The organism is Pseudoselenomonas ruminis, assembly GCF_008271295.1.
Classification (GTDB): domain Bacteria; phylum Bacillota; class Negativicutes; order Selenomonadales; family Selenomonadaceae; genus Selenomonas_A; species Selenomonas_A ruminis.
This window is the reverse complement of the sequence record NZ_VTOY01000004.1, coordinates 1-57,671: the sequence shown is the minus strand read 5'-3', so window position 1 is coordinate 57,671 and position 57,671 is coordinate 1. Positions and strand designations below refer to the sequence as shown.

Here is a 57,671-nt window from a genome sequence, read left to right as displayed (position 1 = left end):
TATGCCACCGTTGGCTACGTTGCTTTGTTGGCTGATTCTTTCTCATCATCGATTACCGAAGTTAGATGGTGAGGATTGCAAACGATATAAATGTACGGAGGTAGCAGAGATTTCCCAATTGTTGTCGCAAATCACCGCAGATTGGGGGTATATAAAAGGAGAAACGTCTGCTATTAAATTTTCCAATGGCTTGGTAATTTCAACAGCATGGCAAAAAAAGTTGAAGAAATGGTGCGGGCGTCTGCAAGAACAAAAGGATATCTTGCATGATCTTTATACGAAAAATAATGTCCGTTTGTTGCTCATATATGCAAGAGTAAGCTTGATGTTGGCAGATTATACGGTTTCATCCAGAGATAAAGATAATAGTTGGCAGGAAAAAAGTCTTCTTTATGCCAATACGCAAAAACAGCAGGTAAAACAGTATTTGGATGAACATTTAGTGCGCGTAGCTGAGCAGGCAGCGTCTATTGCTCATCGGCTGCCAAAGTTTGCGGAGGGGATGAGCAGGGCAGAAAATATTGCTAAATTGCGTAAAAAAAGTCCATCAGACTATGCTTGGCAGGATAAAGCTGTTAGCAAGATTCGGGATGTTCAGCAGCAACAGGTAAAAATAGAGCGGCAACAGGGGGGATGGTTTGTTATCAATATGGCAGGTACAGGCTGTGGCAAGACTTTTGCTAATGCTAAAATCATGCAGGCAATTTCACCGGATGGTAGTTCTCTGCGCTACAGTTTGTTGCTCGGTTTGCGTAGCTTGACGTTGCAAACAGGAAAGGAATATCGGGCTAGGATAGGTATGGACGCCGGTGAAATGGCTGTTTTGGTTGGTTCGGCTGCAGTAAAGGATTTATATACAGAATCAGAATCTTGGGATGATAACAGTGATACTGCACGTATGAATGAATTACTGCCGGGGGATGTATATGCTGATTTTCCGCAGGAAGATAAATTCTTGCAGGTGTTATTTGCATCATCTCGTACAGGTGTAGGAAAAAATCGTGATTTGCTGTATGCTCCTGTTCTAGTAGCCACGATTGATCATCTAATGCCAGCAGTGGAAAGCGTTCGTGGTGGGAGGCATATTTTGCCATTGCTCCGTATGATGTCAGCAGATATTGTCATTGATGAAATCGATGATTTTGCTGGAGCTGATTTGGTCGCTATTGCGCGATTGGTTCATACGGCAGGTTTGTTGGGGAAAAACGTAATTTTATCGTCTGCGACTATACCTCCGGATTTAGCAGAAGGACTTTTTTCTGCTTATGCCAGTGGCAGAACTGAATATACACGATTTTTTGGTTGTCATAATGAACTTCATTGTGTATGGGTGGATGAATTTCAGACCAAAATTCATAGTGTTGTTGACGCTGAACAAGATAAAATATTGTCAGCTTATCGGCAGTGGCATAAAGACTTTTCCTTGCGACATAAGGATAAGCTGAATTTACAGCCGGTTAAGCGACATGGATGGATTGTAAATTGCAAGCAGTTGCTGGACTTATCGGAAGGGAAGCAACGTCTGTCAGGATATTTTCAAGGTATGCAAGATGCTATATTGCAGTTACATGCATGCTATGCAGTCAAAGATAAAAGGACAGGAAAAAATGTTTCCCTGGGTGTTGTTCGCTTAGCGCATATAAGTTACTGCGTTTGGGCGGCAAAGTATCTGTTGAAATCTAACTGGCCGGATGATTGTGCGCCACGCATCATGGTGTATCATAGCCGACAGACGGCGTTATTGCGTAGTATTCAGGAAAAATATCTTGATAAGATTTTGAAGCGCAAGAATCAAGATACGTTAGAGGTTGATTTTACAGATACGGTTTTACGACGGCATATTGACGGAACAGATGCACAAAATGTCATCTTTATTTTGGTGGCAACGCCTGTTGAGGAAGTGGGGCGTGATCATGATTTTGACTGGGCGGTTATTGAACCCTCATCATATCGTTCAATTATTCAGTTGGCGGGACGCATTCGTCGTCATCGGCATGCTATAGATAGAGCTGATTGGGGAAATATCGCCATTATGCAGTATAACATTGAGGCGCTGACTACAGGGAAACAAATAGTATTTGCCAAGCCTGGATTTGAATGCAGGCAGTATTTGCTTTCCAGCCATGATATGAATTGTTTGGTAAATACGCAGCAACTGGCTAATGGAATCAATGCAGTACCAAGGATTGTACGGCCGGAACAGCTTTATCCCCATGATAAGCTGGTTCATCTAGAACATCAGGTCTTGAACGATTTTCGGGACTTGACGCTGCATGGTGCAGGTTACATCCATGGTTGGCAAGAGGAAGCATGGTGGTTGACAGCTCTGCCGCAGCAATTCAATAAATTTCGTGAAGGAAAGCAGGAGATTGAGCTTTGTTTGCAGGATAAAGAAGGAGATGGACTGGCTTTTTATGAGCAAGATTCGCAAACAAAGGAATGGGTAAAGCGTGAAGCTGCTTATGGTATTGTACATGAACAAGTGGAGGTGGGGGAACGTTTTTGGCTAAAACGAAATTATCAGCAAGCATTAGCAGATTATTCAGCAAGCAAGGAGGGGCGGATGGCCGATGTTCGTATTGGAGTATTGACAATTCCTGGACATTCAGATTGGCGATATGCGGATCAATTTGGTATGTACGGAGCAGTTGATGATGTGATAAGATAGAAAGGAAGTAGTTATCCGTCGAATAGATGGCTTAGAAATTTATATATTTAATTATCTTTTAGTCCGCCGGATAGGCGGCGACTTACAACAACCCTTTATATATTTTATTATATATTGACTTTACCTGAGGATGGAGTTACAATACCATTAACGTAGGATATTGTATATTTTAGAAATGAGGTGAAGATTGTGAGTGTTTTTTCAGATTATGTCCAATCTGAAGCAGATAGGAAGAATAAAACTAAAAAAGAATGGCTGTTGGATATAGCTAAAAATGCTGATAAATGCCTGTTGGCTACCCATATAGGACGGTTCACGAATCCTGATGTAACGGTCAACTGGCAGGCCGATATAAAAGACAAACCGGCAGAAGGATATGTGTCAACATCATCTGTATCCTGTAACAATGATGTGTTTGTGGCGGCTAATTACCTGGCTACAGCCAGTTTGTTACAGCAAAAGCTGGAAGATGGCAAGACCGTTTATGAACATCTGCAGGCAGATGATGATTACCTGAAGCAGGATATTGCTGATATAGGAGTAGACTATGTGGCTGTGCGCAATGCGCTGTTGGAAGTAAAGACTCATGAAAAGCCAACAGCTACCGATACACGGCTGAAACAGGTATATTTTCCCGTGGGAGATGGTTATCATTTACTGACGGTACTGCCACCGTCCAGTCTGATGCAGGAAGTACGGCTGCGTATTCGGGCTATGGAGGATAATGCGAGACAGGCCTGTGATAAAAAATCAGAAAAATACGGCAATGTTCATGAACGCATTTATAATCTTACGCAAATGAAGTTCGGTGGAACGAAACCCCAGAATATCTCGTTCAATAATAATCGATTGGGGGGGCGTTGTTATATGCTGCCATCATTACCGCCTACGGTAGTGGGGCGGTCTATTGCTTATCCTCGCAAAGATTTTTTCCGAGACACGTTAAGACTTGGGGATTTCAGGTATTTATTCTTGCAGTTGCATAGTTGCTATATAGATAAGCGGAATAATTTGGTTATACGTCAAAAGATTCGTGGAGTAGAACAGACAATCATGGACAGGGTAATGCAGAGCGTATATGTATTACGGCAAAAGGATTGTGGCTGGAGTGATTCACGAAGTCTTGGTAAAGCGCAGACGATTTGGTTGGATGACAAGTATAAAAAAGAGCGTCATGAAGAGGATAGTTGGCAGTCTGATGTAGTCAAAGACTTTTTAGCTTGGCTGATGTCAACTTATGAATGGATTTTGAAACGGGATAAGATTTTGTTGGGGGATGGAGAATTAAAAGCCTTGTCCAGGGAAATATATGTGCTTGTCAAAGAAGATTTGCAAAAACAGTGGTAAAAATAAATAGGAAGGGGGTAGGGGCGTGAAAACCTATTTTCTTGTGCCCAAAATGAGGATTCAGAATGCGAATGCAGCCAGCAGCCCATATACAGTGGGATTTCCCGCTATGACGGCATGGTTGGGGATGGTTCATGCGTTGCAAAGGAGATTGCAACGCCATGATCCGTTACAGAGGATTTGTTTGTCAAGAACGGCGGTGGTGTGCCATAGTTGCGAATTGCAGGTATTTAAGGATAATGAAAACTATTATGATGCACTTATTGGGACAGCAAATCCGCTAAAAAAAAGCAAAAAAACAGGGGGCTTTGAAAGACCACCATTTGTCGAAGAAGCGCGTTGCCATTTGACTGTTAGCTTATTGATAGAGGTGGATGGCCTGGATGGCATAGCGGTGGAGATTTTTGAGGAAACAGCCAGACAGGAACTGCCGCGTTTGAAGGCTGCAAGTGGGGAAATATTTGCGAGACCGGAAGAGTGCAAACGTTGGAAAATATATTATGCGGATGAATATGATGAAAAAGATGAACGAAAGATACTGGCACATCTTATGCCCGGTTACGCAATCGTTCAACGTGGTGATTTGTTGAAGCGTGGAGATGACGGAGATGCCTTGGATAGCCTGCTTGATGTATCGAAAATTCGTTATCAGGCGATTACTGATGAGCAGGGAAAAATAGGCTGGCAGAGAGAAAAAGTCGTTCCCAATGGATGGTTGGTGCCGATTGCAGTGGGCTTTAGGGACTTGTCGGGCGAAATGACAGTACGGGGACAGCGTTCCTATGATTATGAGCATCATTTTGTTGAGCCATTGGTAACGGTAGGGGAATTTGTCATGCCGTATAGGTGTAACTCACTGAACGATATCCTATGGGAGTACCAGTATGACAAAGATGCTGGCTTATATATGTGTCAGAATAACTTTTTACATAAAGAGGAGGACTAAAAATGGCTAAGAAAGACGTTATTCCATCTGTACTATCGTTTGAGAAAAAGCTGGTGGTTTCTGACGGCTATATGTACGGAACTGTTTGGACTGATGAGCATAATAGCGAAACGGAAACATTGAAATTGGTGGAGAAGTCCGTGCGAGGAACGATATCCAACCGACTGGAAGTTGCCGTTCAAAATGATCCTGCCAAGCTGAATGCAAAAGTGGAGAGCGCTAATTTGCAACAGGTGGATTCCTGCGCTTTGGGAATGGATAAGGATACACTGAAATTGTCCTTCACGATTAAAGTATTAAGTGGTTTAGAGAAGCCATCTGCCTGCAACAATGCAGACTTTGCTGTAAGCTATGCCAAGGCCGTAAGGAATTATCTGCAGAATACTGGCTGCAAAGAGCTGGCGTATCGCTATGCGTATAATATAGCCTGTGGCCGATTTTTATGGCGCAATCGTTTGGGCGCAGAGAAGATAGATGTTGTGGTTAAAGCAGAAGAGTTAGTGCAGACTTTTGATGCGTACGAATTTCCATTGCGTGACTTTGAGGAAAATACGCAGCTTGAAATATTAACTGCGAAAATTGCGGATGTCTTGTCGGGCAAGAAACCTTATCTCTTTATCGAAGTGGATGCCTATGCTAAACTGGGAATCGGGCAAGAGGTATATCCCAGTGAGGAATTGGTGTTCGATAAGGGAAAAAGCCGGAAGAGTAAGATTTTGTATCAGGTAAATGGTGTAGCAGCAATGCATTCACAGAAGTTGGGGAATGCTCTAAGAACTATTGATACCTGGTACCCTGCTTTTTCTACAGAAGAGGGGGTAGGTCCTATTGCTATTGAACCCTATGGAGCTGTGACGAATTTGGGCAAGGCTTTTAGAAATCCAAAAGAGAAAGTGGATTTCTATACTTTATTTGATAAATTTTCGTTGGGTGAGAAGTTGAGTGATGCGGCAGAAGAGCACTACGTGATGGCTGTATTGGTTCGAGGCGGAGTGTTCGGCAAGGGGTGAGTTTGATGAAGTACTATCAGGAACTTACTATACTGCCGGATGCAGAAGTGTCAGCAAATCAGATATGGAGTAAAGTATATCATCAGTTACATATTGCATTGGCAGATCAAATAAATGATGGAGAGAAAGGGCGAATCGGCGTTTCGTTTCCCGAATGTGTAAATGAAGGAAGAATAACGCTTGGAAATAAATTACGCGTATTCGCAGAAGAGGAGAAAGAATTGGCCAAAATGGATATAAAAAGGTGGTTGCGACGCTATCAAGATTATGTCCATGTAACACAGATTCGTCTGGTACCAAACAGATTGCGGGGGTATGCAATATATCGGCGGTATCATCCAAAGGCTAATTATTCTCAGAAAGCAAGGAGATATGCAAAAAGGCATAGCATTGACTATGATGAGGCAATAAAGCTCTTTCCGATGGAGAACAAAAAAATTGACTTGCCTTATGTACAAATGAGTAGTGAAACTAATAGTCAAAAGTTTAGGCTTTATGTGGAGAAGGTCCTGTGTAATAGTGAAGTAGATAAAGGCTTTGGAAGTTATGGCTTGGATAATAAATCTACAGTACCAGAGTTTTGACCCAAAATTTTTACGATGGCTTGAGCCCTTGATTTTAAAGGGGGATTGTAATAAGGCAAAAAAAGGGTAAAATTGGAATAAAGGTAAAGTATGCTTTGTTTAAAAGGGAAGGACGAAGTTTTATTACAGTACTCCGCCGTATAGGCGGCTTAGAAAGCAAAGAGTTTGGATGAGCCGAAGCGGAGATTGTACTCCGCCGTATAGGCGGCTTAGAAATTCACTATTGTATGGGTAGGAAGTCAGTGACAGTACTCCGCCGTATAGGCGGCTTAGAAAAACGACTGGCCCGCCGACCTCTTCCTATCCATGTACTCCGCCGTATAGGCGGCTTAGAAATTGGTATGAGGCTTTCATGGAGTCTGATGGCAGTACTCCGCCGTATAGGCGGCTTAGAAATTGACCCGCAGCAGAATATGAGCCAAGCGGCCGTACTCCGCCGTATAGGCGGCTTAGAAAACCCTTCGGCGTAGCCCTCGCCGTAGCTTACAGTACTCCGCCGTATAGGCGGCTTAGAAATTCTTTCGGACTGTTCTTGTAAGGATTCCTGTGTACTCCGCCGTATAGGCGGCTTAGAAAGCGCTGGCGAATAACCATTGCGTATACTCCTTGTACTCCGCCGTATAGGCGGCTTAGAAAGTAGAGGTTATGGCTTTGCAGTAGCTTTACCGGTACTCCGCCGTATAGGCGGCTTAGAAAAGACCGCAGAGGCGGCAAAATTGGCAACCGTGGTACTCCGCCGTATAGGCGGCTTAGAAACTGTTGCGTGACGGTTCCCACGGTTGCCAATTGTACTCCGCCGTATAGGCGGCTTAGAAATTCGATGCGTTTGCGCCCTGTTGCGTGACGGTGTACTCCGCCGTATAGGCGGCTTAGAAATGTCCCTCGATGCGTTTGCGTCCCGTGGCGTGGTACTCCGCCGTATAGGCGGCTTAGAAATCGTGGCGTCTGGTGGCGTGCCTAGAGAATCTGTACTCCGCCGTATAGGCGGCTTAGAAAAGTCAGTAAATATCGATGCGCTTTTTCGTGGTGTACTCCGCCGTATAGGCGGCTTAGAAAATATACGAGGGCGCAGATGATGCAGACAAGGGGTACTCCGCCGTATAGGCGGCTTAGAAATAAAATCCGATGGCACGCCAGACCGCAGAGGCGTACTCCGCCGTATAGGCGGCTTAGAAACACCGGGAAACGCGATTCATATTCCGTTCGTCGTACTCCGCCGTATAGGCGGCTTAGAAATTGCCACCGACATTCGTGTCGGTCGCACGCTCGTACTCCGCCGTATAGGCGGCTTAGAAAACCAGTTGCAGATTGACCGTCATGAGAAGCTAGTACTCCGCCGTATAGGCGGCTTAGAAATTCTTATAGTATCACTACTAATACCTTTGATTGTACTCCGCCGTATAGGCGGCTTAGAAAACTTGCAATATTTTATGCACGTAAGCACTATCGTACTCCGCCGTATAGGCGGCTTAGAAAGTCTTAACGAGTCCAAACGTTGATGATGTTGCGTACTCCGCCGTATAGGCGGCTTAGAAAGCGGAACCAAGAGACATATGGGGCAAACGACGGTACTCCGCCGTATAGGCGGCTTAGAAAGATGTTTATAATATATGTTAATGTATTATTAATCTAATGATTGAATACTTATTATAATTTTTGTAACTGATGGTGATAGGAAATGCACGAATTAAACTGGCAGCATTTTTCAGCAGGCGATTTTGCGGATTTGCAGGCACGGTTGCGAGCGTCTTGGCAGGAGATTTTGCCAGGTGGGGAGTATTATGGGCAGATTCGTATTTGTGATGTTTGCTATGATATTCAGGCCGAATGGCTGGATTGCGAGGCGTATGAAGACATCTTTGTGACGATGAGTCCGTTTTTTCCGCATGATGAAGACTCTGCGGAGGAACCCTATCAGGAAATGGTGGCGGGGATGCCGTTTGATACGGCAGATGATGCGAGCATCGTTTATGCGAAAGAAGATTTCCTGGCGTTCAGCTATCTGCGTTTTTGCGACGATGCCACGCAAAAAATCCAGCAGATGCTGCAAAAGGATGTATTTGCCAAGGCGTTGGCACAGGATACGAATTTTTGGGAGCGGCATGATGAAAAGCTGCGGCAGAAAAGAGGTCAGGCAGATGAGTGATATAGGGAAGATGCTTATTGGCATGGGCGTATTGCTGATTGTGGTCGGTGGTATCCTGCATTTTGGCGGCAAATTTTTGCCGTTGGGGAAACTGCCTGGCGATATCAGCATCACCGGCGAGCATGGCTCCTTCTATTTTCCGGTGGTGACCTGCATCATTATCAGCATTGTGCTGAGTGTCATTGCCAATTTGTTTCATCGGTAAAAAAGCTGGGAAGTGTCCTGGCGCTTGCTATAATCCCCCTATGGGCGGCAGGATAATCAGAACTGTCACCATAGGGGGATTTTTTGGTAGAGAATTGCCGATGTAGAGAAACGGAAAGATTGCTGTGTTATGCAGGAATTTTGTTATCCATAGGGAATTAAGGGGATAGGCAAAAGTTTATTTCTTTGAGGAGGAGCACACATCATGAAAGACTTACATCGAGCCGTAGATGCTATGCATCATCCCTATCAGTATTCCGATTTGGAGTTGGAGCGCGCGAATGAAGCCATCCAGGGAAGTCCTCTGAAACAATTCTACAAAGAATATTATCAAGGCCTGTACAAACGGATTTTGGCGTGCAAGCAGAAGAATAAAGATGAAGCCGGTGAGACGGGATATTTTGGCGGATGAATTAAAATATTCTGAAAACAAATTGACAGTGTTTCATTTTTGTGGTATATTAATGCTAACAAATTGGTGGTAAATCGTGGGAGGAGGTAGGATGGTATGAGAAAATTTTTGTCGTTGTTGGTAGCGCTGCTGATTATGGCAGCAGGGTCGGTATGTTTTGCTGCTTCTTCGGTGAGTGGCAGTACCAATGGTTCAAATGCCTGCCGGATAAACGTGCAGGCGCCGAATAATTCGAAGCTGAGTTATTCCAAGATGCCTGCTTTTATTGTTACGTTTAAAGACACGAAAGGCAAGGCTGCGAATGGAACGATGATTTTTGTTGACCGTTCGACGGGAAAAGTGCTTTCGTCCCGTAGCGTTTACGGCAAGACAAATTTTGTTCCGCCAAATGAAAGACGCAGCTATATTGTCGTCTTTAAACCAAAAGTAAAAAATCAGGTCATCAAGTGGACGGTCCAGAAGAATCACTCGGCGGTCGGCAACCGTTATTTCTGTGAATTGTACACGACGAATTACCACATCAAATCGGTAGGCTAAAAACTCGAGTGGATTCGAGGGCTGGCGAATCTCATGGCAGTGTTCATGAGATTCGTCAGTTTTTTGTTTGGGCAATCCTGCACGCAGCGCATAGCTGATTGACTTTTGGTTATGCCCGCTCTATACTATCTATCCGTAGGAGGGATTGATTAGAATGTCCATGGTGGTCCGTTATGTATTGTTTGTTGTTGCCGTTATTGTCCAGGCGTCGGGAATTGCCCTGGTAGTAAAGAGTATGCTTGGAACATCGCCGATTTCCAGCCTGCCGTATGTGATAAGTCTGGCGTCGCCGTTCACGCTGGGGCAGATGACTTTTACGATAAATATGGTATTGGTGCTCGGTCAGTATCTGCTTTTGCGCAAGGGCTTTGATACGATACAATTCCTGCAGGTTCCGGTTACCTTGATTTTTTCCTGGTTTATAGATTTCTTTATGGATGCATGGGCGTGGGTGGTTCCGGCAAACTATGTCATGCAGCTGCTGCCGTTATTGGCAGGAACTACCTTGATTGCGTTTGGCGTTGCTGTGCAGGGAATCGCCAACGTGCTGATGCTGCCGGGAGAGGGCATCGTATATGCCGTGTCCAGGCATTTTCACCTTGAATTTGGAAAGGTAAAAACGGGCAATGATATCAGCTTGGTCATGCTGGCCGCGGTTATTTCGCTGATATACCTTGATGGCATCGAGGGCATCCGGGAGGGAACCTTGATATCGGCACTGATTACGGGAACGATAGCCAGATTTTTCTTGAAGCATCTGGGCAAAGTCGATGCGAACGGCAATTTGGTATTTCATCCGCATTGGTAAGCGGGAAAATATAGCAACTAAGACAAGAGTAAGCGGCAGGTAAGCACTCTTGTTTTTTTATTGGGAATAGAGGATATGGGCAATCGAACACGAAATTAAGGGAAGAGAGTTTTTTTCAAGGTATTGATTGGCAGAAAATGAGGGTATGAGATGAAGATATATTTTGCAGGTTCTATTCGTGGTGGCAGACAGGATGCGGAGCTTTATCACAAGGTCATAGCAGCTTTGAAGGAAAACCATCAGGTGCTCACGGAGCATGTAGGCGATTTGAGTTTGTCCGTAGTGGAGGATAAAGGCGATAAAGCCATTTACGAACAGGATACGGCCTGGCTCAGGGAATGTGATGTGGTCGTAGCCGAATGCACACAGGTATCGCTCGGCGTTGGCTATGAACTGGCTTATGCAGAGGCGCATGGCAAGGAAGTTCACATTTTCTATCGCCCGCAGGATACGCAGCTTTCGGCGATGCTGGCGGGAAATGAACGCTTCCACATCCATCGTTATGCAAAGGAAGAAGATCTGCTGGCGCAGGTAAAAGCTATCTGGAATTGAGTCGTTTGCCAGGAAACGTGAAGGAGGTAGCCGTTATGACAAGTATAAGGACAGAGCTTGGCGATATTACCGCCAAAAATTATGCGGATGCGATTGTCAATGCTGCCAATGAGAGCCTGCTCGGCGGCGGTGGTGTCGATGGCGCGATTCACCGGGCGGCAGGGCCGGAGCTCTTGGCGGAGTGCCGGACACTTCATGGCTGCAAAACCGGGCAGGCAAAAATCACCAAGGCCTATAAGCTTCCTTGCGATTATGTCATTCATACGGTGGGACCTGTCTGGCACGGTGGTGACCAGGGGGAGGCAGCGTTATTGGCCGATTGTTATCGTCATTCGTTAACACTAGCTATGGAGCATGATATCCATAGCGTGGCGTTTCCTTCGATATCCACGGGCGTTTATTCGTATCCGGTCCAGCAGGCGGCAGCGATTGCCGTGCAGACCGTCCGGCAGTTCGTGGCCGAACATCCGCAGGCTTTTACGGAAATCCTTTGGGTGTTGTTCGATGCGCGGACGAAACTAGTCTATGATGGGGAATTATACGGATGAAGGAATACGGGCTAACTGAGGGGACAAGATGATTATAAGTGCCAGCCGCCGGACGGATATCCCGGCGTTCTATTGGGATTGGTTTTGTGCGCGGCTAAAAGCAGGCTATGCCGATGTCGTGAATCCATTCAATCGCAGGCAGGTGAGCCGCATATCGCTGCAGCCGGACTGCGTGGACTGCATCGTGTTTTGGACGAAAGACCCCACCCCTATGCTCGAAAAGCTGGAGGTGCTCGAGCCGTATTCTTACTATGTGCAGGTTTCCCTTACGCCGTATGAGGTGGATGTTGAGGCGAATCTTCGGCCAAAAGAAGAAATCATTAAGGCCATGCAGGCTCTGTCAATGAAGTTGGGGAGACATCGCGTTGTTTGGCGGTATGATCCCATCTTGCTGAATGATAATTATACCAAGGAGAAACACTTGGCCTGGTTTTCGCAAACGCTCGCGCAGCTGGCGCCCTATATTGAGCGGTGCGTTATCAGTTTTATTGACCTCTATGCCAAGACAAAGAAGAATACGCAAGGGTTTAACCTGCATGAATTGTCAGAGGATGAGATGCGGGAAATGGCGGCGGGGCTTGCGCGGATTGCCAAGGGCAGTGGCATTGTCCTTCAGACTTGTTCGGAGGCAGTTGACCTATCCGCGTTCGGCATCGGTCATGGAGCCTGTCTGGATGGTGCGCTTATCGAGCGTATTACGGGAAGGCCCGTCAAGAAGACTAAGGCCAAAAGCCAGCGGCCGCTATGCAATTGTGTGGAGAGTTTTGACATCGGGCAATATGACACCTGCATCCATGGCTGCCGCTATTGCTATGCCAATGCGAGCCCCCAGCGGGCACAGCAGGGCTTTGCGGCGCATAATAATAGTTCCTCCCTTCTTACGGGGCGGCTATTGGGGGACGAGCATATTACCGAGCATGGAAGATAAAAGCGGAAGTGACGAAAGGTCAGGAGATGCCGAATGGACAGCAATATTGATACACTGGCAAAAATCCTTAAAGACAGCACACGGGCGGTGTTTTTCGGTGGCGCGGGCATGTCAACGGAGTCGGGGATTCCGTTGACATGCCCGCGCTGATGGTATATATAACCAAAAGCTGAATCGTAGGTTCCGTCCTGGCGTAGTCCTCTATGAAGAAGGTCTTGATGATGATGTCGTGCAAAAGGCTTTGCAGGTTATAAGTGCAGCAAATACCTTGATTGTCGGCGGTACCTCGCTCGTCGTATATCCAGCGGCCGGAATGATCGACTTTTTCCGTGGGAGGAGTATAGTTCGGAAGGAAAACAATAGCCAGACCACCAGAATTCGAAGCAGTGCGCCATCGATGGGAGAAAGGTGAGTTGTCTGAACGTAGAGCTGCAGATTTGTTAGGTGTGTCAAGGCCGACTGGGGACAGTTGTTTGAATGCAGAATCTCGGAGTCCTTTCGATAATACTCTCATTCAAATTCGTTGCTTAACATAAAATCAAATAAATTTATAATTCGTATACCATCTTCTGTTAGTTTGATATTACTATCTAAGGTTAAAACAATCTTAGGGAAGTTATCTTTTATCTCTTTTAAAGGAGCTAATTCACGTGTAATGGTTTCTTCAGAGCGCATTTCTTGCGTAACTTGATAATATGTCTTTTCTTCACCTTTTATAGCAATAAAGTCTACTTCTTTATTGCCGATTTTGCCAACGGCTACATCGTACCCTCTACGAAGTAATTCAAAGTAGACAATATTTTCAATCTGATGTCCGGTATCTATCCCTCGGTAACCTAACAGATAATTCCTAAGACCTGTATCTACCATGTAATATTTACCGAGGGTTTGTAAATACTCCTTACCTTTTATATCAAATCTTTTTATGGGATAAAAGAGATAAGCTTCCGTAATATCGTCTACATAATTGGAAATAGTTCTGACAGCAGGTTTTCCGTGTCTTTTTCTTTCCTGCAACATTTTATTAGATACCAGCGTATTGCTAATATTGTTGAAGGAAATACTGCTTCCAATATTATCAGCAAGGAATTGACATACCTTTTCAAGCAGGACAGAATCTATGGTGTGGGAATTAGGTTTTAGATTAGCACGGTCAATTATATCTTTTTTTACAACCGTATTATATATGCCATCTAGTATAGCTAAAACTTTATCTTGCTCAAGTCCGATATCACTTAAAACTGGGAAGCCACCATAACGAACATATGCCTCGAACAAATCTGCAATCTCTGTCATTTCACCCAAAGAGTCATAGGCTCGTTTTCTTTGTTCACCGATTGGTGAAACATAATCTTTTAAGGTATATCCTTGAAAGGTTATGAACTCCTTGAAAGATAAAGGCAACATTTTTATTTCAACATATCTACCAGATAAATAAGTAGCATATTCAGATGATAATAAGTAAGCATTTGAACCTGTTATGTATATATCACAATTAAAATCGACCTGAAAAGAATTAACGGTTTTATTCCAATTTTCTATAGTCTGTGGTTCGTCAAGAAAGATATACATCTTTCTTCCAGTAATAATTCTTTCTTGTACATATTGATAGACTTGTTTACGGTCAAAATCATCAAATTTATTAGATTCAAAATTCATGTAAATTATTTGTTCAGGTGGAGTATCATGTTCAATTAGATATTTCATCATGAGCTTCATTACTGTTGATTTTCCGCAGCGTCTAATGCCGGTGATGATTTTGACCGGCTCTTGGTCCTTAAAAGCCAGCAGTTGCTTAAGATATATGTTGCGTTGCTTTATTTCTTCCATAATGCACCTCCACTACCGTAATAATACCATAAAATATCATTTACATCAAGTTTATTATCTGAAATACAACAAATTTTATATATCGGCAACTTTATTGTCTTATGACAGGAACCTAGCTCACATAGGAGACTGCCGTGTAGGCAGTCGTTTTACTTTGAGTAAAACATTGGATATGGATGAAGCAAATATTGCCAGCATGATTGCTGCCATGGAAGGATATATGGAAGATGTCAAAGAAGTTGCCCCGGCAGTGGCCTTAGACCACAGTACAGCAGCCTTGAAGAATGCCAACAAATACCTTGTAGCCCTGCTGGTTGCCGTGGAGCGGCGTAATATGGCAGAACGACAGACACCACCATTCAGCCTGAAGAAAGGCCGACAAGCACCTGCTTGAACTGAACAGCTTGCTGAAAAATGAAAAACAGGATAAGGCTGTAAGCCAGTTGGTGAATTTTCTGGTACAGGCCGGCAAAATGCAGACGAGACCTTTTTAGACCAGATTGCCCATAAAAGCTACGAGAAAAACGGATATGTGGACAAGGCTGACATTGATATAATCAGGCCAAATGATGGTCAATACTATACGGTATATTTCCGCCAAGGGGACCTTGTTGGAAATATATTGGTACCACAGGAAGTATTAGCTAGGCAGAGAGGTGGTTTTATCGAAAAAGTGCAGGAGTATCTAGATGCCCATGCAACGGAATTTCCTAACTTAAAAGACTTGCCAAATATTGAACAGGCTGAGACAGTGACCATATATTTGGTAAAATGCTCCCTTACCAATGACTTTAGCATGGTATTTGTGGAGAGGAATGATGTGGCCCCAGAAATTCTTATCGCTGAACTGCATGAGCTAGATGCGTATATTAATAGTTTTACAGATGTAATCAAAAATTTAGAAGAAGAAAGAAAAATGACGTGGACATAATATCCACGTCATTAATTTTTCAACGGTAATACTGCAGGTGGTAGAAGGAACTGTCAACAGCGACGCTCGGGAGCCGTGTGGCTCTAAGCCTTAACCCTCTATTTCTGAAAACATTCCCATTTTGGGGCAAAAATTCTGCTTGTCGTGAAATTTTTTTATTTCGAAAGCGCATGATTTTTACCTTTCAACCTTTGTCTCATAAGGGTTCAGTAAGGAGTTTTCGGCGGAAATCTTCTATCCGTTTTTGTATGAATTGGCGAGGAGAGAGATCCTTATATTCCTGATATGGCTTTTCCATATACCCTTCGTATTTCTGATACCAAAGCGTGCGAGCTTCGTTAGTGAGGCGGCATGTTCCTTCGTCATCTTTCTCAAAGTCCCGCGGCTTGTAGGTCTGCAGGCGTAAGAGGTTTAGTACAAAGCGATCTATGACAGGCTGACGAAATAGTTCCATGAGATCAAATACCAGACTATCTTTGCGGTCATTGTTGCTGTGCAGGAAGCCAATGCGCGGATCTAATCTCAGGCCGATAGTGGCGATACGGACTTCCCGCTCAAGGAAGGCGTAACCGAAATTTAGCAGAGCGTTAGCCGGATCGGTGGCGGGGCGGGTACGTCCTTTGAAGTGCCAAGTTCTGTTATCCAGCAGTGTACCGAAGCCGGAGAAGTAACATTTGGCACAGGTTCCTTCAATTCCCCGCAGGCTGTTGGCAGATTCAGCTTCGTTGATTTTAGCTCGTTCTTCCTTCAAGGTCTTCAGCACTTTATTTAATAAGGGGTTCTGTACTGTACGGGAATAACTCTTCAACAGACGGTATTGGTTGCGGATTTTCTCATCTACAACGATTTTAGCAAGTGGCATTGCGATGACAGGATCTTCCAGACAGGCAAACTGTTGTCTGATAATAGCCAAGGAAGCGTGTTCGTTGGCTAATTGGCCGAAAAGCTGCCACTTCTTATTCAAAAAGAAAATAGGAATGTCATTTTCCAGGCACGCAAAAATAACCGGTGTGGAAATATTGGCTGCCGGTCCGACAACAACGGATGTCAGCGAGCGGATAGGCATACGCCCCACCAGTTTTTCATCTTTTTCAATTACCAGCCGGCCGCCATTTTTGTGTACATTTCCTCCAGGGGAAAGCAAATACAATACACTCATATCATCATCCCCTAAACGATAATGACGTTACGGTCTTCTTCCAACGGTTTGCCATGCATCAGGATATCGCTATCACAAGCTTTGCAGACCGGGATAATCAGCAGCAGAGGATTCTTGGCATCTTCGGTTATCCGCAACAGTTCCTGCCAGATATTTTTGATTTCTTTATTGTTGCATTTGCAGGAAAACACACTGAACTGAATACGGAAGGCACGATCTTCCAGATACTTGACGATTCGGCTGCGAATACGATCCTCTTTGATATCATAGCATATTATGTATTTCATAACGGATTCTCAAAACAAATGAACTATTGTATACCGCAAGCGGTAGTAGGGTGCTAGCAACTTGCAAGACATTTTATGATTACCCAAAAATGCGCATTGGTTACGATACCGCAAGCGGTAGTAGGGTGCTAGCAACACATGGCTGCCTTGGAATGCTATTGCCTCTTATATCGTTACGATACCGCAAGCGGTAGTAGGGTGCTAGCAACAACGGGCGATGTCAAGAAAGCATTCAAGGCATAAGTAGTTACGATACCGCAAGCGGTAGTAGGGTGCTAGCAACATTGCAACTTGCTTCCGAAGAACGTATTTGGGAGTTACGATACCGCAAGCGGTAGTAGGGTGCTAGCAACAAAGGCGCAGAAGCTGGTGGCATTGGTGGTATGACTAGTTACGATACCGCAAGCGGTAGTAGGGTGCTAGCAACCGATCCATATGCTCAGCACACGCAATACTGTAATCGTTACGATACCGCAAGCGGTAGTAGGGTGCTAGCAACAGTTACGTTTGGGAGCCGCATGGCTCTAAGCCTCCCAACCTCATTTTTGAAAACCTTCGCCATTTTTGGGCAAAATCCTGCTGGCTGTGAAATTTTTTGTTTCGAAAATGCATGATTTTTACCTCCTGGTCCTTGCCTCATAAGGCTTCAGCTTGTCCACGAAAAAAACTGAAAACCTCAACGGTAGAATGCGGCTTGCGAGGGTGTGGTGGAGGTTTTCAGTTTTTCATCGTCTGATTACCAACATCCATAAAGCGCAGCCTATGACTCGATTATAACATATTTTCAATTTTTTTTGCGAAAATGCCAAAAAAAGCAATTAGGGGAAGTTATAGATAACAAGAGAGAAAACAACAGTCTAAGTAACAGGAGGTGGATTCCATGGATAATCAAACCTATGGTTGGGCAGATTGAATTTGATTTACAGAAAGGATGCGCTTATCATGACCAATAAAAATTTTTTCCCGATAGTACCACCTATTCCCTTCCCATTTCCGAAACCCATCCCCATCCCCGTCCCGTTTCCTGTCGAATGGTAAAGAAGATATCCCCAAGCAACTTTTTAGAAAAATTTTTTAGAGCAATGCCAAAACTGTTCCAGAGAAGTGGCTTTATACGGTAAAGAACCAAATGTACAGAGTAAGAGAAAGGATGTATCCATCATGGCAAAGAAAAAACATGTTAACGAAGCAGTCGTATCCATCCAGCAGAACACCCGCAATATCAATCACGCCGCTAAAGGTATGCGCTATTATCAGGATATGGGGGATGGCCTCTCCCGTTTGAACACTATGCGCGGTGGAACCAAAGGCTTTAAGGGCTTCGTCATGGAAGAACTGGAAGCAGGGAATGCTAGCGCCTTGGGCCGCCACACTGAAGTAATCAACAATAACGGCCTTGTTGACCTGCGGCATATCAAAACAGATGGTACTAAGGTTTTGAAGCAGATGAAATCCGGTTATAAGCCTGGGCAGATTGATTTTAGCCGTTACAAGGGACAAACCGTAGTAATCGATAAGGGCAATGTGAACTTCAAGGCACTTCAGGCTGCCGGCCGCAAAGTTGGTGTCAAGGTCGTAGAAGGCCATGTGACCGATGCTGAGGCTAAGATGCTGGCAGATATGATGCAGCTGGAAAGCAAAATAACCGGCAGTAAGAACGCCGTAATCAGTTCCAATCTCTGCAGTAGTGCCAAGCAGGTCAGTGCTGCACATAGCGTAGGGTTGAAATCGGCAAAATCCGGTTCCATTGCCGGAGCAGGTTTCAGTCTTGGCAGCAATATCGTTTCGGTGGCCAGAGGAAACAAAACGGTTGGCGAAGCAGCTGGGGATGTGGCAATCGACACGGTTAAGGCGGGAGCCATTGGCTATAGTGCCGGAGCTGTAGGCAGCGCTGTTGCCAGCACGGCTATAGGAGCGGCGGCCATCGAAACCGCCGGTGCTGCAGCTGCCGCAGTGTCATCGGCTCCGGTAATCGGTACAGCCATTACCACAGGCGTGGGGGCTGTAACCGCTGCCAGCGGTGCAATATCTGCCGGAACTGGTGCTGCATTGGGGGCAATTGGACTGGGCGCTATTGCTCCTGTAGCTGCAGCCGCTGCCCCATTTGTCGCTGCTGGTGCTTTGCTCAGTTTATTCTTTGATGATTGATTGGTAAGAAAAGGGATCGCATTCCCGTCTATTGTCCTTTGCAACAGCAATGTTGCAGGGGACAATAGACATAATATTTGAATATTTACATTGGTTCGGGAAGGAAATTTCGAATCACAGGGGGAATTTAGAAATTATATATTGCTCACTCATATTGGTGGAGGGAGGAAGGTTTATGGACGCGGTTCAGGCGCTATTATTCGATACACGCTCCATTCAGAGGTTTATCTTTTCAGGCAATCGGTTAAAGACCAATATTGGAGCATCCTATCTCGTTGACCATGTTTTTGATAAGCAGCTTATGAATGTGTTGGAAGATGAAAAGACAAATCTTGAGGTGGACAAGGACAGCTGGCACAATGAACTGGCAATTGAGAATTTGCAGGGAAAGCGGCAGTGTGTTGTGGCGGCCAATGGTGGGGGGAATGCCCTGTTGCTTTTCAGTGGGGATGTGACACATGAAGAACTGATTCAGATTGTTCGTCGCTTTTCTGCATTGGTACTGGTAGAGATTCCAGGGCTTCACCTAGGAGCTGCCTGTGGCACGCTTAGGCTGTCCAATGAAGAATTCCAGACTGATCTAAAGGCATTGTTTCAACAGCTGAAGCTGGTGCAGAATCATGTTTTTCCGGTGGTCAGTATACCTTATACAGGCTTGACACTTACCTGTCCCATCAATGGCGAAACTGCAAATTATTATGACCCTGATGGCAGTATAGTCAAGGTTGAAGAACGAGGACAACGCTTTTGTTCACAGGAAGCAGCAGTTAAAGCCAAAGCGGCTCATGAGGCCAATATGGCTTTGGAAGAGGAAATTTCAAAATATTCTCCTATCTGCCGCCGTTTTGCTTTTCCTCTGGAGATAGACGAGCTGGGGCAGATCGAGCGGGAGAAAAATTATTTTGCCATTGTGCATATTGATGGCAACAATATGGGGGAGAAATTCCGTGCCTGCCGTACCCAGTCGGAGCGCAGCAGACTCTCTGAAAACGTACGCCGCAAGACATGGGGCTGCTTTATTCACCTGTTGGAAAGCATTGGAGCAGAATATGGCAATTATATGGAACAGCATGCACTGGATCTTGGTGGTCGGCAGAAAAAGGATGAGCAGGGACGACCTTACCTGCCAATTCGGCCAATCATACTTGGTGGGGATGATGTGACCTTTGTCTGTCCCGCCAAAATGGCCATCTCCTATGTGAAGCGGTTTATGGAATATCTGTTGGATGAAAATTCAGTTGAAGGCATAGATGCAGCGGCTGCCAGACGCATGGACTCCTGCGGTGGCATAGCCATTTTAAAGACAACGTATCCGTTTTTCCGCGGTTACGAACTAGCCGAGCAGTTATGTGAGGCGGCAAAACAGCGAATGCGCAGGAAAAAACAGGATCATCCCGATGCGCCGGGGACAAGCTGGCTGGACTTTGCCATTCTGCATGGAGAGCAAGCCCCGACCTTAGAGCAGATTCGCAGGCAGGAATATTCCGGTGCCGGTGGCGAGGGAGGCATGCATTTTGGCCCTTATCAGATAGGACACGAGGAAGGTGGAGCCTTGCGTGATCATCGCCACGATATAGAGAATCTGCTTGAAGCAGTCCGCCAATTCCATCAGGGAAAACATACCGCCAAGGGCGTAGGCTGTATGGCACGCAGCAAAGCAAAGGAATTGAGATTCGTCCTGCAGCATGGGCCGGCAGAAATCAATCGTTTTCTGGCGCAACTAGCTCACATGAAACAGGATTTGCCCGAAATTGAAGCTTGGGATGCATTTCGTCAGGAAGAAAACGCCCTGTGGAGTGGTGGCGAAACACCTTATATTGATGCTGTCGAGCTGATGGATTTCTTATACGAGGAGGGATGACCATGAAACTGAATTTTTCTGTAGAAGTTCTGTCTCCTATCCATCTGGGCTCCGGACAGGCTGATGTCAATGTGGATGCGGAAGTGATTCATGATGCATATGGTATGCCCTATTTCCCGGCACGCAGGCTGAAAGGACTTTTATACGAGAGCGCTGTGGAAGTCTGTGAAATGGGACAGCTGAGCAAAATTACAGCGCTTACCAATATGCCGCTGGATGGACTTTTTCATCATGAGGAAAATGAAAGCCATGTCCAGCTCATTGTGCCCAATCTTTATCTTCATGATAAAGCTGGTTATCCAGCCTTGCAAACGGCCTGGAAGGCCTTGCAGGCAAAATATAAGGAGTTCCTGCAGCCTGCGGATGTTCTTCAGCAGTATACTTCTCTGCGGTATCAGACCAAACTGGAAAATGGTGTGGCTTTTAAAGGTTCGCTGCACAATATGCGAGTCGTCAAAGCTGGTGTGAAATTCTCCGGGGTGATAGGCCTGGAAGGAGAAGAGGCAGAGAAGTATCTTGTTTTGCTGGCGGCAGCCTGCTGTAATCTTCGTACAGCCGGATTGAAGCGGAATAGAGGCTTTGGCAGAATCCGCTGCGATTTTCAAGAAGCAGGAAATGAAAAGCGTACAGCCAGGTCGATATTGAAGGAGGTGCAGGCCGGATGAAACGACTGCCTGTTTTTATCGAAACGTATTCACCATTGATTCTGACCGCTGCAAATAATGCTACGGTAATGACAGAAACCAGGAAGACGATTTCCGGCTCGATCCTGCGGGGAGTGTTGGCAGCACGCTACTGTAACCAACAGGGGCTGGGAAAAGAAGCCCATCGGAATCCGAACTTTCGTCATTTGTTTTTCGATGCTTTACGCTTTGTGGATGCGCAACCGGCCATGGCAGGAAAGCGTGCCTTTGTTTTGCCGCTTTCACTACAGAAAGAGAAAAGTCATGGTGGCGCTGCTTTACCTCAGGTACAGGATCTGTTGCAAATTGCGCTAGATAATCGAAAGGATGGGTTCAAATCCTTCCGTGGTTTGGCTGTAGAAACAGAAAATGGCCTGCAGGGAGTGCAGGTACGGACAAATCTGATGCTGCATATGAATCGAAGTGAAGGGAAAAGGCGTCTGGCAGGTAAGAGCGATGATGGTGGTATTTTTAACTATGAGTCAATTGATGCAGGGCAGTCCTTCATTGGCTCGATTGTTGGAACAGAAGCAGATCTGACTGCGCTCCAAGATGGCCTCGATGTTACGGCAGATGGCATTACCTGCCATATTGGCCGCTCTCATTTTACCCAGTATGGTCAGTGTCTGCTACGCTTTGGTAATATGGAAAATTGTCCCTCTATTGGGACGGATGCCATTCGTGAACGTAAAATCCTTCTGCGCTTTGATACGTCTTATCTTCCCGTCAAAGCCAATGGAACTTGTGCAGATTTTGGCATTCCTGATGGAAAGGAGCTTTTGCAGCCGCTTATTGAGCACATGGGCAATGGTTTTTCCCTGCAGGAGATCTATGCTTCGCCGGTAGAAGTAGAGAAGTTTGTTGGTATTTGGTCGATGAAGCAGCCAAAATGTTTTGGCCTGGCAGCAGGCTCCGTATTTGCATTGCAAAAAGATTCGGACTGGACCGAGGAAGACCTTGTTCGTCTGGGGGCTTTACTCTATGAAGGAATAGGTATGCGGCGAGCTGAAGGCTTTGGGCAGCTCAGGGTGTGGCCGTGGCAGTCCATTCGGTTGGCTGACAAGAACAAGAACAAAGCGATATGCGAAATGCCGAGTATTCCGGAAACCGTCAAGCAGCAAGTCGAACAGATCATTAGCAGGCGCATCCTGGAGCAGATTCGTTTGTATGCACATAAGGATGTGCAGGATATGTACATTCCTGCTGGTTCGACGCATTTCTTTGCACGTCTTTTGCAGCTACTGGAAAAGGCAAAGGAACAGGAAAATGGCTCTCTACGTACAGCGATGGAAACATCCTTGCAGAGTCTTCAGCAGCATAATGATAATTTGGTGCGTGAGAAAAAGGACAAGCATCTGGTGCCTTTTGTAGAGCGGCTTCAGATGGTATCTCTGCATAATCAGCAGCTGAAGGATTATTTTACGAAGGCAGCCCTTCAGCCGTATGAAGAGCTGCACAATATTATGCAGGATATTGGTGGCCGGGAAAAAGAGAAGGAAGCCACGTTGGAAGATTTGATGCAGGACGTGGGCCTCAAGCAACAGGACTTTAACTTTAGTGATGGGGAGTTCTATTACGAGTATTGGTATTGGGTATGCTATTTTGCCCGCAAGAAAAAAAATAAGGAGGCCTCAGCATGAAGATAAAAGAACATGATGAACAGCTTGTCGGCAAGGTCGTCCTTGAAGGTACATTGAAGCTGGATGCCCCGCTTTTGGTGGGAGATGGTACAGCTTCTATGGCTGCGGCAAGGAGCAAGGATATTCATGTCCTAAGAAATGCGGAGGGCGAGGCCTTCATACCGGGGACTTCTTTGGTGGGGGTCCTGCGTGACTTGCTGGGGAGCCAATCGCCAGAAATGGTGGAGGAGATATTCGGAAGTCTGGAGACAATGCAAAGCACCATACAGGCAGAAGATATTGTTTTCAAGGAAAGCAAGCAGATCTTTCGGGATGGTGTATGCATAGACGAATATAAAGGTTCGGCCATGCAGGGAAGAAAATACGATTATGAAGCCATTGAACGGGGAGCAGAGGCCGCATTGCGTCTCGTGTTTACCCTGCGGGCGTTTCATCTGGCTGAAGGCACAGATAAAATTAGAGGCGACGTAAAAGACAGTATATGTTTTCTGCGTGACCGGTTGGCAGCCGGCATACATCTTGGTGCTAACACATCAAAGGGAATGGGGCGGACGCATCTTGTAAGTCCGGTACTTGGCTATTATGATTTTCACAATTCTAAGGATGTATTGGCATGGTTGGGCACAGACCAGCCAGCCGCAACAGACGCCTCTGTTCAGTTGGTGGAAATCGGCTCAATGCCTCTTGAAGCTCCGGATACTTTTGTTATATCCGCCACCTTTGCCCTGTGCTCCTCCCTACTGGTACGGGATTATCAGATTAGCAGGGAAGGAAAGCAGATTGCTGTCATGAAGCATAGCGGAGAAGCAGCTGTTATCCCCGGCTCCACTATCAAAGGCGTGTTGCGGCATCGGGCATCCTGTATCCTGCGTGAACTGGGACACAGATCAAAAATGTTGGACAGCCTTATGGGATGTGCAGGTGATGAAGATAAAAATGTCAAGTCTGCGACGGAAGGGCGCATTAAGAGCCGCTTTATTGTGGAAGAAAGTTATTTGGAAGAACATCCGGAACAGCTTAGAGAACCGATTGTTACCCGCAATCGCATCGACAGGTTTACCAGGGGCGTACTGGGCAATGCCTTGCTGAATACCCAGCCTCTCTATCAAGAGGACAATTCTGTCGGCACAGTAAAAATCCGTTTTACCATTCGCAACGCCACAGAAGCGGAAGTCGGGCTGGCACTGTTCCTGCTGAAGGATCTCTGGCAGGGAGAACTGGCTCTGGGCGGAGAAACGAGTATTGGCCGGGGCAGGCTCAAGGGAATCCGGGCAGAAATTCAGTATAAGCAGGATAGATTTGTACTGGAGGAAAACGGCAGAGTGGTTGTTGGGGATTCTTCTGTACTGGCAGATTATGCTTCGGCGCTGCAACGAAAGGAGGCATGAAGATGGGCTTTGAGTTGGCAAAAAATAAATTACAAAAACAGGACATTTGCAGCAGCAGAATGCCGCTGGTCCATATCGAGCGAAATGAGTCGGCATTAACAGAACTGCTGGCGAAAAAAATAAAAGCACCTGCCTGCTTAGTGGTATGGGCACTGCATGCCGTTACCTTCGGATGCTGGGATGGAGCAAAGCTGACCCTGCAGAACAATCAGGTGGAAATAGCAGATATTATAGAAATGCGTGTCTTTAATGCACAGGAGGAAGTTCATCTACTGCAGGTTGATGAATACTTTGAAGGGCGCTATATTTGTGATGATGACAGCGGTAGTCCGCAGGAAGTGATCGACAGTTTTTCACGATTCTGGGGAGAATGCGAGAGTCCGGAGTCAGTGACAGATCGAGACATGTATATTGAGCTCAAGGATGCTTCCCGCAAGCTCACACTGAATATTCCTGTTTCTAAGGGAAGCAAAGGCGGCAAATATTATGGTCTGACTACCCGTAACTATATAGGCTATGACCGTACCACTGGACTGGCAGGGTATGCAGATCAGCGTTTTGTCTCCATTGATGCGCTGAAGGAGGTGTAAATGTTATGGGGCTTAATATAGCGGACATAGATCCGAAGATGTTAGATGAACTTTTGGCTAAAGGATTCATTACCCAGGAACAGATTGATAGTCTTCGCAAAGACAGCATGGGAAAAAACAAGAGTACAGAGAAAGAAAAGAAATCAGCAACAAAAGGAAATTTCCATAACAGGCAAGGATTTGGTCATCCAAATGGGAATTACCGCCAAACATCTTCCAAGCAGCTTCCTTATGGCGAGGCGTTAGATTTGTCTCCGGAGGTGCTTCCCCCAATGATTGCTACCGCACCATATAATTTTATCCCCCTGCCAAAGGCAGTGTTGGTTTCACAATTGCAGATCTATCTGGATAAAAAAGAAGAACTAGCAGCAGAGAAAGAAGATCCGGTATCCGCAGCATTTCGTACCTACATGGCAGAAAAGGCCAACCTCAATGGGCATATTGAACTGGCAATCGAGACAATTACTCCCGTATTTATTGGTGGTGGCGAGAATGACAAATTCTTTGCCCCAGGAGGGAAACCGATCATTCCAGGCAGCTCCTTGCGGGGGATGGTAAAGAACCTGTATAAAATCGTAACCTGTGGCAGTTGGAAGAGCGAGGAAGACCTCAAGAACACACATCTTTACTATCGTTGCCTGATGGCACCAAAGAGTAAAATGCCGTTTTTTGCCAAGCTTCATGAAAAGTATGCAGATTATATGACCTCCATGGAAAATGGACATGTGAAAAAAAATGCCAAGCCTGGTTTTTTGTTCAAGCAAGGTAACAAATGGCACATCTATTCTCTCCTACCTAATAAGCTGCGCTCCATTCCAATTTGGAAGTATATGTATGACTTTAAATTAAATGACAGAGATATCAAACATTCTTCAGTACGCTGGGATGGTCATACAGCCTATGTTCAGATAGGATTGCTTAGTACGGATAAATTAAAGCGCTCTCAAGAAAAATTGGAAAAAGCGACAACAGCAGAAAGGGCTGGCTGGGGAAAACAGTATTACAAATATATGTCAATAGATGATATTGATACGTCAAAAAGGTACCCGATTCCTGACTCGGTAATCGAATCCTATCAAGGAGACAAAAATCGTTGTGGTGTTGACCTAATGAAGGAAGTGCGAAAAAAGAATTTCAAAATTAAAGATAAGAATGGTTTTATTGCTCCTTGTTTTTTCTTTTTAGATGATGCAGGGAATGTGAAGTCTTTTGGACATGGCCAATCTTATCGTATTCCCTATGACAACAGTATTATGGAGGCAGTTCCGCAGCAGGTGCATTATTCGAAAGATAAGATTGACTTTGCTAGTGCAGTATTTGGTATAAGCCGCAAGGATGTATCCTGGGCATCCCGCGTGACCTTTGATGATGCTGTACCGTTGCAAAAGGTTGAAACGCTGAAATCGGCGGAATCGCGTATTTTGATGCAGCCAAATCCCACAGCTTTTCAGCTTTATCTGAAGCAGAACCAGAAAGATCAGCTGGTGCATTGGGATCATCCCGCTGCCGAAGTGCGGGGCTATAAATTTTATTGGCATAACAAGCCTAACCATAACTGGCATGCGACGGCCAAGGAACTGGAACTGAGCCGTGATAATGTGTTCAAAGGCAAAGCACCTCTCGCCAGAAAAATCGAACCTTTAGCACCCGGCACGAAATTTGAAGGCAGTATTCACTTTCATGACCTTACTAAGGAGGAACTAGGCGCCCTAATGCTTATTTTCAAATTAGGCAAGAAGAATGAAGATATTGTTTACAAAATTGGCATGGGCAAGAGTATCGGATTAGGCAGCATTCGCATCAAAGCAACCTTGTTTCTTGAAGATGGAAGTCGTTACAAGACGCTGTTTGATAATGATGGGTGGCATGAATCCCAGCAAGAGGAAGCACCTGACGAGTATATAGCGGCATATGAGGCTTTAGTAAAGGCTGGTACAGGATCGTTGACAGAAAGTTATTATGAAGCTGTAGAAAATCTTCGCCTTATGCTGGACTACAATAACACCAAAATGGCAGGCTGGGATAAGGCAACCGCACAGATGGATGGCGATACGAAAGACCGTTATCGGGAGGATAAGCGTTTTGAAAAGCGCAATATTTTGCCTGAGGCAGCTGGGGTAATCGATAAGGTAAGAAATAGAAAAGCATAAATTGAGAGGAAGATGAAATACATATGGCAGAAAAAAATGTTCTCAATATCATGCTGGCATTTGTAAGCCTTGTGCAGGACAGAAATATCGCCGAGCCTATTCATTATTCCGATGTTGTCGGCCAGCCCTATACCGCTATCCAGACCAATGAAGCTGCTATCATAGCGGTACAGCGGCAGCTGGCTGACAATCCTCTGGCAGGAGTCTTTCTGGTTTGCAGCGAAAAAGTAAAAACTTTTGACGCACCGAAAACAGAGGAATACGGTATTGTAACCCATATCAACTTTCTGAAAAAGCGGTTGATCGAGGCAGACAGCAGGCTTTCCGACAAGATTATCGAGCTCAATTACTATGATGACCTCGACAATATCGAGGAGTCCATGCGGAATGTTACTGAAATTGCTGGCAGTATCATGAACTATGCTCAGGAGCACCCAAACGCTGAAATCCGCCTATATGCCGACATGACTGGTGGTTTCCGCTACAATTCCACGATGATGCTGGCGATTATGCAGCTGCTGCAGTTCAACGGCATTAAGCTGGGAAAAGTGCTATATTCAGATCCGGCGAAAAAAAAGGTATTTGATGCCACATCCTTACTGGGATTATTCAACTTAATCAGTGGTGCAGATGAATTTGTCCGCTTCGGCAGTGTCGAAACATTGCAGGACTATTTCCAAGATGCTCCCAAAACACAGGATTTGGATAACCTGCTACAAGCTATGCAACGCTTCTCCGATGCCATCAAGATGTGCCGAACCAGCATCATCAAAGATGAACTGCGGACACTCCATGTATATTTACAAGCATTCAAGGAAAATCATGGCAGTACGCTTCAGGAAAATCTCTTTGCCAGCATCATTATGACCCTAAAAAATGAATATGGTTCCTTACTGGAAGGGGAGGCAACGGAATTTGACATCATCCGTTGGTGTGAGCGTAAAGGATTCCTGCAGCAGGCTATGACGCTCTGTACCGAATGGCTGCCGGGCTATCTGGTCAAACATAAGATTGCCTATACGGATAACCCGGGAATTATTCTGGCCTGTGAACAGGAAGGCAGGAAAACAGGCCGCAACTGGCAACAATATTTTCTCACAGTATACAGCAAGACAGGCATCGAAGTGGACAACAGCTCAGCTCGGCCAATGAGTTTAGCCGATCTCTTAAAAGCAAGTTTTTTATCCGCCAGCTCCGGCAATAAGAACTTCGGGACATTGAAAGTGGAAAGATATCCGCAGTTGGCAGCTTTTTTCCAAGAATTAAAGAATGCGGATTACGATTTCATCTTATTGAAAAGCAAAAAGATGAAATATCAATCTTTCGAAAATCAATATCCCATGCTGATGAAAGTTTTCCATGCTATATATAATGTTAATTGCCGTAATAGCAATTTTAAACGTTCATTTATGGATTACTTGCTGAATACCACATTGGAGAAAACATTAAATAGTTTGGCTGTCCTTTCACCTCAAGTCCTTTACGAATTGTTTGAAATCCCAGCCAGTGATTATACGGAAGAAAGCAAAGAAACGGAATCCAAGCCGGAAATATTCATGGATATTGACGAGAAATGGCAGAAATACATGAATCGCTACCATGCCTTATACAAGAATGGCCAGCTAAAAAGTTCTTTACGTTATAACGATATGTTGAACTGCCTGAAAGAATATTTCCAGATAAGGGTGGAGCGTAATCAGATCAACCATGCCAATACGGAAGATATAACCTCTGTCACAGAGATCCGGGAAATGATTTCAGGCACCTTGAACCACTGGAAAAGTATTGTTCCCTGATAATGACCACGACATAAACGTTAGTGTATAATATCCATGAATCGCCACGGTCTGAAGCAAAAATTGAAAACCTCCCAGCACCCCCGCAGGCCGCATTCTACCGCTGAGGGTTTCATTTTTTCCCGTGGACACGCTAAACAGGATTTTGTCCCCAAATGGCGTAGGTTTTCCAAAATCGGGTTGGGAGGCCTAGAGCAATGCGGCTCCTAAATGTTACTGTTGTTAGCACCCTTCTGCTGCTTGCAGTATCACACCACGAGTACAACATTTTTGTGGGCTTTTTTTATGCAAAATTTCTGGTTCGGTGCCAAATCTCATTTCGTAAATCTGTTACTTATAGTAAGAGAAAATCAATACGACCCACAATGAAAGGATGCTTGCCTTATGTCGAAGAATAATCCCATCTGTTTAGTCACTATTCTGTCTACAGCCACCAGTGCAGTAGGCGGGGGGGGGATTACTTGTTGTAGCTGCCCCTGTATTTGTAACGACAGTACCATTCCTCATTGCCGGTGCAGTGATTGGCAGCCTGTTTCTTGACGATTAATACTTCACAATGTTGTCCCGCTCACGGAGGGAAGGTGATAATTGTCTCTTATGGCAGGATTTCCCCTGAAATGCAACGAATTTTTATGTAATGACAGCGTCAATCTGTTTCAGCTTTTTGAAAAGGAGCATATTATCATGAGAAAAATATTCTTATCCACTGTAATTCTTAACCCTATTAACACTAAAAATCCATCTAAATATTGCAGCCGTGACCTTGAATTGGCGGATAAACCGTATCTTTTCCCCATTTCCTATCTGGTAGATGCCAACATCTCGGCGGATGATGAAATCGTCATCATCACCGGCATGAACCAAACCGATACACCAAAAGAGAACTACAAGCATCTTGTAGCCGAAGTGCAGCAGATATTGGATGAACACCATGCCAAGGGCGAATTTATTGTCGTGGATGAACTCGATGTCAATGCCGATCGTGATTACCTGGATTCCTTATCATTCAGCACCTTTATGAAAGAAGTAGCTGACTTAATCCAGGACGGCGATCAGATTTATGCCGATATGACCTACGGGCTGAAATCTTATACACTGGCCATGTTTATTGCCATGAACTATGTAGTCAAAGCTTGCCGGAATGTAGAAATCAAACAGATGATTTATGCCCAATTCTATCGTGGCGATAACGATGCTCCATCTACCATTGACATTATTGACATAACGACACTATTCCGTATCAACTCTATCGTCAATCAGGCAACTCCCGGCAAAAAACAAGAAATGGATCAACTTCTTTCCTTTATGATTGGTTAATCGATAAGCAGGAAAGGAGTTGACTGTATATGTCAAAAGTGGACGATCAATATACCACAATAGCAAAAGAGATTGAGGCGCTCGTTCTTCCCTTGTGCAAATATCGTCAGGAGAATCTATCTGTTCCTTTTGAGGAATTTCATAAAAGTCATCTCAGCCGCAGCCAATTAAAATTACGGCTTGATATTATGTCACGTATCGAAGAATACTTGTTTGTTAATACAAAATCTACTTTGAAGCATAAAGTCGATGGTATAGAATTCATAAAAGTCTTTGATGAGTGTTTAAGACAATATAAGTCGCAGGGAAAATTCTTTCTGAATCTTTTTATCAATCGATATTCATTAAGGACGTCCAACCTCAAAGATGAGTATTCCGTTGATGATAATAATACAATATTTAAAAAAGCAACCAGTTATGATGAACCGGCATATGATAAGGACAAAAATCCTGAAAAAAAAGTTTCTATTGTTGAAAAACAGCTATTTAACGACTTCCAAAAAAATAAGCAGACAGCAAGTGTCTTTGATTTGTATGAAGAAGTTACTAAATTCTTGCCCAGTAGCGATTTGCCCTATTTCCAATTATTCATGAGCATGATTGTTCTAGTAGAGGAGTTTGATATCAACGAATCTACTATTGAACAAATTGATTATGACTTTTATCAGCAGCAAAAAGAAATGACGCCCCAATATTTGGAAGAATATGAGATAGCGAAAAGTGCCAGCAAGCAAATGCTTCAGGAAAAGGCTTTCCTGAAGGGGAAGTATCGTGCTGCGATGGCTGAAAAACTAGGCTTAAAGCAAGACACTATGCGGAAAAAAATGAAATACATCCAAATAATCATCACTAGAATTGGCGCTCAGTTGCACTTAGCTAATAAATAAGGGGATTCTGCCCGTTCTTTCAGTTACTACAAAAATAACTTACCAATAATGCCAAAACAATAGGCTATGACAAGCTATATATAGTATAAAGGACCAATCATTATGAACCTTGAAAGGACGGATAAACATGGAAGGAAAAATCATCATTAAAAATATCTCGGATATGATCCATTTTTACTGGACCAGTCTTAAATTCGGGACTATGTATCTATTTTCACAAAAATTCTCCAAAGGCGTATTTGATTTCTTCTGTTGGGGACGAGCCATCACAGAAGTGTTGAGCTTCAAAAACTGGAATCGCAATCCAAAGCTGGACAAGACCATAACAAAGTTTCCCATTTACATGAAATATGCGTTGAAGGAGTATATCGATGCTAATGCCAAAATAGCTTAATGTCATATAATGCGCCGGCCATACAACCGGCGCATTTTTCACAGCATATGAACCAGGAGGAAAAAATGATTGGTGCTATCGTATTTGAATTAAAAGCAGTAAATAGTGACAGCCTGCCGCTGCATCACGGACAACAGTTGCATGGTTTATGCTTCAAGATTATGGAAGATTTCTCGCCAGCCTTAGCCGACCATGTCCATAAAGAAATGTCCATCAAACCTTTTACCTCTGCTATGCTGGAATATCCACAGTCATTGCGGGCGAACAATAATCGTTTGTATATCAAAGAGGGCACCATGTTGCGTTGGCGCGTGACAGCCCTGCAGGATCATGTATTACAGGCATTTCTCAATCTGCAGCCTGGTCATATTATGAATCTGGGAAATTTGCAGCTGGAAATTGTCCGTATAATCATCAATCCCGAAATCTCTGCTTATTCCGGGCTGATTGAACCAACAGACCTGCTGGCAGAGTGTTTTTCCTGTGTACCACCATCTGTCATATCCCTTAAATTTCATTCTGCTACCACCTTCAGAGCTGGTAACGACGATTTTCCCTGGCCTTTGCCTGAATATGTCTTTGGCTCACTAGCAGACAAATGGGTTGCCCTCGATATGCCCGGCGACTTGCCAGCTAAACTGATCCGTGAAGAGGCAAAAGCCATCGTTCCCTTGGAATGGCAGGGGAGAAGCTGCAAGTTGAACTTCGCACCCAAACGCAGCGCCAGGGGATTTGTCGGTCAGTTTACCTATGGTCTGAATCATGTCGATGATGAGTACCAAAGCATCCTGCTGTTGCTGGCCGCCTATGCCGAATTAGCCGGTATTGGCCGCTGGACTGCCCATGGAATGGGACAGGTCCGCATAATCCGGTAATTTTTTTTTCAAAAAGAATCATGATATTGCCAAATTCCCACAGCCAATGCTGTTAATTACAGTAGAAAGATAATCAACTGTTGGAAAGGGGTAAATATCATGACTTACAAAGTGAATCTCCACATCACCCAGAAATGCAACTACGCCTGCAAATACTGCTTCGCCCGTTTCGACCACGATAATGACTTGCCGCTGGATCAGTGGAAACATATCATCGATAATCTTAAGAACAGCGGCATCGTGGATGCCATCAACTTCGCCGGTGGCGAGCCTGTCCTGCACAAAGATTTCCCTGCAATCGTCAACTACGCCTATGAGCAGGGGTTCAAGCTTTCCATTATCACCAACGGTTCCCTGATGCTGAACCCGGCGCTTATGCCGCCTGAACTCTTTGCTAAATTTGAAACTCTGGGGATTTCTGTTGACAGCATCAATCCTGAGACTCTCGTAGCTCTAGGTGCCTGCAACAAATCCCAGGAAGTACTGACCTACGAAAAACTGTCCAAACTTATCGCCCTTGCCCGTTCCATCAATCCTTCCATCCGCATCAAGCTGAATACCGTCATTACAAACCTTAACGCTGACGAAGACCTGACCACCATTGGCAAAGAACTGAGCATTGACCGCTGGAAAATGCTCCGCATGAAACTCTTTATCCACGACAATTTCAATAATGCATCTCTGCTGACCAATCAGGCTGAATTCGACAGTTTCGTAGCTCGCCATGCCGAAGTTTCCCGCGACGTCGTTCCCGAAAATGATATGACTCGTTCTTACATCATGGTGGATAATCAGGGACGGCTGCTCGATGACGAAACGGAAGATTATAAGGTGGTAGGCAACCTGCTTGCTGAAGATTTCCGTACCGTCTTTGCCCGCTACTCCTTCGATGAAGCCACCTACGCCAGCCGTTATGCCAGCTAAAAATCTACACAGGAGGAAATTATCATGGCCGTTTTTATCAACCACACCAACCATCCGGCGGCCAGCTGGTCGCCGGAACAGAAGCAAGCTGCACTCGCTTACGGACCTATCATGGATTTTGCGTTCCCGGAACTGTCTGTTAACTATACCAAAAAGCAAATCGCTGAACTTACCCAAAAATCATTTGCCCAGATTTTAGCAATGCACCCATCTGCTGTACTCTGTCAGGGAGAATTTACCTATACCTATGGGCTGGTAAAATTACTCAAAGAAAAGGGAATCCCAGTCCTGGCGGCATGCAGTGAGCGTATTGCCCACGAAGAGCAGCAGGGAGGCATATCCCGCAAGGTCTCCTATTTTCAATTTGTACAGTTTCGTGAGTATTAGGAAGATGACATCGGATTACGCTTATGCTATACTGTGAGGAATAAATAATCAATATCAGAATACGTATCCCAAAAAACTGAAAACCTCTGCCACACCCCCGCAGACCGCATTCCACCGTTGAGGTTTTCAGTTTTTTCCGTGGACACGCTGAAGCCTTGATTTACAAGGGCTGGAGACGAAAAATGATGCATTTTCAAAACAAAAAATTTCGCGACAAGCAGGATTTTGCCTCAAAATGGCGAAGGTTTTCAAAAACAGGGTTTAGACGCTTAGAGCCATGCGGCTTCCGAGCGTAACTGTCGACAGTACCTTCTTACCGCTTGCGGTATCAAAAAGCAAATATTTTTTACCAACAGGTCAATATGACCTGTATTTTTTTGCCCTTAATGCCAAAATCTGTTATCAGGAGCAGTTATATAGAGTGAGAGAATCATTCATATCATTACTTTGACCGGAGGATTGATAATCATGTTTACATTCGATGAAACCATCCTTGCTGCTTCCTTGAAGATTGCCGGTATCGGCAAAACTCATGCTTTGCTGGAGCAATACCTGAACTGTAGCGGGATTTGTCTGCTAACCGAAGATCCCACTCTGCCTGTCTCTTGGGCAGACACTACGGTTGGCTTTTTAGTCGCCGATGCCACGGAAGAACACGCCTGGGAAAAATTTCAGCAGGGAATCCAATCTGCCAAAGAGCAAAAGGTATTGCTTCTGCCCATGCTCATAACGGCTCAACTGACAGAATCAGCATCTTCCTTCATGCAGATAAATCCACAGTATTTCATAGACGAAGCTGAATTATATGCCTACATTGCAGAAAGCATCAAGTCTATTCAATCCTTTATTTCGGAGCCGGGACTTGTAAATATTGACCTTGAAGACATCCGGTTCCTGTTCACAGAGGAAGGCCGCTTTGCTTTTAGCTACGGCGAGCGTGAATCTCAGATTGACAAATGCGCCGCTGCCAGAATGGCATTGAAACAGCTGCGGATGATGAACCCCCCCATTCCTGCCGCTAAATATATCATCCTGAATATTACAGGCAGCGAAGATAACCTCAGCATGTTTGAAATTCAGGAAATCTGCGAATTCGTAAACGAAGAGCTCGGCACCAATAGCAGCTGTATCATCTGGGGGGCCAACATCGATAACACTCTGGCTGACAGAATTTATGTTTCAATCTGGGTAAAATTCTAAAAAAATTGCTCTTGAAATCCGAGTTTTACAGGACAAACTGCCAAATTTGTTATCCAAGAGCAGTTTATATAAGTAGAAGAATCATTTCGATGTACAAAAGGAGAATTTACCATGAATACGAAAAAAGCATCTCGTATGGCTGGCGGCATTGGCAATGAGGTTTATGAGGCCAGTGTAATCGCCAGGGCTGTTGATCGGGCAGGCCATTGTCCGCAATTGAAAGGTCATGTCCATGAAATCATGTTCTGCGACAAGTACAATCTCGCCAATACCTTCAATGGAAATACCGCCCAACTTACGAAATCCACTACTGCCCCCATGAAAGATATTATCGTCAAAAACAGTAGTGGCCGTATCGCAATGCACGGTCAGTTGAAAGACACCATCAGTAACAACGGCGTACGGAAAACCGCCAATCAGATCATCAAGGGCAAGTACAACAAAACAACAGTATACGGCACAGAAGAGACCACTCGGGAAGTCAACCGTGTTCTCGATGCTGCCGGCAAAACAAATCAGCGCGTCCAATCCACTGGGATATCCAGCAAAACCACCAGTCGGATAGCCAGCAAAGGATTAGGTCAAATGCCTACGCTGGCAACCTTGGGCAATGCTGCCAAAGCCGGTGGTTTTGCTGGAGCTGCCATAAGTGGTGGTATTGAAGCCGCCACCTCCATCTACGACGTAGTTAATGGAGACAAAGAATGGGACGATGCTGTCATTGACGTTGCTGGAGCTACGGCAAAAGGCGGCATTGCTGGTGCTGGTTCTGCCGTAGCTGGAAGTTTGGCTGCCGGGGCTACAGGCACAGCGGTTACCGCTATTGCCTCCACCAGTATAGGCGGTGCTATAGTCGGAACCACAGGAGGAGCACTCTTAATAGGCGCAGCCCCTGTCGTTGCAAGTATTGGTGCTGCATTCCTGGTGGGCAGTGCAATAACCAGCTTCTTCGAAAGTTAAGCGCAAAAATGCCAAAAACTGATTCCAGGAGCGGTTATATAAAGTGAAAGGGATAACTGAACTTTTAGTAAGGGAGGAAAATAATATGCTGAAGAAAGTAATTGGTGGCGGAGTTGGAGCTTCAGTCGGACGTGCCATCGGAGGTATCGGTATTGCCGCTATGGGAGGTGCTGTAGGAATTCCGGCAATAGCTGTTGCAGGGATCTGCACGGTAGCAGGGGTGGCTATTGGCAATGCCGTAGGAAATGCTGTAGAGAGTGCTATGAAAAAGTAATTATTTACGAAGGGAGGGAGATAACCTCTCCCTCATCAAGAAAAGGGGAATTTCTATGATTTGGAATTTTGTAATTGGTGGCTTAGCAGGCTGGGCATTGGCAAACTTCATGAATTCGGACAATGATGAGGCTCAAAAAGGAAAATTAACCCTGGAACAGGCCTTGGAGATGCTGGTAAATGACATCCGCAATGATGCCCAGTGGGCAATGGCTAAATGCACCACCGAAGAGGAACGAGAATTTGTCTATGCGCAGGTAAAAGAATCCGTTCAAAATCTAAAGGCTACTTTACAGAAAAAGGGCGATGAAATCATTGCTGACTTGCAGTCACAATCTGCAAAAGTTCAGTATGATGAAGATGCAGATACTGTAGAAAGCAGAGTTAAGGAATTCAGGCAAAAAATGGACAATCTGGCTGACAGCCTGAACCAGACACTTTCCGATTTAAAACTTGCATCATCTACGGTTTAACCGTATGTATTCTCCCCATACCATATAGTCTAACCAACAACAGAAAACGAATAGAAGAAGGGAGGTATCCATTATGGCTAAGAAAAATCATGTAAACATTGCCGCTGTTACCTTCCAGCAGAATTCTTGTCAGATCTATCGTGCCGTCGACGGAATCCATGCCTGTCAGGATATGGGCGAAATATTGTAGACGTTGCTAAGGGGAACAAAACAGTTGGTGAAGCTGCTGGTGATATTGCCATTGATACCGTTAAAGCTGGTGCAGTTGGATATGGAGCCGGCGCCGTTGGCAGCATGGTTGCCAGCACTGCCACTGGTGCTGCAGTGCTAGAAGCAGCCGCCGCTGCCCCTGCTGTCATCGCAGCTGCTTCTGTTTTAGCCGTAGAGGCAATTATCAGCGGAATTGGCAGTTTGTTATTTGGCGATGATTAAGTCTCTTTTATAATAGTTTTCCCAGGGATCTTGTGCGATACTTTGAAGACGAACCATATGAAGATTTATAACGTCTACTGATAAAAAATGAAAACCTCCTCGGCATCCCCGCAGCCCACATACTACCGTTGAGGTTTTCATTTTTTTTGTGGACACGCTGAAGTCTTGATTAACAAGGGACGGAGACGAAAAATAATGCATTTTCAAAACAAAAAATCACGACCAGCAGGATTTTGCCCCAAAATGGCGAAGGTTTTCAAAAACAAGGGTTAGAGGCTTAGTGCCATACGGCTTTCGAGTGTCACTGTCGACAGACCCTTATTACCGCTTGTGGTATCAAAAAAGTCTAACATTTTTTGTTGGGCTTTTTTATTTTCCGAAGCATCCCCCCTCGTTTATGCCGGTAGATGATTTCTCGGAGTTCATGCATAATCTTTGATAGTAATTTATAGCAGCTAACCAATATTTTAAAGAATTATAAAGTTTATTGTTTTCGGCTAGAGGTCAGTATGGCCAGATTCCAAGTAATTAGTGGAATCTGGCCTTTTGTTATATTTTTATTCTGGTTATTTTTATATAGTCAGTTTAGCGCTATCCTAAGGGTGTTCCGTTCATTTCTGGATAACGCAAAGGAGACTTGGCAATGGCAGAGAAAACAGAAGGTATTGGCAATCGTTATGAACTCAATAAGAATTTGGCCCAGATGTTAAAGGGCGGCGTAATTATGGATGTCACGACGCCGGAGCAGGCAAAGATTGCCGAGGAGGCTGGTGCTTGTGCCGTTATGGCGCTGGAGCGCATCCCGGCTGATATCCGCGCGGCGGGCGGTGTGGCCCGCATGAGTGACCCGGCGATGATTCGTGGCATCCAGGAGGCTGTGAGCATTCCGGTCATGGCCAAGTGCCGCATTGGTCATATCGTTGAGGCCCAGCTGCTGCAGGCCATTGAAATCGATTATATCGATGAAAGCGAGGTGTTGTCGCCGGCCGATGATGTCTATCATATCGACAAGCGGAAGTTTGCCGTGCCGTTTGTCTGCGGGGCGCGTGACCTTGGTGAGGCTCTGCGCCGCATCAGTGAGGGTGCGGCGATGATTCGTACGAAGGGCGAGCCGGGAACTGGCGACGTCGTGCAGGCCGTGCACCACATGCGAAAAATCAATCAGCAGATGGCGGCCATTGCATCGCTGCGCGAGGATGAACTTTTCGAGGCGGCCAAAAAATATCAGGTTCCCTATGATTTGGTGGCTTATGTGCATGAACATAAAAAACTGCCAGTAGTCAATTTTGCCGCTGGTGGTGTGGCAACGCCAGCCGATGCGGCGCTGATGATGCAGCTCGGTGCTGAGGGCGTATTTGTTGGTTCGGGCATCTTCAAGTCGGGCAATCCGGCCAAGCGGGCGTCGGCAATCGTGCAGGCGGTCACGAATTATGAAGATGCCGAGCTCATCGCAAGGTTGTCGGAAAATCTTGGCGAGGCCATGGTCGGCATCAATGCCGATGAAATCCAGCTGCTTATGGCAGAGCGTGGCCGATGAGAGGTGAGACGATGGCAGAGAAAATGACGATTGGCGTACTGGCTTTGCAGGGAGCCTTTGACGAACATGAGGCGATGTTAAAAGAGCTGGCGGCAGATTATCGGGAAATCCGTCAGCGCAAAGATTTGACCGATGACCTCGATGGCATAATCATTCCAGGCGGCGAAAGTACCGTTCAGGGAAAGCTCTTGCATGACTTAGGACTGTTTGAGCCACTGCGGCAGAAAATCATCCAAGGGCTGCCCGTGATGGCGACTTGTGCGGGGCTTATCCTGCTGGCGGAAGAAGTCAGCAATGACAAGCCGCTTTTGGCAACGCTGCCCGTACGGGTACGGCGCAATGCGTATGGGCGTCAGCTGGGAAGTTTTGCCGCGGATGGTGCTGTCGCAGGGATTGGGGATTATCCTCTGCGCTTTATCCGCGCGCCTTATATCGAGGCTTGCCTTGCTACGGAAGTGCAGGTGCTCAATGAAACGGCGGGCCATATCACGGCGGTGCAGTATCACAATCAACTGGCCATGGCCTTTCATCCGGAACTCACGCATGACCTGCGCATTCATGCGTACTTTTTAGAAATAGCTGCAAAAAGAAAAAAGCTTGCGCTGGGCGCATGAGAAGAAAAGCTGGCATCGTGCCAGCTTTTTTCGTGGAAACAGGCAAGAGATGGTATAATTAGGAAAAGACTAGGTATTGCAGGATAATAGAAAGCAGGATAGGAAGAAAATGGCGTATTTCTATGTATTTATTGGCGGCGGCTTGGGCGCGATGTGCCGCTATGGGGTAACGACGATGGCTGGCATGCTGCTCGGCGGCATGTTTCCGTGGGGGACGCTTATCGTCAATCTGGTCGGAAGTTTCTTGATGGGCTTGGTGCTCGGGGCGTTGCTGCCACTGGCAAAGTCGCTACAGCTGCTGCCCGAATCACTGCGCCTGTTAGTGACGGTAGGTTTCCTGGGCGGCTTTACGACGTTTTCGTCGTTTAGCATGGAGACGCTTACGCTCATTCGCGGTGACAGCTTTTTCCTGGCCGCTGTCAATGTCGTAGGCAGTATCGTGCTCGGTTTATCAGCCGCCTATATTGGCTATCAGCTGGCCATGGTATTTCAGCGTTAAGGGAGAGAGTATGGACGTAATAGATTTTTCAGCGGCCCGTCAGCGGCGATTGGCGGCGATGGCGCGGACAAAAGCCGAACCGCAGGCGCGGTTTGCCGCCATGCAGGAGGCGCTTGCGCAGGATGAGCTTACGGTGATGGAGCGCATTGTCCAGCAGCATGCCCTGCGGATGGCTTATCGCATCGTGGCGGAAAGTCCCGTCTGGGGAAAGCCCGATGAGAAGGAGCCCCGGCGGATTTTTACCGAGCTTGAGGCGGTGGTGCCGGTATTAGCAGATTTGATTATGGCGGAGAGCTATATGCCAGCTGCCGTGCGCATGGCAGGTACGCGTTTGACTTCCTCGGAGGTCGGCTTATGGGCCGCGCGGCGCATCGTCCTTGATTATCTGCTGATACTGATTGACGATAACAGCCGCCCCGACGATTGGCTCGATATCCGCGATAAGGAACCCCTGCGCAATGTGTTTGCGTATTTAGGCTATGTGATGGATTGACGAAAAGAGAGCCGGTGGAAAATGACAAAGGCATATGATGAGGAGCTGCGTGCCAAACTATTGGGCCGGAACGGCCGGAAACTATCAGCGCTTTGGCTGACGGCTGTACGGGAGGAACCATTTACTTGTTCCTATAAATTGACAGAGCCTGCGGAGCTTGCAAATAGTGTGGGGCAGCTGCATAAACGGGCGGAATGGGTAGCGTTTTGGAAACAGCCCAAGGCACCTTGGCGGGTGGAAACAGCCAACCGCAAGCCCAAAGGTTTGGGCATCCAGCATGATTATCCCGTAAGGATTCACTTTGATTCGGCAGCAGATGTTCTTTGCTATCTAGGCGAGGCGAAGAAATTCCAGGCGTTTTGCCAGCGGGTGGAAAAAATCAAGGCGGAATATCCAGCGGTAATACCGGCTTGCGTCATGGTACGCGATAAAATCTTGGCGGATGTTTCTATGGCTGATGCTGTTTTTCAGCTGGCCAAGTATTTTTCCGGTACGTCCAAGACGAATTGTTATTTGCGTGAGCTTGATATCCCGTACGTCGATACGAAGTTTATCGAAAAGAACCGAGAGCTTACGGCGGCGGTGTTTTTTGCTGTACGTGAGGAGGATGGCAGGACATTTTCTGATTTCTGTCAGGCACTGTCGCTTATGGAAAATGCTCCATCGCCTAATATCTATGTGCGTTCGCTCGATGCGCGCAAGACATTTGCGGGCATGCGGGAAATCGTTGTCACTGCCCAGCAGTTGGCCAAGCTGAAGTTGACGTTTAGCCGCGTGTTTATAACCGAAAACAAAATCAATGGCTATGTATTCCCCGAGGTGGAAGATGGTTTGATTTTGTTTGGGGCGGGCAATGGCATCTTGAGCGAGTTGCAGGAAATTGCCTGGCTGAAAAATCAGCCTGAGCTATGGTACTGGGGCGATATGGACCGCAATGGTTTTGCGATTTTAGCACGCGTGCGCCAAAAATATCCGCAGGTAAAATCATTCTTGATGGAGAAGGATATAGCGGCAAGGTATCGTCATTTCATGGTGGCAGATACGGGAAATGAGCTGGTAATGCCGGACGAGCTGACTGAGGCAGAGCAGGACTGCTGGCAATATTTGAACAGTCAACCTGTGGCGGCTAATCGCTTGGAGCAGGAGAAGATTCCGCTGTTTGAGGTAAGAGAGGCCTTGCAATGTCTGTTGGGTAAGTCGGGAGATGTTTGAGCAGAATCGGTAAAAGTGGCAGGAGGATGGCGATGGATAAGGTAGTATGTACGTTATGTCCGCGTGGCTGCCGGCTCGCCGAGGGGCAGACGGGCTGGTGCCGGGGGCGGATTTGTCACGAGGGCAAGATCGTGCCGCAAAATTATGGCCGGTTGACGTCGGTGGCGTTAGACCCCATCGAGAAAAAGCCACTGGCCCGGTTCCACCCGGGGAGTTTCATTTTATCGGTCGGCAGCTTTGGCTGCAATCTGCGCTGTCCGTTTTGCCAGAATCATACGATTTCGCAGGCAGGAGCGGATTTTGCGACGCAGGACGTAACGCCGGCGGAGCTCGTGGCGCTGGCAAAGGAACTGGCCTCGCGTCCTGCGGGTAATCTTGGTGTGGCCTTTACTTACAATGAGCCGTTTATCAGCTATGAGTTTGTGCGCGATACGGCCAAACTCTTGCGGGCGGCAGGCCTTAAGGTCGTGCTGGTGACAAATGGCATGATAAACGCCGGGCCGTTTCAGGAGCTGCTGCCGCTGGTCGATGCATTTAACATTGACCTCAAGGGCTGGCGGCAGGAGGTCTATGATGTTTGCGGCGGCAGTTTGGCGGCGGTCAAGCAGAATATTGCCGCCGCAGCTAAGGCAACCCATGTGGAGGTAACGACGCTTATTGTGCCGGGGCTTAACGACAGCGCTGAAGAAATGGCAGCGGAGGCAAAATGGCTGGCTTCGATTTCTACGGATTTGCCGCTGCACATCAGCCGGTATTTCCCTCGTTGGCAGGCGGTGGAACCTGCTACGCCGGTTGCGGTGATTTATGAATTTGCGGATATTGCGCGAAAGTATTTATCCTATGTCTATACCGGCAATTGTTAGGAGGAGTTATGGATATTCAGACGGAATTGTTTCGGCTGCAGGACAAAAAGTATCGCGCCTTTCATTGTAAGCTGATTCCTACGGTTGACCCGGAAACAGTCATAGGCGTACGGACTCCTGCTTTGCGCCAGCTGGCGAAAGCAATAAAGGGGGAGGAGGCAGAACGTTTTTTGTCGGTTTTGCCACATCAGTATTACGATGAAAATCAGCTTCATGCGTTCCTGCTGTCGGAGCGGAAAGACTTTGCGGAATGCCTCGATGGGGTGAATGCTTTTCTGCCTTATGTGAATAATTGGGCTACTTGTGACCAGCTGATCCCGAAGGTGTTTGGCAAACATCGGTCAAAACTATTGGCGCCGATAAATGTTTGGCTGCATTCATCGGAAACTTATACGGTGCGTTTTGCCGTGAAGATGCTGATGGAGCATTTTCTCGATGAAGATTTTGACCGGTCCTATTTGTCAATGGTGGCAGCGCTTCGCTCTGAGGAATACTATATCAATATGATGACAGCCTGGTATTTTGCGACGGCGCTGGCAAAGCAATATCAGGCGGCATTGCCATTCCTCGAAGAAAAACAGCTGGCGGCGTGGACGCATAACAAGGCGATTCAAAAAGCCATAGAAAGCCGGCGGATAACTCCGGAACAAAAGGCATACCTGCGCACGCTGAAAATACCAGCGGGCAGGGCGCGTCAGCAGTAAAGAGCTGCTAAGATATGCCGGTTTGACAAGTCAGCTCCTTTTGACAAGTCAGAGTCACTTGACTAGTCAAAGCTACTTGACAAGTCAGCGAAAGAGAAGTATACTCCTGTTACTGACTAAGGTCAATAATAGGAGGTTGTGATGACGAGAGTTCGCAAGGACCCGGCCGAACGCAGGCAGGAATTGATGACGATTGCGATGGAGCTTTTTTGTGCCAATGGTTATGAGCAGACCATGGTTCAGGACATCTGTAAGCAGGCCGGCGTGGCAAAGGGAACGTTTTTTTATTATTTCCCGACCAAGGAAGATGTGCTTAAAGCAATTTTTGAAGAATGGGCGAAGAAATTTGCGGACGATTTTACGCGAAGGGCAGCTGGTTTGGATGCCGTTCAAAAGCTGCGTCTCTTTTTGCAGTTGTCCGCCCAGGAAAATGCGATCGAACCGCTGGTAGACAATCTCTGGGCGGAACACTATAAAGAGCTTGTCATGGCGCTTTGGCAGCGCATTGTGAGTAATGGCTTCAATCCGCTGCTGCGGAAGATTATCGATGAGGGCAATGAGGCCGGTTCCATGCAGGTCCTGCATCCGGAAGAATGTTTGGATTTCTTTTGGAGCCTTACCGAGGGGATGTGGCCGGATGAGAAAAAGGATATCGTTACGGATGAGAGTATGGCGATACGCATGGAAATGGCGGCCAGACTGATTGAACAGTTATTTGGTATGAAAATAGGCAGCATGGCTCATTGGGAAAATGCGGAGTGAGTTCCGCATTTTATTATTGTAGTTTACTGACCTGAGTCAATAAAGGGGACAGAAGATGGAAAAAAGCAAGACGCGTAACATGATGATTGGCATATTTTTCGTGATACTGGCGGTAGCGGGCTGGCGCATGGCTGGTGCTGAGGAGGAACCGGGAGCTGAGATGCAGCCGCTGGCTGTTTCGACGGATTCGGTCTCGTACATCGAAAAGCCGTCGGTGATGCCGCTTTCGGGAAGTGTCGAGGGACTTACCTCGTCGATTATCAGCAGCCGGTTTTCCGGGCAGGTGACGAATGTTTGCGTGGAAGATGGCCAGACGGTTAGCAAAGGCCAGCCGCTTTTTGTGATGGATACGGTGGAGCTTCGCAATGCGTTGCGGGTAGCGCAGAATAGCGTAAATCAGGCAAGGGCAAAATATGCCAATGATTGCGATGAGTTCGGGCGCTATCAGATTTTATTTGACCGCGGGGCGTATTCCCGCCAGCAATTGGAAACGGCCCGCACGAAGATGCTGGCCAGCCAGGCCGATTACGATTCGGCGCAGGCCAATCTCAGCAGTGCGGAAAAACAGGTGGCCGAAGCCACGGTAGTAAGTCCGGTGGATGGTGTTATCGCCAACAAGAATCTCACCAATGGCCAAAATGTTTCGGCTGGCAGCCAGCTTATGACGGTGGAACAACTCGAGGCCGTTCATGTGGTAATCAATGTGGAGCAGCGGGACATGGCGTATTTGAAGATGGGCGACTCTGTCACGGTAACGGTTGATGCCTATCCGGATAAGACGTTTACTGGCATCGTCGATGTCATAAGCCCCGTGGCTGGCAAGGAAAACCGCATGTTCCGGGTCAAGGTCAAGGTGGATAATCCCGAAATGCTGTTAAAGCCAGGGATGTTTGTGCAGGTACAGCTGAATCTTGGCGCGCCTAAGATGGTGTTGTCGGTGCCGCAGAAAGCAGTGCTGGGGCAGAAGGGGGTACAGTATGTATTTACGGTAGAAGATGGCAAGGCCAAGAAAATCCGCGTGGAAGCTGGCGATATCGTCGGGGACCGTCTGGAAATCGTAGATGGCGTCAGCGAGGGAATGACTATCCTGACGGATAATCTCGATAAGCTCAAGGATGGCAATCCGGTGCAGTTAGGAGAGGAAGCATGAGTTTACCAGAATTAAGTATCAAGCGTCCGGTTTTTGCTACGGTGCTGCTGGCGGCCTTAATTCTCATGGGAATCGTCAATTATGGCAAAATGAATGTCGATGAGATGCCGGATACGAGCCTGCCATATGTATCGGTGAGCATCACGTATGAAGGCGCCCAGCCAGACCAGGTGGATGCGCAGGTTACCCAGAAGGTGGAGGAGGCCGTAGGAGAGGCGCGTGGGGTTAAGCATATCGAGTCCACTTCGCGTGAGGGCGAGGCAGAAATCAATGTGGAGTTCAATTTTGGTGTCGACCCGGCGGCTGCCGCGCAGGAGGTTCGGGATAAGGTCAGTGCGATTCGCGGCGAATTACCCGATACCGTCAAAGAGCCGGTTATTTCGCGCTTCGATATGAACGCCCAGCCGGTGGTATCTATTGCCATTACTTCGGATACGGCCAGCCTGCGTGAAATCAGTATTTTTGTCGAGGATGTCTTAAAACCCCGCTTGCAGAAAATTAATGGCGTCGGTCAGGTGAACATCAGCGGGCGGCAGGAACGCGAAATCCAGCTGCTGCTGGATCAGGAAAAGCTCAATACCTTCGGCCTGGCAGTGGCCGATATTGCTCAACAGTTAAAGGTGGTCAATCAGGATGTGCCGGCGGGGAAGCTGCAGGATAAGAGCCAGCAGCTGTCGGTGCGCACGGCTGGCGATTTTAAGAGTGTGCAGCAATTTGATTCGGTGATTGTCGGCACCCGGGACAACACGCCGATATATTTTTGGCAGGTAGGAACGGCCAAAGACACCATCAAGGATATTACGACTACGGCCCGTTATGATGGAAAGCCGGCTATTGGCATTGCCATCGGCAAACAGTCTGGCGGCAATGCGGTCAAGGTGGCGACTGCGGTCAAGCAGGAGCTGGACCAGCTGAAAAAGGAGCTCCCTGCGGGGATGGAAATCCAGCTGGTCCGCGATGATGCCCAGCGCGTAGCGGAATCCATTCGCGAGGTTTGGTTTGACCTCATCATCGGCAGTGCTTTTGCCGTGCTTATCGTCTTTTGGTTCCTGGGCGACTGGCGCAGCACGGTAATCAGTGCGCTGGCAATTCCGGCATCAATTGCGTCGACGTTTTTGTTTATGAAGGTGGCGGGATTTTCCATCAATAGTATGTCGCTGCTGGGGTTGTCGTTGTCGGTTGGACTGCTCATTGATGATGCAATCGTGGTCATTGAAAATATTATCCGTCATCGCAATATGGGAAAAGACGCCAAACAGGCAGCCATTGATGGCACGAAGGAAATTGCACTGGCCGTTATGGCAACTACGTTTACGGTGGCGGCGGTATTTTTGCCCGTTGGTTTCATGTCGGGCATTGATGGCCAGATGTTTAAGGAGTTTGGTCTGTCGATTGCCTTTGCGGTACTGGTGTCCTTGTTCGTCTCGTTTACGCTAACGCCGATGATGGCAGCCCTTTATCTGCCGGTAGGGGAGCCCGCGATGCCACGCTGCCTGCAAAAGGCCTGGCATCGCTGGCAGGACGGCTTTGACCGGGTGACGGCGTGGTATGGACGGACGCTGCGTTTTTTGCTGCAAGGCCATCGCGGCCATGTGCTGGCAGCAGCGTTAGCCCTGTTCCTGCTCAGCCTTTGTATTTTTCCGTTTTTGGGCTCGACGTTTATGCCGTCGACGGACCAGGCGCAATTTACGGCTAAGGTGCAGGCGCCTTCGGATTCGACGGTGGAAGCTGTCGACCAGCAGTCAGCAGAACTAACCGCAGTGCTTCAGCAGATACCAGAGGTTCGTCATGTCTATGCAACAACTGCCAATCGTGAACATAATCTCTTTGTTCAGCTGGTTCCGAAAAAAGAACGCAGCCGTACCCAGAAGGAAATTATCGCCGATGTCCGCCAGCGGTTCAATAAGATACCGGGCGTGCGGGCGGATTTTGTGGAGAGCGATGATAAACCGATTGCGATTTCGATTACGGGACCGTCGCAGGCCGAGCTGGTGCCTTTGGCCGAACAGGTCCAGCAGGAATTGGAGAAGGTTCCGGGCGTGCAGGACATTGCTTCGACGTATCATGCAGGGCTGCCGAATCTCAATCTTCAAATCAACGAGAACCGGGCCAGTGATCTTGGCATTTCGTCGAATGCCATTGGCACTACGCTGCAGACCATGTTAAGCGGCACCACAGTGGGGAAATTCAGCGATAAGGATGAACGCGTAGATATCCGCCTGCGGTTGGCGGATGATGCGCGCAATCGTCCGGACATGCTGCGGAAGGTCTATGTGCCCAGTGAACGCCAAATGGAAGGGCGAGCGATGCTGGTTCCGCTGTCCCAGGCAGCAGGCTGGCAGTATACGACCAGCGCCAGTGATGTCCGCCGGTATGACCGCCAAAAGGAAATCCGGTTGAGTGCAAATGTCGAAGGGACGTCCATGGGGGAGGCAAACGAGGCTTTCTTTGCGAAGATGGAAACTATGCAGGTTCCGCCTGGTTACCGGGTTGGCCAGGCTGGTGCCGGTAATGATATGGATGATTCCTTTGCCAATATGGCTATGGCACTGGCTATGGCCGTGGCGTTTATCTTTATGATACTCGCGGCGCAGTTTGAAAGTTACAGTGAGCCGTTTGCCATTATGTTTTCGCTGCCCTTGGCTATGATTGGTGCTTTGGCGGGGCTCTTCCTCGCGGGCAGTGAACTGAGCCTTGTCTCGCTTATCGGCATTATGATGCTGATGGGACTGGTAACCAAGAATGCGATCCTGCTTATCGACTTTGCCAAGCAGCGCATCCAGGCAGGGATTCCGTGTAAGGAAGCTTTAGCCGAGGCCGGGTGCATCCGCCTGCGGCCAATTCTGATGACGAGCAGCGCGATGATATTTGGCATGCTGCCGATTGCCTTGGGGCTTGGCCCAGGGGCGGAGGCGCGTGCGCCGATGGCCCATGCCATAATCGGCGGTGTGCTCACATCGACGTTGCTGACGCTGGTAGTGGTGCCGACTATCTATGACTTGATTCATCAGTGGCGAAATCACGCATAAAATCGTTAAGATTTTGGTCATATTGTGTTATAATAATGATGCCTTGCACGAAAAATCGTGCGGGATGACGAAGTTGAAATTACGGACAAGGGAAAGACGGTGCTGGGGCATTGACTTTCTCTTGTTTTTCGTTTACAGATAGGCGGTAGAAGCGCTGGGGAAGGGGTAACGATGAAAATTTTCCATCTGTCCGATTTGCATATTGGCTTAAAGTTGATGAACCATGACCTGGCGGAGGACCAGGAATATATCCTTCGTGAAATCGTGCGGCTGGCAGCAGAGCGGCAGCCGGATGCCGTGGTCATTGCCGGGGATATTTACGATAAAGCAGTTCCATCGGCTGAGGCGATGTCGCGGTTTGACCGGTTTGTCACCGAACTTACCCAGGCGGTGCCGCAGGCAGAAATCATGATGATTTCGGGAAACCACGACAGTGCCGAACGCGTCAATGTATTTCGTCAGGTGCTCGCACGCCAGCATATCCACATGATAGGCCGGCCGCCTGAACTGCCCGGGGAAACGATTGCCAAGGTGACTTTAACCGATGCCTATGGGCCGGTGAATTTTTATCTGCTGCCGTTTGTGAAGCCTTCCATGGTCAAACTGATTACGGGAACGGATGAGGACGGCAATAATTTTTCGTATGATGAGGCCGTGCATCGGCTGATTATGCGCGAAGAACTGGCAGAGCAGGAAAGAAATGTACTGGTCAGCCATCAGTTTTATCTGTCGACGGGAAAAGATGATACGATTGAGCGTTCGCCGTCGGAAATCGTCACGGTCGGCAATATCGATTCCGTGCAGGGGGATATTTTAAACCGTTTTGATTATGCCGCGCTCGGCCATATCCATAAGGCGCAGCGGTTAAACGGCAAGGATTGCTATCGCTACTCCGGCACGCCGATAGCCTGCTCGTTTGGTGAAGAAGGCCAGAAAAAAGGCGTGATTGAGGTAGAACTTAAGGAAAAAGGGGAAGTGCTGACGACGGTGCTGCCGCTAAAACCGTTGCGGCAGGTGCGGACGATTCGGGATACACTGGAAAATGTGCTCGCCCAGCCTTCGGGCGATTATGTCAGCATTACGCTGACCGATGCGGACGAGTATCTGGCCGTCGATGTGCGGGATCGATTGGCGGCCAAATTCCCGCAGCTGCTGCATGTGGGCCGTGAAAGTCGGGAAGAGGCAAATTACCAGCTGGAACAGGAGCAGGCCGTGCAGTTATCGCCGTTTGACCTATGCCGGGATTTTCTGCAGGACCTCGCTGCGGAGGAAGAGACCTTGCTGGCAGCGGTTATCCATGAGGTGCAGGAGGCGGAGAAATGAAACCAATCCAATTGACGATTCAGGCCTTCGGGTCTTATGGCGAGCGGGCCGTCATCGATTTCACCAAGCCAACGCAGAATCTTTTTCTGGTGACGGGGGATACCGGTGCGGGCAAGACGACGATTTTTGATGCTATCGTCTATGCGCTCTACGGGGATAAAAGCGAAAAAAATACCAATAAGAACGCCTTGATTCCGAATCTGCAGAGCCAGTTTGCCTCGCTGGAGGTCACGCCCTTTGTCGAGCTGGCGTTCAGCGAGACAAAGGGCGGCCGGGAACAGATTTATATCGTTCATCGCGTGCCGCATCACCGCCGCAAGGCCAAACGCGGCAATTCGGAAGTTGAGGAAAAGGAATCCGTAACGCTGACTATGCCGGACCATACGGATTATCCGGGCAATAAAGAGGCTGTCAATGAAAAGCTGCGGGAGCTCGTCGGCCTTACCAAAGAGCAGTTCATGCAGGTCGGCATGATTGCGCAGGGGGATTTTATGCGCATCCTGCGCGCGCCAACAAGCGATAAACGCGAAATATTCCGGCGGCTTTTCAACACGGAAATCTATGGCCGGATTGTCAGCCGGCTAGGCGAGCGCAACAGCCAGTATCGTGAAGAACTGCAAAACATCCTGCGGCGCTGTCAGACGAAAGCTGAAGATGTGGTAGTTCCGGAAAATTTTTCGCAAAAGGCAGGCATGGAGGAGCTGGTACAGAAAATCCGCAAGGATAAAACACCAAGCCTGGTCGATTTTGAGACGCTGCAAACGTATCTGGAGAAAGCCTGTGAGCTGCTAGCGCAGGAAGTGGAAAAAGCAGCTGATGAGTCTGCTGCTGCCCAGAAGGTATATGATGCCGAAAATGTTGCGCTGACCAAGGCCGAAGCCTTACAGACGGCTTTTGACCGGCTGGGGGAGGCAACGGAAACATGGCAGGCCTATAAACAACAAGAGGCTGGTATGACCGAAAAGGAACAGTGCGCGGCCAAAATTCAGGCGGCCTATGCGATTCAGTCCGCCTACCTGTCCTTTGACCGTCAGCAAAAAGCGGTGGCAGAGACCAAAAAGCTGCAGCAGCAGTATGAGACGGCTTTGCCGGAATTAACGAAGCAGGAAGCCGCTGCGGGGAAAGCCGTGGAAGCGGCCAAGGCGGAACAGGATAAGGCAACGGAAGTTTTTGGTAAGGTGCAGGCGGAAGTTCGTGCGGCTTTGGAAATCTTTGCAGAAGTTGCCCAAAAGACCGAGGAGAGGCAACGCGCCGCGCAGGACTTCATGCAGGCAAATGGAGCCGCGGAACAGGCGCAGCAAAAGCTGACTGCCTATCAGAAGCAATTGGAAGGCTGGCAGCAGCAGGTAAAACAGTTGCCGGAGTTATCGCTGACCCAGGTAAAATGCGAGCAGCAGCAGCAAGCACTGCGGCAGTATGAGAAAGAAATCAATGAGGGAATTGATTTGGGCAGGCAGATGAAAGCGGCCGAGGCTGAGTCTGAGCAGGCAAGAGCGCAATATCAGATGGCGCAGCAGGTCTATCAGGAAAAGCGCGCCCACTACGAGCGGGAACAACAGGTGTTTTTCGATGCGCAGGCAGGCCTTTTGGCAGAAACACTTACGATGGGGCAGCCCTGTCCGGTCTGCGGCTCGCTGGAACATCCTCAGCCGCGGGTCCTGGCACCTGGCGCCAAGCCGCTGGCGCGTGAAGAATTGGAGCGGTTGGCCGCTGAGGTGACAGCGCTTAATGCCAAACAGCAGGCGGCCGCTGAGAAAGCGGGCAAGGCAAACGTCAATTTTGACAAGTCAAAAGAGCTGTTTGACTTGTCATTGGACAAATTACGCCAAAAGGTGCCGGGCTGCGAAGCGGCCGAAACCCTTAATGAAATCCGGCAGAAGGTTAGGAAACAACTGGAAGACTGCGAGAACGAGTCGTCTAAATTGACCGGTCAGCTGGCGGAATTGCAAAAAATCCAGCAGCAGCTTGACAAGTCAACGGAAATGCTTAAAACGCTGCAGGAAGATAAGGAAATGTTGGCGGACAAATGCCAGCAGGCAAAGTCCCGGCAGGAGACTGCCGAAAAGACGCGGAAGGTCTTGTTGGATAAGCTGCATTTTGCAACGCGCGAAGACGCGGAGCAGACGCGGCGCAAGGCGGAGGAATCGCTTGCCCGCTGCGAGCGCGTCTATGCGGAGGCCGGCAAAGTGGCAAAGGATTGGCAGGCAAAATGTTCGGAAGCCAAAACAGTGCTTAGCCGCTGCCAGCAGGAACTGCCGGACAAACAGCGGCAGAGTCAGGAATTACAGCTTGCCTATCAGCAGGTTTTGCAGGAAAAAGGCATGAATGAGGAGTCGTGGCAGGCAGTTGTCCGCGAGTATGAGGAAAAAAGTGCGGCGGTTATGCAGCAGCAGGTGCAGGCATGGCGCGATGCGTATCATGCAGCCGCCGGCAGCCGGGATGCAGCGCAAAAGGCCGTGGTGGGAAAAGAACTGCCAGACCTTGCGGTGCTCCGGGAAAAACGCACGGCGGCGCAGGCCGCGCTGCAGCAGGCGTCAGACCGGCTGGCAACCATCAAGGGGCAGGCGGAACGCAATGAGCGCGTAAAAGCGCAGCTTCAGCAGCAGCTTGGCGAGCGGGCGGATCTCGGGAAAGAGGCCTGTGCGATTAGCAATCTCTACGAACGGCTGTCGGGCAAGCGCAGCGGTGCGCGCATGGATATTGAAACCTATGTCCAGCGCTATTATTTGCGGCAGATTTTAGGTGCCGCCAACCACCGGTTCCGCGCAATGTCCGGCGGGCAGTTCGAGCTTCGGATGCTTGATGACAGCGAAGCGGCCCGCGGTGGCAATCACGGCCTTGACCTCAAGGTGCTTCATACGGTGACGGGCAAGGAACGGGCGATACAGACATTGTCCGGCGGCGAGTCGTTTATGGCGGCGCTTTCGCTGGCACTTGGTTTGTCAGACCAGATCCAGGCCAATATGGCATCGATTCATCTAGATGTATTGTTCATTGATGAGGGCTTCGGTTCCCTTGACGATAATTCACGCAATGAAGCCGTTCATGTTTTGCAAAAGATGGCTGGCAGTGCCAAGCTCATCGGCATCATTTCCCATGTCACGGAACTCAAGCAGGAAATCGATAATCAGCTGGTGGTTACCAAAAATGACAAGGGAAGTCATGTGGCATGGCAAATCAGTTGAGGATATAGTATACTAGGGATACTCTGGCGATTGTTTATCAATCGGGTATTTTATCAATGAGGTATGACAAGATATCATGGATTATCAGGATAAAACAAAAGCGATTGAGGAGATGCAGGACCTCTTCCGCTTGATGGTAAATTCGCATGAACAGATGAAGTTCGCTACGTTGTCCTTATATCAGGCTTGCAAGGAAAACAAGGATGTTGTGGGAAAACGGGGAATTGAAGAGTATCTGAAAATCCTGTCCGTGCAGGAACGCTGGCTGGATTTTGTAAAGAAAAATAATAAGGCAATCAAAACGACTTATGATAATGTGGTTCCGCTGCCGAATCTTGAGGCATTAGAACAGGTCGACAGCACACTGGAGGAATACTGCCCTTCGCGAATCCGGCAGCAAATCGCCAAGCACCTGTCGCTGCTGGAAACATTCAAAGATGATTTGAAGCATATGCCAGGCTATATTGCCGAGCCGTGCCGGTATCATGTCGTGACGAATATTGGCAGGATTATGCCGGGAGAATGTTACCGTTGTACAGTTCTTTACAATACGTATGAATTAGAGCCCCCGAAACGGCTACGGGCAGAATGCCGATGCAAGTCTGGTGAGGGCAGCTGTTGATTTCGGGAGAGAAAGGCAAAGCTGTATCATGGGATATATTCGAACATTATTAATTGCGCTGGTGGGCGGCGTGCTGTTTTCGTATATCAATGCACCGCTTCCCTGGACCTTGGGTCCGATTGTACTGGTGTCTTTGGTGGGGCTCGTTAAACAGCAGCCGCTGGTCTGGAGTATCAAAATCCGTAACGTGGCCTTGGTATTATTGGGCTATGCCATGGGGCGGCCTTTTACCGTTGAAACGCTGCAGGCAATTGCCGCACAGCTGCCGCTGATGCTGCTGGCCACATTTGTCACGGTCAGCGCCGGCATTTTCACGGGCTGGCTCATGTATAAAAAGACAACGATAAATTTTACTACCTGCCTGCTCGGGTGCGTGCCCGGGGGGCTTTCGCAGATGGTAGTCCTGGCCGCTGAGATGAAAAATGTTGACCTCACGGCTGTGACGATTATGCAGACGCTGCGAATGCTGTCGGTGGTGTTTACGATTCCGTTTTTGACGATTCACATTCTTTCGGATGGTCCTGTGGCGGCTGATTCCGGGATGAATCTGGCAGCAGCGGCGGATATGCCTACGGTGCTGATGTGGGCGGCCGTGGCAGTTTTAGGCGCTGTCGTGGGAAAATGGATTCATCTGCCGACGGCAACGATGCTGGGGCCGATTCTGGCCGTGGCTGCAGTTGTTATCACGACCGATTTGACGGCGGTTCCTGTGCCACAGCCACTTCTTTATGCGGCACAGCTCTGTGTTGGTGCCTATATTGGCAGCAGTATCGAATTGCAGCGCATTGTAAGCTATCAGGGCATGGGGCCGGTGCTGCTCGGGGGCGTCTTATTGGTCCTGTCGGTATCGATGGGCATGGGCCTGGTGGTTTCGGCTTTGACGGGCGAAACCTTTGCCACGTCCTTTTTGAGCACGGCGCCTGGCGGCTTGACGGAGATGGGCATTACGGCGCTCACCGTTGGGGCAAATATCTCCACGATGACGGCTTACCAGCTTACGCGCCTGCTCTTTATCATGCTCGTATTTCCTTATGTAGCCAAGGGCGTGGTAGCACTATATGAACGAAAGTATGGAGGTCATGACGAAAATGACGCGTGAAGAGCAACTGAAAAAAATCAAGGCGGCAGATGAAGCCTATTATGGCAGCTCGGGTGAGATGATACTGTCGGATGCCGAGTACGATGCCTTGCGCCGCGATTATATCGAGCGATATGGCAGTGATGACCTCGACTATGTTCCAGGGGCGGAACTGGGGGCGGAGAAATTCCGTCATCCCCATGAAGCCAAGTCTCTTGGAAAAATCGATGAATCGGAAACGGACAAGCTGCAGGCATATATTGAAAAGTTTATGCCCGTTATCGTCGAGCCAAAACTCGACGGCTGCAGTGTCGTCGTGTATCCGCAAAATGGAAAACCGATGTATGTAACCCGTGGCGGCGGCAATGAGGGCGATATCCTGACCCGTTTCCCGGAGGCCCCAAGGCAGAATGCTTATACGGCCGAATATCCGATACGCGGCGAAGTCTTTATGGACTTTGCTGCGTTTGAGGCGATGAATCGGGAACTTACGGCGGCTGGCGAAAAAGCAATGGCCAATCCCCGCAACAGCGTCAACCCGATTTTAACGGGGGGAAAACACCCGGAATTTGTTAAGTATCTTCGCTTCATGGCTTACGATGTCATGGGGGTCGACTGGAGTGAAACGGAAAAAATCGAATACATCAAGAGCCATACGCCATTTGACGTGCCAGAACAGAGTGTTCGTCGTTTCGAAGGGAAGAAACCGGCAGAAATTGCAGCGGCTATTCCGGAAATTTATCGCGAGTATGAGGAAAATCTTGGATATCCGATTGATGGAATTGTCATCAAATGTGATTGGGAAGACTCGCTGGAAAAATTCGGCACGACGGGCCATCATGATAACAATGCGATTGCCTGGAAACCAAATCAGATTCCCGTGACCAGCATTGTCCGCGATGTCCATTGGCAGGTGGGCAAGACGGGGGCGCTGACTCCCGTGGCAGATATTGAACCGGCGGATATTCTCGGTTCCACGGTATCCAATGTCAATCTGCACAACATGAATGTGGTAAAACGCTTAGGCGGCGTGGCCAAGGGCGATAAGGTCGGCGTCATCAAGGCAAAACTCATCATTCCGCAGCTGGTTATCGTGTATGAACATAATGGCGGCGAGGAAATCGAGGCGATTACGAACTGCCCCTATTGCGGTGCTCCGTTAGAGGAGAGGGAAAATGCCGCGTCGGACAGTGAGGACGATACGAATCTCTTTTGCGTGAATCCCCATTGCTGGGAGCGCATTGCACAACAGATTGGCTTTTTGGCCAAACGGAATGTACTGGATATCAAAGACCTTTCGATTGATCGGGCCAGAGCAATCGTGGCGGCTTTTCCGGAAAAGGCAGAAAAATTCGGCCCGTATATGATTTTTGACCTGACAGCTGAGGATATCCGCACGGCGATTATTACGCCATTTGCCGAACTTACCTCCACCAAGGCAAAGATTGAAGCGGAAGCCAGGAAGGGAAATATCATCACCGCGGCAGATCTCGAAGACAAACGGGATCTCAAGAGCCCCGATAAATTAAAAGAGGCCATTGATGAAGCCGTAAAGGCCGTGGATATTCCGCGGTTTGTCAAAGCACTGCTCTTTGATGGCATTGGCGACAATGTCGGAAAGTTATTGGCCGAAAAGTACCATACTGCCGATGAAATTCTGGCGGCAATAAAGCGGCAGGATGCCTTCTGCTCGATTGACGGAATTGGTCCCCGGACGGAAACGATTTTGCAGGGAGCGCCATTTTTGCGTCGTTTTGAAGAACTGTTGGACTACATCAAACCGCAGGACTATGTGGTTCGAGTAATTGATGAAGCAGCGATGCCCTATGCGGGAAAAGTATTTGTATTGACCGGAAAAGACCCGGCCGGCAAGCCGCGCAGTTTTTATAAGGAATTAATAGAAGGCGCCGGGGCCAAAATGGGGACGGCGGTCAGCAGTAACACCGATTATCTTATTCTGGCAGACCCCAACAGCACATCAAGCAAGGCTGAGAAGGCACGAAAACTCGGGACGAAACTTTTATCGTATCAGGAAGCGGCAGAAATGCTTCAGTGATTTTGGCAGATGAAGGTTTTTTTGACTTGACCGCGAATAAGTAACGGAGAGAAAGTTTTCGCCAGGATGGGAGGAATCTAAATGACAGATGTAAAGAAGCCAGTGCGCGAAGCGTTGGAACAGCTCAAGGAAAAGCAGTCGTTTGAAAGCAGCTATGCAGAAATAAACAAATTCCAGTCGTTAATTAATACCTTTGCAGGGCTGGAATATGCCTGCGAACTTATGGCGGATGAAATCAGTGTGAAGACGGGCGAAAGCCGTGAAAAAGTTTTGGAGGAGTTTTATCGCCGGGCCGGAATCTTAGAATAATACGATAAGAGGCTGGTTGAGTACAGTCCTATGCGAAAATGCGCTGCCTTAACAAGGAGGCAGCGCATTTTTTGCTTGATAATAATGAGAAAATTTTTACAAATACTTTCTTTTGAAAGGAAATTATGCGATAATATAGATAGGAATAGTTGTAATCGGATATTTTGAGGAGGCTGATGAACATGGATGTCAACCTTGAAATTCGCACGGAATCGATTGCAGCGGCGCCTCGTGTTAATATTGATGAGGCTAAGACCTCTCGTTATGGACTAGGAAGGGCCCGGCAGAGAAAAGAAGAGGAACCCGAGCACGGAGCCGAGGGGGCGGCGTATAATCTCGAGCTTATGGATGGCAGCAAATCGAGATTATCCACGGCCTTAGGGCGATTGTCACCGGAGCAAATGCGTATTTTTCGTGCGGGAGTATTACAAGTGTACGAAAAAGTGAATTCAGCACAAAAGACCTGAGCATGAAGTTAGCGGAGTAACGAGTCAGGTCAGAGGCAGAAATCAATGAGACCAGAACCAACAGGCCGGCAGGGGGAGCAATAGCCCCTGCCGGCCTGTTTTGATAAAAATGAAGAAAATATGAAAAAACTGTTGACAAGGTGAGACGATGCGTGTAATATAATACAAGTCGTCGGCGAACGCGATAGAGCGATTGCTGGGGCAAAAGAATTCTCAGGGTAAGCTAAAAAAACTTCAAAAAAGTTGTTGACAAGCTTGAGAGAATGAGATATGATATAAAAGCTGAATCGTGCAGGACTTCAAAAGATTCTGACGATAGGCGAGATTGTTCTCTGGAAACTAAACAATGTAAAATGAAATCATGCAACATGATTTAAGCCAGATGTTTAAGCAGAGAGCCATTGCTTTAGCAATGTGCGAATCGCTTAGTTACGAGTGCAAGCGAGTAACATCTATAGCGACTCTGTTATTTAAAACATCGATTGGTATGAAC

55 protein-coding genes and 2 CRISPR repeat arrays (1 of these 57 running past the window's edge) are annotated in these 57,671 nt (G+C 47.4%); of the genes, 52 read left to right on the top strand and 3 right to left on the bottom strand.

The features are described 5' to 3' along the window. The 14 genes from cas3f to FZ040_RS14345 form a co-directional block, all read left to right on the top strand. A protein-coding gene (gene cas3f / locus FZ040_RS06965) for a type I-F CRISPR-associated helicase Cas3f (RefSeq protein WP_187620272.1) crosses the window boundary here: on the top strand, nt 1-2,668 show its 3' portion. Its footprint begins 593 nt before the window's first position; only the last 2,668 of its 3,261 coding nucleotides appear in the window; the start codon falls outside the window, past its left edge; the stop codon is at nt 2,666-2,668. A 189-nt stretch (nt 2,669-2,857) separates the two neighbouring features. Next, nucleotides 2,858-4,015 (top strand): type I-F CRISPR-associated protein Csy1, encoded by a 1,158-nt coding sequence (locus FZ040_RS06960; protein WP_187620271.1) that lies wholly within the window; start codon nt 2,858-2,860, stop codon nt 4,013-4,015. A gap of 25 nt (nt 4,016-4,040) precedes the next feature. Then, nucleotides 4,041-4,961, top strand: coding sequence for a type I-F CRISPR-associated protein Csy2 (csy2, locus tag FZ040_RS06955; protein WP_149171343.1), 921 nt, complete (start codon nt 4,041-4,043; stop codon nt 4,959-4,961). A gap of 2 nt (nt 4,962-4,963) precedes the next feature. Further along, nucleotides 4,964-5,971, top strand: a complete 1,008-nt coding sequence (csy3, locus tag FZ040_RS06950; RefSeq protein ID WP_149171342.1) for a type I-F CRISPR-associated protein Csy3 — start codon at nt 4,964-4,966, stop codon at nt 5,969-5,971. A 5-nt stretch (nt 5,972-5,976) separates the two neighbouring features. Further along, nucleotides 5,977-6,555, top strand: coding sequence for a type I-F CRISPR-associated endoribonuclease Cas6/Csy4 (gene cas6f / locus FZ040_RS06945; RefSeq protein ID WP_149171341.1), 579 nt, complete (start codon nt 5,977-5,979; stop codon nt 6,553-6,555). Between the two features lie 128 nt (nt 6,556-6,683). Further along, nucleotides 6,684-8,151: a CRISPR direct-repeat array (repeat unit 28 nt; unit sequence GTACTCCGCCGTATAGGCGGCTTAGAAA). Nucleotides 8,152-8,233: 82 nt separating this feature from the next. After that, on the top strand, nt 8,234-8,701 hold the full coding sequence (locus FZ040_RS06940) for a hypothetical protein (protein ID WP_149171340.1): 468 nt from the start codon (nt 8,234-8,236) through the stop codon (nt 8,699-8,701). After that, on the top strand, nt 8,694-8,906 hold the full coding sequence (locus tag FZ040_RS06935; protein WP_187620270.1) for a DUF2905 domain-containing protein: 213 nt from the start codon (nt 8,694-8,696) through the stop codon (nt 8,904-8,906). The genes FZ040_RS06940 and FZ040_RS06935 overlap by 8 nt, the downstream gene beginning before the upstream one ends. Nucleotides 8,907-9,110: 204 nt before the next feature. Further along, nucleotides 9,111-9,317: a hypothetical protein gene (locus tag FZ040_RS06930; RefSeq protein ID WP_149171339.1), complete on the top strand. Its 207-nt coding sequence runs from the start codon at nt 9,111-9,113 to the stop codon at nt 9,315-9,317. 96 nt (nt 9,318-9,413) lie between these two features. After that, a complete protein-coding gene (locus tag FZ040_RS06925; RefSeq protein WP_149171338.1) occupies nt 9,414-9,854 on the top strand; it encodes a hypothetical protein in 441 nt (146 codons plus the stop codon). Nucleotides 9,855-10,008: 154 nt separating this feature from the next. Next, nucleotides 10,009-10,662, top strand: coding sequence for a YczE/YyaS/YitT family protein (locus tag FZ040_RS06920; RefSeq protein ID WP_149171337.1), 654 nt, complete (start codon nt 10,009-10,011; stop codon nt 10,660-10,662). Nucleotides 10,663-10,812: 150 nt separating this feature from the next. Further along, the gene (locus tag FZ040_RS06915) at nt 10,813-11,214 is read left to right on the top strand and encodes a nucleoside 2-deoxyribosyltransferase (protein WP_149171336.1); all 402 of its coding nucleotides are present in this window, start codon (nt 10,813-10,815) and stop codon (nt 11,212-11,214) included. A gap of 35 nt (nt 11,215-11,249) precedes the next feature. Continuing rightward, nucleotides 11,250-11,762, top strand: coding sequence for an O-acetyl-ADP-ribose deacetylase (locus FZ040_RS06910; protein ID WP_149171335.1), 513 nt, complete (start codon nt 11,250-11,252; stop codon nt 11,760-11,762). 28 nt (nt 11,763-11,790) lie between these two features. Then, nucleotides 11,791-12,690, top strand: a complete 900-nt coding sequence (locus tag FZ040_RS06905) for a DUF1848 domain-containing protein (protein WP_149171334.1) — start codon at nt 11,791-11,793, stop codon at nt 12,688-12,690. A 154-nt stretch (nt 12,691-12,844) separates the two neighbouring features. Next, nucleotides 12,845-13,102, top strand: coding sequence for a Sir2 family NAD-dependent protein deacetylase (locus FZ040_RS14345; RefSeq protein ID WP_149171435.1), 258 nt, complete (start codon nt 12,845-12,847; stop codon nt 13,100-13,102). A 98-nt stretch (nt 13,103-13,200) separates the two neighbouring features. Here FZ040_RS14345 and FZ040_RS06895 read toward each other — a convergent pair whose 3' ends face one another. After that, nucleotides 13,201-14,520 carry an ATP-binding protein gene (locus FZ040_RS06895; RefSeq protein ID WP_149171333.1) on the bottom strand — a complete coding sequence of 440 codons (1,320 nt, stop codon included), beginning with the start codon at nt 14,518-14,520 and terminating at the stop codon, nt 13,201-13,203. A gap of 154 nt (nt 14,521-14,674) precedes the next feature. Here FZ040_RS06895 and FZ040_RS06890 point away from each other — a divergent pair, with 154 nt between their 5' ends. Continuing rightward, entirely contained in the window at nt 14,675-14,914 is a 240-nt protein-coding gene (locus FZ040_RS06890) for a hypothetical protein (RefSeq protein ID WP_149171332.1), read from the top strand. Nucleotides 14,915-15,052: 138 nt separating this feature from the next. Further along, a complete protein-coding gene (locus FZ040_RS06885) occupies nt 15,053-15,451 on the top strand; it encodes a hypothetical protein (RefSeq protein WP_149171331.1) in 399 nt (132 codons plus the stop codon). A 196-nt stretch (nt 15,452-15,647) separates the two neighbouring features. On the opposite strand, the gene cas1 is transcribed toward FZ040_RS06885, so the two are convergent. Together cas1 and cas2 are read right to left on the bottom strand one after the other, a co-directional pair. Then, nucleotides 15,648-16,610 (bottom strand): CRISPR-associated endonuclease Cas1, encoded by a 963-nt coding sequence (cas1, locus tag FZ040_RS06880; RefSeq protein WP_149171330.1) that lies wholly within the window; start codon nt 16,608-16,610, stop codon nt 15,648-15,650. An 11-nt stretch (nt 16,611-16,621) separates the two neighbouring features. After that, on the bottom strand, nt 16,622-16,897 hold the full coding sequence (cas2, locus tag FZ040_RS06875) for a CRISPR-associated endonuclease Cas2 (RefSeq protein ID WP_149171329.1): 276 nt from the start codon (nt 16,895-16,897) through the stop codon (nt 16,622-16,624). Nucleotides 16,898-16,921: 24 nt separating this feature from the next. Next, nucleotides 16,922-17,397: direct repeats of the CRISPR family, unit length 38 nt; unit sequence GTTACGATACCGCAAGCGGTAGTAGGGTGCTAGCAACA. Between the two features lie 661 nt (nt 17,398-18,058). Here cas2 and FZ040_RS06870 point away from each other — a divergent pair. The 36 genes from FZ040_RS06870 (at nt 18,059) to FZ040_RS06695 (ending at nt 57,178) form a co-directional block, all read left to right on the top strand. Further along, nucleotides 18,059-19,045 carry a hypothetical protein gene (locus tag FZ040_RS06870; protein WP_149171328.1) on the top strand — a complete coding sequence of 329 codons (987 nt, stop codon included), beginning with the start codon at nt 18,059-18,061 and terminating at the stop codon, nt 19,043-19,045. Between the two features lie 175 nt (nt 19,046-19,220). After that, nucleotides 19,221-20,906 (top strand): Cas10/Cmr2 second palm domain-containing protein, encoded by a 1,686-nt coding sequence (locus tag FZ040_RS06865; protein ID WP_149171327.1) that lies wholly within the window; start codon nt 19,221-19,223, stop codon nt 20,904-20,906. A 2-nt stretch (nt 20,907-20,908) separates the two neighbouring features. Continuing rightward, nucleotides 20,909-21,571 carry an RAMP superfamily CRISPR-associated protein gene (locus tag FZ040_RS06860; protein WP_149171326.1) on the top strand — a complete coding sequence of 221 codons (663 nt, stop codon included), beginning with the start codon at nt 20,909-20,911 and terminating at the stop codon, nt 21,569-21,571. Then, entirely contained in the window at nt 21,568-23,229 is a 1,662-nt protein-coding gene (locus FZ040_RS06855; protein WP_149171325.1) for a hypothetical protein, read from the top strand. Before FZ040_RS06860 ends, FZ040_RS06855 begins: the two co-directional genes overlap by 4 nt. Beyond that, complete coding sequence (locus FZ040_RS06850; RefSeq protein ID WP_149171324.1) at nt 23,226-24,617, top strand: RAMP superfamily CRISPR-associated protein; 1,392 nt, start codon at nt 23,226-23,228, stop codon at nt 24,615-24,617. The genes FZ040_RS06855 and FZ040_RS06850 overlap by 4 nt, the downstream gene beginning before the upstream one ends. A gap of 2 nt (nt 24,618-24,619) precedes the next feature. Then, on the top strand, nt 24,620-25,207 hold the full coding sequence (gene csx19 / locus FZ040_RS06845) for a type III-D CRISPR-associated protein Csx19 (protein ID WP_149171323.1): 588 nt from the start codon (nt 24,620-24,622) through the stop codon (nt 25,205-25,207). Between the two features lie 5 nt (nt 25,208-25,212). Next, the gene (locus tag FZ040_RS06840; protein WP_149171322.1) at nt 25,213-27,357 is read left to right on the top strand and encodes a TIGR03986 family type III CRISPR-associated RAMP protein; all 2,145 of its coding nucleotides are present in this window, start codon (nt 25,213-25,215) and stop codon (nt 27,355-27,357) included. A gap of 23 nt (nt 27,358-27,380) precedes the next feature. Beyond that, nucleotides 27,381-29,153 carry a TM1812 family CRISPR-associated protein gene (locus FZ040_RS06835; RefSeq protein WP_149171321.1) on the top strand — a complete coding sequence of 591 codons (1,773 nt, stop codon included), beginning with the start codon at nt 27,381-27,383 and terminating at the stop codon, nt 29,151-29,153. Nucleotides 29,154-29,921: 768 nt separating this feature from the next. Beyond that, nucleotides 29,922-30,470 carry a TM1812 family CRISPR-associated protein gene (locus FZ040_RS06830; protein WP_187620269.1) on the top strand — a complete coding sequence of 183 codons (549 nt, stop codon included), beginning with the start codon at nt 29,922-29,924 and terminating at the stop codon, nt 30,468-30,470. 29 nt (nt 30,471-30,499) lie between these two features. Beyond that, entirely contained in the window at nt 30,500-31,357 is an 858-nt protein-coding gene (locus FZ040_RS06825; RefSeq protein WP_149171319.1) for a hypothetical protein, read from the top strand. Nucleotides 31,358-31,484: 127 nt separating this feature from the next. Continuing rightward, complete coding sequence (locus tag FZ040_RS06820; RefSeq protein ID WP_149171318.1) at nt 31,485-31,751, top strand: hypothetical protein; 267 nt, start codon at nt 31,485-31,487, stop codon at nt 31,749-31,751. A gap of 65 nt (nt 31,752-31,816) precedes the next feature. After that, nucleotides 31,817-32,626: a CRISPR system precrRNA processing endoribonuclease RAMP protein Cas6 gene (cas6, locus tag FZ040_RS06815; protein ID WP_187620268.1), complete on the top strand. Its 810-nt coding sequence runs from the start codon at nt 31,817-31,819 to the stop codon at nt 32,624-32,626. Between the two features lie 99 nt (nt 32,627-32,725). Beyond that, nucleotides 32,726-33,550, top strand: coding sequence for a viperin family antiviral radical SAM protein (locus FZ040_RS06810; RefSeq protein WP_149171316.1), 825 nt, complete (start codon nt 32,726-32,728; stop codon nt 33,548-33,550). Between the two features lie 24 nt (nt 33,551-33,574). Beyond that, nucleotides 33,575-33,937: a CRISPR-associated protein gene (locus FZ040_RS06805; RefSeq protein WP_149171315.1), complete on the top strand. Its 363-nt coding sequence runs from the start codon at nt 33,575-33,577 to the stop codon at nt 33,935-33,937. A 468-nt stretch (nt 33,938-34,405) separates the two neighbouring features. Next, nucleotides 34,406-35,137 (top strand): FtsZ/tubulin family protein, encoded by a 732-nt coding sequence (locus FZ040_RS06800; RefSeq protein WP_149171314.1) that lies wholly within the window; start codon nt 34,406-34,408, stop codon nt 35,135-35,137. A gap of 111 nt (nt 35,138-35,248) precedes the next feature. After that, nucleotides 35,249-36,097 carry a hypothetical protein gene (locus FZ040_RS06795; RefSeq protein ID WP_149171313.1) on the top strand — a complete coding sequence of 283 codons (849 nt, stop codon included), beginning with the start codon at nt 35,249-35,251 and terminating at the stop codon, nt 36,095-36,097. 85 nt (nt 36,098-36,182) lie between these two features. Then, a complete protein-coding gene (locus FZ040_RS06790) occupies nt 36,183-36,371 on the top strand; it encodes a hypothetical protein (RefSeq protein WP_149171312.1) in 189 nt (62 codons plus the stop codon). 55 nt (nt 36,372-36,426) lie between these two features. Beyond that, the gene (locus FZ040_RS06785; protein WP_149171311.1) at nt 36,427-36,843 is read left to right on the top strand and encodes a hypothetical protein; all 417 of its coding nucleotides are present in this window, start codon (nt 36,427-36,429) and stop codon (nt 36,841-36,843) included. A 126-nt stretch (nt 36,844-36,969) separates the two neighbouring features. Continuing rightward, nucleotides 36,970-37,275, top strand: a complete 306-nt coding sequence (locus tag FZ040_RS06780) for a hypothetical protein (protein ID WP_149171310.1) — start codon at nt 36,970-36,972, stop codon at nt 37,273-37,275. Between the two features lie 643 nt (nt 37,276-37,918). Beyond that, nucleotides 37,919-38,812 carry a pyridoxal 5'-phosphate synthase lyase subunit PdxS gene (gene pdxS / locus FZ040_RS06775; RefSeq protein WP_149171309.1) on the top strand — a complete coding sequence of 298 codons (894 nt, stop codon included), beginning with the start codon at nt 37,919-37,921 and terminating at the stop codon, nt 38,810-38,812. A gap of 11 nt (nt 38,813-38,823) precedes the next feature. Then, nucleotides 38,824-39,426 carry a pyridoxal 5'-phosphate synthase glutaminase subunit PdxT gene (gene pdxT, locus FZ040_RS06770; RefSeq protein WP_222930950.1) on the top strand — a complete coding sequence of 201 codons (603 nt, stop codon included), beginning with the start codon at nt 38,824-38,826 and terminating at the stop codon, nt 39,424-39,426. Between the two features lie 109 nt (nt 39,427-39,535). Continuing rightward, nucleotides 39,536-39,925: a fluoride efflux transporter CrcB gene (gene crcB, locus FZ040_RS06765; RefSeq protein WP_149171308.1), complete on the top strand. Its 390-nt coding sequence runs from the start codon at nt 39,536-39,538 to the stop codon at nt 39,923-39,925. A gap of 10 nt (nt 39,926-39,935) precedes the next feature. Next, on the top strand, nt 39,936-40,418 hold the full coding sequence (locus FZ040_RS06760; protein ID WP_149171307.1) for a hypothetical protein: 483 nt from the start codon (nt 39,936-39,938) through the stop codon (nt 40,416-40,418). 21 nt (nt 40,419-40,439) lie between these two features. Then, on the top strand, nt 40,440-41,630 hold the full coding sequence (locus tag FZ040_RS06755; RefSeq protein ID WP_149171306.1) for a Wadjet anti-phage system protein JetD domain-containing protein: 1,191 nt from the start codon (nt 40,440-40,442) through the stop codon (nt 41,628-41,630). 32 nt (nt 41,631-41,662) lie between these two features. Next, nucleotides 41,663-42,493: an AmmeMemoRadiSam system radical SAM enzyme gene (gene amrS / locus FZ040_RS06750; protein ID WP_222930949.1), complete on the top strand. Its 831-nt coding sequence runs from the start codon at nt 41,663-41,665 to the stop codon at nt 42,491-42,493. Nucleotides 42,494-42,501: 8 nt separating this feature from the next. Next, nucleotides 42,502-43,197 carry a DNA alkylation repair protein gene (locus tag FZ040_RS06745; RefSeq protein WP_149171304.1) on the top strand — a complete coding sequence of 232 codons (696 nt, stop codon included), beginning with the start codon at nt 42,502-42,504 and terminating at the stop codon, nt 43,195-43,197. A 141-nt stretch (nt 43,198-43,338) separates the two neighbouring features. Beyond that, a complete protein-coding gene (locus FZ040_RS06740) occupies nt 43,339-43,959 on the top strand; it encodes a TetR/AcrR family transcriptional regulator (protein WP_255448799.1) in 621 nt (206 codons plus the stop codon). Between the two features lie 55 nt (nt 43,960-44,014). Continuing rightward, nucleotides 44,015-45,109, top strand: coding sequence for an efflux RND transporter periplasmic adaptor subunit (locus FZ040_RS06735; RefSeq protein ID WP_149171302.1), 1,095 nt, complete (start codon nt 44,015-44,017; stop codon nt 45,107-45,109). Then, a complete protein-coding gene (locus FZ040_RS06730; RefSeq protein WP_149171301.1) occupies nt 45,106-48,138 on the top strand; it encodes an efflux RND transporter permease subunit in 3,033 nt (1,010 codons plus the stop codon). The genes FZ040_RS06735 and FZ040_RS06730 overlap by 4 nt, the downstream gene beginning before the upstream one ends. A 171-nt stretch (nt 48,139-48,309) precedes the next feature. After that, nucleotides 48,310-49,461, top strand: coding sequence for an exonuclease SbcCD subunit D (locus FZ040_RS06725; RefSeq protein WP_149171300.1), 1,152 nt, complete (start codon nt 48,310-48,312; stop codon nt 49,459-49,461). After that, entirely contained in the window at nt 49,458-52,646 is a 3,189-nt protein-coding gene (locus FZ040_RS06720) for an AAA family ATPase (protein ID WP_149171299.1), read from the top strand. The genes FZ040_RS06725 and FZ040_RS06720 overlap by 4 nt, the downstream gene beginning before the upstream one ends. Before the next feature lie 76 nt (nt 52,647-52,722). Beyond that, on the top strand, nt 52,723-53,268 hold the full coding sequence (locus FZ040_RS06715) for a hypothetical protein (protein WP_149171298.1): 546 nt from the start codon (nt 52,723-52,725) through the stop codon (nt 53,266-53,268). 28 nt (nt 53,269-53,296) lie between these two features. Then, a complete protein-coding gene (locus FZ040_RS06710; RefSeq protein ID WP_149171297.1) occupies nt 53,297-54,367 on the top strand; it encodes an AbrB family transcriptional regulator in 1,071 nt (356 codons plus the stop codon). Then, nucleotides 54,327-56,402 (top strand): BRCT domain-containing protein, encoded by a 2,076-nt coding sequence (locus FZ040_RS06705; protein WP_149171296.1) that lies wholly within the window; start codon nt 54,327-54,329, stop codon nt 56,400-56,402. Before FZ040_RS06710 ends, FZ040_RS06705 begins: the two co-directional genes overlap by 41 nt. Before the next feature lie 81 nt (nt 56,403-56,483). After that, nucleotides 56,484-56,711 carry a hypothetical protein gene (locus tag FZ040_RS06700; protein WP_149171295.1) on the top strand — a complete coding sequence of 76 codons (228 nt, stop codon included), beginning with the start codon at nt 56,484-56,486 and terminating at the stop codon, nt 56,709-56,711. 182 nt (nt 56,712-56,893) lie between these two features. Beyond that, nucleotides 56,894-57,178 (top strand): hypothetical protein, encoded by a 285-nt coding sequence (locus tag FZ040_RS06695; RefSeq protein ID WP_149171294.1) that lies wholly within the window; start codon nt 56,894-56,896, stop codon nt 57,176-57,178. Nucleotides 57,179-57,671: the final 493 nt, after the last annotated feature.

Bases quoted from the DNA above. Each gene is read 5' to 3' on its own strand.
- csy3 (WP_149171342.1), top strand. From the start codon at position 4,964: ATGGCTAAGAAAGACGTTATTCCATCTGTACTATCGTTTGAGAAAAAG.
- cas6f (WP_149171341.1), top strand. From the start codon at position 5,977: ATGAAGTACTATCAGGAACTTACTATACTGCCGGATGCAGAAGTGTCA.
- FZ040_RS06940 (WP_149171340.1), top strand. From the start codon at position 8,234: ATGCACGAATTAAACTGGCAGCATTTTTCAGCAGGCGATTTTGCGGAT.
- FZ040_RS06935 (WP_187620270.1), top strand. From the start codon at position 8,694: ATGAGTGATATAGGGAAGATGCTTATTGGCATGGGCGTATTGCTGATT.
- FZ040_RS06930 (WP_149171339.1), top strand. From the start codon at position 9,111: ATGAAAGACTTACATCGAGCCGTAGATGCTATGCATCATCCCTATCAG.
- FZ040_RS06925 (WP_149171338.1), top strand. From the start codon at position 9,414: ATGAGAAAATTTTTGTCGTTGTTGGTAGCGCTGCTGATTATGGCAGCA.
- FZ040_RS06920 (WP_149171337.1), top strand. From the start codon at position 10,009: ATGTCCATGGTGGTCCGTTATGTATTGTTTGTTGTTGCCGTTATTGTC.
- FZ040_RS06915 (WP_149171336.1), top strand. From the start codon at position 10,813: ATGAAGATATATTTTGCAGGTTCTATTCGTGGTGGCAGACAGGATGCG.
- FZ040_RS06910 (WP_149171335.1), top strand. From the start codon at position 11,250: ATGACAAGTATAAGGACAGAGCTTGGCGATATTACCGCCAAAAATTAT.
- FZ040_RS06905 (WP_149171334.1), top strand. From the start codon at position 11,791: ATGATTATAAGTGCCAGCCGCCGGACGGATATCCCGGCGTTCTATTGG.
- FZ040_RS06895 (WP_149171333.1), bottom strand. From the start codon at position 14,520: ATGGAAGAAATAAAGCAACGCAACATATATCTTAAGCAACTGCTGGCT.
- cas1 (WP_149171330.1), bottom strand. From the start codon at position 16,610: ATGAGTGTATTGTATTTGCTTTCCCCTGGAGGAAATGTACACAAAAAT.
- cas2 (WP_149171329.1), bottom strand. From the start codon at position 16,897: ATGAAATACATAATATGCTATGATATCAAAGAGGATCGTATTCGCAGC.
- FZ040_RS06870 (WP_149171328.1), top strand. From the start codon at position 18,059: ATGGCAAAGAAAAAACATGTTAACGAAGCAGTCGTATCCATCCAGCAG.
- FZ040_RS06865 (WP_149171327.1), top strand. From the start codon at position 19,221: ATGGACGCGGTTCAGGCGCTATTATTCGATACACGCTCCATTCAGAGG.
- FZ040_RS06860 (WP_149171326.1), top strand. From the start codon at position 20,909: ATGAAACTGAATTTTTCTGTAGAAGTTCTGTCTCCTATCCATCTGGGC.
- FZ040_RS06855 (WP_149171325.1), top strand. From the start codon at position 21,568: ATGAAACGACTGCCTGTTTTTATCGAAACGTATTCACCATTGATTCTG.
- FZ040_RS06850 (WP_149171324.1), top strand. From the start codon at position 23,226: ATGAAGATAAAAGAACATGATGAACAGCTTGTCGGCAAGGTCGTCCTT.
- csx19 (WP_149171323.1), top strand. From the start codon at position 24,620: ATGGGCTTTGAGTTGGCAAAAAATAAATTACAAAAACAGGACATTTGC.
- FZ040_RS06840 (WP_149171322.1), top strand. From the start codon at position 25,213: ATGGGGCTTAATATAGCGGACATAGATCCGAAGATGTTAGATGAACTT.
- FZ040_RS06835 (WP_149171321.1), top strand. From the start codon at position 27,381: ATGGCAGAAAAAAATGTTCTCAATATCATGCTGGCATTTGTAAGCCTT.
- FZ040_RS06825 (WP_149171319.1), top strand. From the start codon at position 30,500: ATGTCAAAAGTGGACGATCAATATACCACAATAGCAAAAGAGATTGAG.
- FZ040_RS06820 (WP_149171318.1), top strand. From the start codon at position 31,485: ATGGAAGGAAAAATCATCATTAAAAATATCTCGGATATGATCCATTTT.
- cas6 (WP_187620268.1), top strand. From the start codon at position 31,817: ATGATTGGTGCTATCGTATTTGAATTAAAAGCAGTAAATAGTGACAGC.
- FZ040_RS06810 (WP_149171316.1), top strand. From the start codon at position 32,726: ATGACTTACAAAGTGAATCTCCACATCACCCAGAAATGCAACTACGCC.
- FZ040_RS06805 (WP_149171315.1), top strand. From the start codon at position 33,575: ATGGCCGTTTTTATCAACCACACCAACCATCCGGCGGCCAGCTGGTCG.
- FZ040_RS06800 (WP_149171314.1), top strand. From the start codon at position 34,406: ATGTTTACATTCGATGAAACCATCCTTGCTGCTTCCTTGAAGATTGCC.
- FZ040_RS06795 (WP_149171313.1), top strand. From the start codon at position 35,249: ATGAATACGAAAAAAGCATCTCGTATGGCTGGCGGCATTGGCAATGAG.
- FZ040_RS06790 (WP_149171312.1), top strand. From the start codon at position 36,183: ATGCTGAAGAAAGTAATTGGTGGCGGAGTTGGAGCTTCAGTCGGACGT.
- FZ040_RS06785 (WP_149171311.1), top strand. From the start codon at position 36,427: ATGATTTGGAATTTTGTAATTGGTGGCTTAGCAGGCTGGGCATTGGCA.
- pdxS (WP_149171309.1), top strand. From the start codon at position 37,919: ATGGCAGAGAAAACAGAAGGTATTGGCAATCGTTATGAACTCAATAAG.
- pdxT (WP_222930950.1), top strand. From the start codon at position 38,824: ATGGCAGAGAAAATGACGATTGGCGTACTGGCTTTGCAGGGAGCCTTT.
- crcB (WP_149171308.1), top strand. From the start codon at position 39,536: ATGGCGTATTTCTATGTATTTATTGGCGGCGGCTTGGGCGCGATGTGC.
- FZ040_RS06760 (WP_149171307.1), top strand. From the start codon at position 39,936: ATGGACGTAATAGATTTTTCAGCGGCCCGTCAGCGGCGATTGGCGGCG.
- FZ040_RS06755 (WP_149171306.1), top strand. From the start codon at position 40,440: ATGACAAAGGCATATGATGAGGAGCTGCGTGCCAAACTATTGGGCCGG.
- amrS (WP_222930949.1), top strand. From the start codon at position 41,663: ATGGATAAGGTAGTATGTACGTTATGTCCGCGTGGCTGCCGGCTCGCC.
- FZ040_RS06745 (WP_149171304.1), top strand. From the start codon at position 42,502: ATGGATATTCAGACGGAATTGTTTCGGCTGCAGGACAAAAAGTATCGC.
- FZ040_RS06740 (WP_255448799.1), top strand. From the start codon at position 43,339: ATGACGAGAGTTCGCAAGGACCCGGCCGAACGCAGGCAGGAATTGATG.
- FZ040_RS06735 (WP_149171302.1), top strand. From the start codon at position 44,015: ATGGAAAAAAGCAAGACGCGTAACATGATGATTGGCATATTTTTCGTG.
- FZ040_RS06730 (WP_149171301.1), top strand. From the start codon at position 45,106: ATGAGTTTACCAGAATTAAGTATCAAGCGTCCGGTTTTTGCTACGGTG.
- FZ040_RS06725 (WP_149171300.1), top strand. From the start codon at position 48,310: ATGAAAATTTTCCATCTGTCCGATTTGCATATTGGCTTAAAGTTGATG.
- FZ040_RS06720 (WP_149171299.1), top strand. From the start codon at position 49,458: ATGAAACCAATCCAATTGACGATTCAGGCCTTCGGGTCTTATGGCGAG.
- FZ040_RS06715 (WP_149171298.1), top strand. From the start codon at position 52,723: ATGGATTATCAGGATAAAACAAAAGCGATTGAGGAGATGCAGGACCTC.
- FZ040_RS06710 (WP_149171297.1), top strand. From the start codon at position 53,297: ATGGGATATATTCGAACATTATTAATTGCGCTGGTGGGCGGCGTGCTG.
- FZ040_RS06705 (WP_149171296.1), top strand. From the start codon at position 54,327: ATGAACGAAAGTATGGAGGTCATGACGAAAATGACGCGTGAAGAGCAA.
- FZ040_RS06700 (WP_149171295.1), top strand. From the start codon at position 56,484: ATGACAGATGTAAAGAAGCCAGTGCGCGAAGCGTTGGAACAGCTCAAG.
- FZ040_RS06695 (WP_149171294.1), top strand. From the start codon at position 56,894: ATGGATGTCAACCTTGAAATTCGCACGGAATCGATTGCAGCGGCGCCT.